The organism is Enterobacter sp. 22466, from assembly GCF_052044775.1.
Lineage (GTDB): Bacteria > Pseudomonadota > Gammaproteobacteria > Enterobacterales > Enterobacteriaceae > Enterobacter > Enterobacter dissolvens.
The window spans coordinates 1-54274 of the sequence record NZ_JBQENX010000009.1; the positions used below are offsets into that span (position 1 = coordinate 1).

The 54274-nt window shown below is 51.8% G+C and carries 72 protein-coding genes (1 of these 72 cut by a window edge); 55 read left to right on the forward strand and 17 right to left on the reverse strand.

The genetic code is table 11. The features are described 5' to 3' along the window. Window positions 1-110: 110 nt before the first annotated feature. Window positions 111-506 carry an SDR family NAD(P)-dependent oxidoreductase gene (locus tag ACTJJI_RS20180; RefSeq protein ID WP_440655338.1) on the forward strand — a complete coding sequence of 132 codons (396 nt, stop codon included), beginning with the start codon at window positions 111-113 and terminating at the stop codon, window positions 504-506. 254 nt (window positions 507-760) lie between these two features. On the opposite strand, the gene ACTJJI_RS20185 is transcribed toward ACTJJI_RS20180, so the two are convergent. Further along, a complete protein-coding gene (locus ACTJJI_RS20185; protein WP_440655340.1) occupies window positions 761-2482 on the reverse strand; it encodes a hypothetical protein in 1722 nt (573 codons plus the stop codon). Then, entirely contained in the window at window positions 2479-3699 is a 1221-nt protein-coding gene (locus ACTJJI_RS20190; RefSeq protein ID WP_440655342.1) for a site-specific integrase, read from the reverse strand. Before ACTJJI_RS20190 ends, ACTJJI_RS20185 begins: the two co-directional genes overlap by 4 nt. A 741-nt stretch (window positions 3700-4440) precedes the next feature. On the opposite strand from ACTJJI_RS20190, the gene ACTJJI_RS20195 reads away from it, so the two are divergent. The 19 genes from ACTJJI_RS20195 to ACTJJI_RS20285 all read left to right on the forward strand — a co-directional run bounded on the left by ACTJJI_RS20195 (window position 4441) and on the right by ACTJJI_RS20285 (window position 15449). Continuing rightward, the gene (locus ACTJJI_RS20195; RefSeq protein ID WP_440655344.1) at window positions 4441-4983 is read left to right on the forward strand and encodes a hypothetical protein; all 543 of its coding nucleotides are present in this window, start codon (window positions 4441-4443) and stop codon (window positions 4981-4983) included. Then, complete coding sequence (locus tag ACTJJI_RS20200; protein WP_440655346.1) at window positions 4968-5204, forward strand: DUF3850 domain-containing protein; 237 nt, start codon at window positions 4968-4970, stop codon at window positions 5202-5204. The genes ACTJJI_RS20195 and ACTJJI_RS20200 overlap by 16 nt, the downstream gene beginning before the upstream one ends. Window positions 5205-5209: 5 nt before the next feature. Next, the gene (locus ACTJJI_RS20205; RefSeq protein WP_440655348.1) at window positions 5210-5533 is read left to right on the forward strand and encodes a hypothetical protein; all 324 of its coding nucleotides are present in this window, start codon (window positions 5210-5212) and stop codon (window positions 5531-5533) included. Continuing rightward, window positions 5530-5859 carry a hypothetical protein gene (locus ACTJJI_RS20210; RefSeq protein ID WP_440655350.1) on the forward strand — a complete coding sequence of 110 codons (330 nt, stop codon included), beginning with the start codon at window positions 5530-5532 and terminating at the stop codon, window positions 5857-5859. The genes ACTJJI_RS20205 and ACTJJI_RS20210 overlap by 4 nt, the downstream gene beginning before the upstream one ends. Next, the gene (locus tag ACTJJI_RS20215; RefSeq protein ID WP_440655352.1) at window positions 5859-6566 is read left to right on the forward strand and encodes a hypothetical protein; all 708 of its coding nucleotides are present in this window, start codon (window positions 5859-5861) and stop codon (window positions 6564-6566) included. The genes ACTJJI_RS20210 and ACTJJI_RS20215 overlap by 1 nt, the downstream gene beginning before the upstream one ends. A 69-nt stretch (window positions 6567-6635) precedes the next feature. After that, window positions 6636-6902, forward strand: coding sequence for a helix-turn-helix domain-containing protein (locus tag ACTJJI_RS20220; protein ID WP_211446039.1), 267 nt, complete (start codon window positions 6636-6638; stop codon window positions 6900-6902). Next, on the forward strand, window positions 6889-7236 hold the full coding sequence (locus tag ACTJJI_RS20225) for a hypothetical protein (RefSeq protein ID WP_233132260.1): 348 nt from the start codon (window positions 6889-6891) through the stop codon (window positions 7234-7236). The genes ACTJJI_RS20220 and ACTJJI_RS20225 overlap by 14 nt, the downstream gene beginning before the upstream one ends. Before the next feature lie 14 nt (window positions 7237-7250). Beyond that, a complete protein-coding gene (locus ACTJJI_RS20230; RefSeq protein WP_440655355.1) occupies window positions 7251-8114 on the forward strand; it encodes an integrase in 864 nt (287 codons plus the stop codon). 1067 nt (window positions 8115-9181) lie between these two features. Further along, window positions 9182-10126: a hypothetical protein gene (locus tag ACTJJI_RS20235; protein WP_440655357.1), complete on the forward strand. Its 945-nt coding sequence runs from the start codon at window positions 9182-9184 to the stop codon at window positions 10124-10126. Next, on the forward strand, window positions 10123-10845 hold the full coding sequence (locus ACTJJI_RS20240; RefSeq protein ID WP_440655359.1) for a phage baseplate protein: 723 nt from the start codon (window positions 10123-10125) through the stop codon (window positions 10843-10845). Before ACTJJI_RS20235 ends, ACTJJI_RS20240 begins: the two co-directional genes overlap by 4 nt. Window positions 10846-10860: 15 nt before the next feature. Further along, complete coding sequence (locus tag ACTJJI_RS20245) at window positions 10861-11247, forward strand: hypothetical protein (protein ID WP_440655361.1); 387 nt, start codon at window positions 10861-10863, stop codon at window positions 11245-11247. Further along, window positions 11231-11446, forward strand: coding sequence for a hypothetical protein (locus tag ACTJJI_RS20250; protein WP_440655363.1), 216 nt, complete (start codon window positions 11231-11233; stop codon window positions 11444-11446). Before ACTJJI_RS20245 ends, ACTJJI_RS20250 begins: the two co-directional genes overlap by 17 nt. Further along, entirely contained in the window at window positions 11446-11793 is a 348-nt protein-coding gene (locus ACTJJI_RS20255) for a hypothetical protein (protein ID WP_440655365.1), read from the forward strand. The genes ACTJJI_RS20250 and ACTJJI_RS20255 overlap by 1 nt, the downstream gene beginning before the upstream one ends. Continuing rightward, entirely contained in the window at window positions 11783-13228 is a 1446-nt protein-coding gene (locus ACTJJI_RS20260) for a baseplate J/gp47 family protein (protein ID WP_440655367.1), read from the forward strand. Before ACTJJI_RS20255 ends, ACTJJI_RS20260 begins: the two co-directional genes overlap by 11 nt. Then, entirely contained in the window at window positions 13225-13980 is a 756-nt protein-coding gene (locus tag ACTJJI_RS20265) for a hypothetical protein (RefSeq protein WP_440655369.1), read from the forward strand. Before ACTJJI_RS20260 ends, ACTJJI_RS20265 begins: the two co-directional genes overlap by 4 nt. Next, a complete protein-coding gene (locus ACTJJI_RS20270; RefSeq protein WP_211445607.1) occupies window positions 13973-14215 on the forward strand; it encodes a phosphoglycolate phosphatase in 243 nt (80 codons plus the stop codon). Before ACTJJI_RS20265 ends, ACTJJI_RS20270 begins: the two co-directional genes overlap by 8 nt. Continuing rightward, window positions 14212-14451, forward strand: coding sequence for a hypothetical protein (locus ACTJJI_RS20275; RefSeq protein WP_440655371.1), 240 nt, complete (start codon window positions 14212-14214; stop codon window positions 14449-14451). The genes ACTJJI_RS20270 and ACTJJI_RS20275 overlap by 4 nt, the downstream gene beginning before the upstream one ends. 1 nt (window position 14452) lies before the next feature. After that, window positions 14453-15088, forward strand: a complete 636-nt coding sequence (locus ACTJJI_RS20280; protein WP_440655373.1) for a hypothetical protein — start codon at window positions 14453-14455, stop codon at window positions 15086-15088. 91 nt (window positions 15089-15179) lie between these two features. Then, entirely contained in the window at window positions 15180-15449 is a 270-nt protein-coding gene (locus ACTJJI_RS20285) for a hypothetical protein (RefSeq protein ID WP_211445610.1), read from the forward strand. 16 nt (window positions 15450-15465) lie between these two features. Here ACTJJI_RS20285 and ACTJJI_RS20290 read toward each other — a convergent pair whose 3' ends face one another. From ACTJJI_RS20290 to ACTJJI_RS20305, 4 genes are all read right to left on the reverse strand, one after another. Beyond that, window positions 15466-15609 (reverse strand): hypothetical protein, encoded by a 144-nt coding sequence (locus ACTJJI_RS20290; protein WP_440655375.1) that lies wholly within the window; start codon window positions 15607-15609, stop codon window positions 15466-15468. Between the two features lie 118 nt (window positions 15610-15727). Further along, complete coding sequence (locus tag ACTJJI_RS20295) at window positions 15728-16150, reverse strand: tail fiber assembly protein (RefSeq protein ID WP_440655377.1); 423 nt, start codon at window positions 16148-16150, stop codon at window positions 15728-15730. Window position 16151: 1 nt separating this feature from the next. Next, the gene (locus ACTJJI_RS20300; protein ID WP_440655379.1) at window positions 16152-17384 is read right to left on the reverse strand and encodes a pyocin knob domain-containing protein; all 1233 of its coding nucleotides are present in this window, start codon (window positions 17382-17384) and stop codon (window positions 16152-16154) included. Window positions 17385-17394: 10 nt separating this feature from the next. Further along, window positions 17395-18933, reverse strand: coding sequence for an ERF family protein (locus ACTJJI_RS20305; protein ID WP_440655381.1), 1539 nt, complete (start codon window positions 18931-18933; stop codon window positions 17395-17397). Between the two features lie 351 nt (window positions 18934-19284). On the opposite strand from ACTJJI_RS20305, the gene ACTJJI_RS20310 reads away from it, so the two are divergent. The 31 genes from ACTJJI_RS20310 (at window position 19285) to ACTJJI_RS20460 (ending at window position 41407) form a co-directional block, all read left to right on the forward strand. Further along, the gene (locus tag ACTJJI_RS20310) at window positions 19285-19572 is read left to right on the forward strand and encodes a hypothetical protein (protein ID WP_440655383.1); all 288 of its coding nucleotides are present in this window, start codon (window positions 19285-19287) and stop codon (window positions 19570-19572) included. A gap of 18 nt (window positions 19573-19590) precedes the next feature. Continuing rightward, window positions 19591-20109, forward strand: a complete 519-nt coding sequence (locus ACTJJI_RS20315) for a hypothetical protein (protein ID WP_440655385.1) — start codon at window positions 19591-19593, stop codon at window positions 20107-20109. 99 nt (window positions 20110-20208) lie between these two features. Next, window positions 20209-20463 (forward strand): hypothetical protein, encoded by a 255-nt coding sequence (locus tag ACTJJI_RS20320; RefSeq protein ID WP_440655387.1) that lies wholly within the window; start codon window positions 20209-20211, stop codon window positions 20461-20463. A 117-nt stretch (window positions 20464-20580) separates the two neighbouring features. Beyond that, entirely contained in the window at window positions 20581-21123 is a 543-nt protein-coding gene (locus tag ACTJJI_RS20325; protein WP_440655389.1) for a hypothetical protein, read from the forward strand. Beyond that, the gene (locus ACTJJI_RS20330; protein WP_440655391.1) at window positions 21120-22487 is read left to right on the forward strand and encodes a PBSX family phage terminase large subunit; all 1368 of its coding nucleotides are present in this window, start codon (window positions 21120-21122) and stop codon (window positions 22485-22487) included. The genes ACTJJI_RS20325 and ACTJJI_RS20330 overlap by 4 nt, the downstream gene beginning before the upstream one ends. Beyond that, window positions 22477-23817, forward strand: coding sequence for an anti-CBASS protein Acb1 family protein (locus ACTJJI_RS20335; RefSeq protein WP_440655393.1), 1341 nt, complete (start codon window positions 22477-22479; stop codon window positions 23815-23817). The genes ACTJJI_RS20330 and ACTJJI_RS20335 overlap by 11 nt, the downstream gene beginning before the upstream one ends. Beyond that, complete coding sequence (locus ACTJJI_RS20340) at window positions 23798-25177, forward strand: phage minor head protein (protein WP_440655395.1); 1380 nt, start codon at window positions 23798-23800, stop codon at window positions 25175-25177. Before ACTJJI_RS20335 ends, ACTJJI_RS20340 begins: the two co-directional genes overlap by 20 nt. Continuing rightward, window positions 25068-26168, forward strand: a complete 1101-nt coding sequence (locus ACTJJI_RS20345) for a DUF2213 domain-containing protein (protein ID WP_440655397.1) — start codon at window positions 25068-25070, stop codon at window positions 26166-26168. The genes ACTJJI_RS20340 and ACTJJI_RS20345 overlap by 110 nt, the downstream gene beginning before the upstream one ends. Further along, on the forward strand, window positions 26168-26956 hold the full coding sequence (locus tag ACTJJI_RS20350; RefSeq protein WP_440655399.1) for an Ig-like domain-containing protein: 789 nt from the start codon (window positions 26168-26170) through the stop codon (window positions 26954-26956). The genes ACTJJI_RS20345 and ACTJJI_RS20350 overlap by 1 nt, the downstream gene beginning before the upstream one ends. 2 nt (window positions 26957-26958) lie before the next feature. Continuing rightward, a complete protein-coding gene (locus ACTJJI_RS20355) occupies window positions 26959-27894 on the forward strand; it encodes a major capsid family protein (RefSeq protein WP_440655401.1) in 936 nt (311 codons plus the stop codon). A gap of 3 nt (window positions 27895-27897) precedes the next feature. After that, window positions 27898-28215 (forward strand): hypothetical protein, encoded by a 318-nt coding sequence (locus ACTJJI_RS20360; RefSeq protein ID WP_440655403.1) that lies wholly within the window; start codon window positions 27898-27900, stop codon window positions 28213-28215. Between the two features lie 3 nt (window positions 28216-28218). After that, window positions 28219-28587: a DUF4054 domain-containing protein gene (locus tag ACTJJI_RS20365; protein WP_440655405.1), complete on the forward strand. Its 369-nt coding sequence runs from the start codon at window positions 28219-28221 to the stop codon at window positions 28585-28587. Further along, complete coding sequence (locus tag ACTJJI_RS20370) at window positions 28584-29060, forward strand: hypothetical protein (protein WP_440655407.1); 477 nt, start codon at window positions 28584-28586, stop codon at window positions 29058-29060. The genes ACTJJI_RS20365 and ACTJJI_RS20370 overlap by 4 nt, the downstream gene beginning before the upstream one ends. Window positions 29061-29080: 20 nt before the next feature. Beyond that, window positions 29081-29410 carry a hypothetical protein gene (locus ACTJJI_RS20375; RefSeq protein ID WP_440655409.1) on the forward strand — a complete coding sequence of 110 codons (330 nt, stop codon included), beginning with the start codon at window positions 29081-29083 and terminating at the stop codon, window positions 29408-29410. Continuing rightward, on the forward strand, window positions 29407-30213 hold the full coding sequence (locus tag ACTJJI_RS20380; protein ID WP_440655411.1) for a hypothetical protein: 807 nt from the start codon (window positions 29407-29409) through the stop codon (window positions 30211-30213). Before ACTJJI_RS20375 ends, ACTJJI_RS20380 begins: the two co-directional genes overlap by 4 nt. 2 nt (window positions 30214-30215) lie before the next feature. Then, the gene (locus tag ACTJJI_RS20385; RefSeq protein ID WP_440655412.1) at window positions 30216-31574 is read left to right on the forward strand and encodes a DUF3383 family protein; all 1359 of its coding nucleotides are present in this window, start codon (window positions 30216-30218) and stop codon (window positions 31572-31574) included. 2 nt (window positions 31575-31576) lie between these two features. Further along, window positions 31577-31990 (forward strand): hypothetical protein, encoded by a 414-nt coding sequence (locus ACTJJI_RS20390; RefSeq protein ID WP_440655414.1) that lies wholly within the window; start codon window positions 31577-31579, stop codon window positions 31988-31990. 9 nt (window positions 31991-31999) lie between these two features. Next, window positions 32000-32485, forward strand: coding sequence for a phage tail assembly chaperone (locus ACTJJI_RS20395; protein WP_211445628.1), 486 nt, complete (start codon window positions 32000-32002; stop codon window positions 32483-32485). A 133-nt stretch (window positions 32486-32618) separates the two neighbouring features. Then, window positions 32619-34631, forward strand: a complete 2013-nt coding sequence (locus ACTJJI_RS20400) for a tape measure protein (protein WP_440655416.1) — start codon at window positions 32619-32621, stop codon at window positions 34629-34631. Window positions 34632-34680: 49 nt separating this feature from the next. Then, window positions 34681-35031 carry a DUF4282 domain-containing protein gene (locus ACTJJI_RS20405; protein WP_440655418.1) on the forward strand — a complete coding sequence of 117 codons (351 nt, stop codon included), beginning with the start codon at window positions 34681-34683 and terminating at the stop codon, window positions 35029-35031. A 61-nt stretch (window positions 35032-35092) separates the two neighbouring features. Next, window positions 35093-35659: a phage baseplate protein gene (locus tag ACTJJI_RS20410; RefSeq protein WP_440655420.1), complete on the forward strand. Its 567-nt coding sequence runs from the start codon at window positions 35093-35095 to the stop codon at window positions 35657-35659. A 12-nt stretch (window positions 35660-35671) separates the two neighbouring features. After that, entirely contained in the window at window positions 35672-36007 is a 336-nt protein-coding gene (locus ACTJJI_RS20415; RefSeq protein ID WP_440655422.1) for a phage baseplate plug family protein, read from the forward strand. Between the two features lie 31 nt (window positions 36008-36038). After that, window positions 36039-36386 (forward strand): phage holin family protein, encoded by a 348-nt coding sequence (locus ACTJJI_RS20420; protein ID WP_211445633.1) that lies wholly within the window; start codon window positions 36039-36041, stop codon window positions 36384-36386. Further along, a complete protein-coding gene (locus ACTJJI_RS20425) occupies window positions 36370-36807 on the forward strand; it encodes a lysozyme (RefSeq protein WP_440655424.1) in 438 nt (145 codons plus the stop codon). Before ACTJJI_RS20420 ends, ACTJJI_RS20425 begins: the two co-directional genes overlap by 17 nt. After that, on the forward strand, window positions 36804-37337 hold the full coding sequence (locus ACTJJI_RS20430; protein ID WP_440655426.1) for a DUF2514 family protein: 534 nt from the start codon (window positions 36804-36806) through the stop codon (window positions 37335-37337). The genes ACTJJI_RS20425 and ACTJJI_RS20430 overlap by 4 nt, the downstream gene beginning before the upstream one ends. A 115-nt stretch (window positions 37338-37452) precedes the next feature. Beyond that, window positions 37453-37773, forward strand: a complete 321-nt coding sequence (locus tag ACTJJI_RS20435; protein ID WP_440655428.1) for a hypothetical protein — start codon at window positions 37453-37455, stop codon at window positions 37771-37773. Then, window positions 37763-38197, forward strand: coding sequence for a DUF29 domain-containing protein (locus ACTJJI_RS20440; protein WP_440655430.1), 435 nt, complete (start codon window positions 37763-37765; stop codon window positions 38195-38197). The genes ACTJJI_RS20435 and ACTJJI_RS20440 overlap by 11 nt, the downstream gene beginning before the upstream one ends. 406 nt (window positions 38198-38603) lie before the next feature. Next, entirely contained in the window at window positions 38604-38915 is a 312-nt protein-coding gene (locus ACTJJI_RS20445; RefSeq protein ID WP_440655432.1) for a hypothetical protein, read from the forward strand. Window positions 38916-39045: 130 nt separating this feature from the next. Then, window positions 39046-40413: a chromate efflux transporter gene (chrA, locus tag ACTJJI_RS20450; RefSeq protein WP_440655434.1), complete on the forward strand. Its 1368-nt coding sequence runs from the start codon at window positions 39046-39048 to the stop codon at window positions 40411-40413. A gap of 109 nt (window positions 40414-40522) precedes the next feature. Next, window positions 40523-40966, forward strand: a complete 444-nt coding sequence (locus tag ACTJJI_RS20455; protein ID WP_014831941.1) for a PACE efflux transporter — start codon at window positions 40523-40525, stop codon at window positions 40964-40966. Between the two features lie 75 nt (window positions 40967-41041). Next, window positions 41042-41407 carry a VOC family protein gene (locus ACTJJI_RS20460; protein WP_014831940.1) on the forward strand — a complete coding sequence of 122 codons (366 nt, stop codon included), beginning with the start codon at window positions 41042-41044 and terminating at the stop codon, window positions 41405-41407. 1 nt (window position 41408) lies between these two features. Here ACTJJI_RS20460 and ACTJJI_RS20465 read toward each other — a convergent pair whose 3' ends face one another. Beyond that, window positions 41409-43025, reverse strand: a complete 1617-nt coding sequence (locus ACTJJI_RS20465) for a mechanosensitive ion channel family protein (RefSeq protein WP_083021918.1) — start codon at window positions 43023-43025, stop codon at window positions 41409-41411. 226 nt (window positions 43026-43251) lie between these two features. Between ACTJJI_RS20465 and ACTJJI_RS20470 the strand changes: the two genes are divergently transcribed. After that, on the forward strand, window positions 43252-43614 hold the full coding sequence (locus tag ACTJJI_RS20470) for a DUF4406 domain-containing protein (RefSeq protein ID WP_014831938.1): 363 nt from the start codon (window positions 43252-43254) through the stop codon (window positions 43612-43614). 45 nt (window positions 43615-43659) lie between these two features. Here ACTJJI_RS20470 and ACTJJI_RS20475 read toward each other — a convergent pair whose 3' ends face one another. Beyond that, the gene (locus ACTJJI_RS20475; protein WP_440655437.1) at window positions 43660-44427 is read right to left on the reverse strand and encodes a DeoR/GlpR family DNA-binding transcription regulator; all 768 of its coding nucleotides are present in this window, start codon (window positions 44425-44427) and stop codon (window positions 43660-43662) included. 86 nt (window positions 44428-44513) lie between these two features. Here ACTJJI_RS20475 and ACTJJI_RS20480 point away from each other — a divergent pair, with 86 nt between their 5' ends. Both ACTJJI_RS20480 and tam read left to right on the forward strand, forming a co-directional pair. Continuing rightward, window positions 44514-45098: an NUDIX domain-containing protein gene (locus tag ACTJJI_RS20480; RefSeq protein WP_014831936.1), complete on the forward strand. Its 585-nt coding sequence runs from the start codon at window positions 44514-44516 to the stop codon at window positions 45096-45098. Between the two features lie 83 nt (window positions 45099-45181). Next, on the forward strand, window positions 45182-45940 hold the full coding sequence (gene tam, locus ACTJJI_RS20485; RefSeq protein WP_440655439.1) for a trans-aconitate 2-methyltransferase: 759 nt from the start codon (window positions 45182-45184) through the stop codon (window positions 45938-45940). A gap of 6 nt (window positions 45941-45946) precedes the next feature. Here tam and ACTJJI_RS20490 read toward each other — a convergent pair whose 3' ends face one another. The 7 genes from ACTJJI_RS20490 to ACTJJI_RS20520 form a co-directional block, all read right to left on the reverse strand. After that, on the reverse strand, window positions 45947-47137 hold the full coding sequence (locus ACTJJI_RS20490) for a cytochrome c biogenesis protein/redoxin (RefSeq protein ID WP_050860689.1): 1191 nt from the start codon (window positions 47135-47137) through the stop codon (window positions 45947-45949). 137 nt (window positions 47138-47274) lie between these two features. Next, window positions 47275-48570 carry a sensor histidine kinase gene (locus tag ACTJJI_RS20495; protein WP_440655441.1) on the reverse strand — a complete coding sequence of 432 codons (1296 nt, stop codon included), beginning with the start codon at window positions 48568-48570 and terminating at the stop codon, window positions 47275-47277. Further along, window positions 48567-49307, reverse strand: coding sequence for a response regulator (locus ACTJJI_RS20500; protein WP_163281139.1), 741 nt, complete (start codon window positions 49305-49307; stop codon window positions 48567-48569). The genes ACTJJI_RS20495 and ACTJJI_RS20500 overlap by 4 nt, the downstream gene beginning before the upstream one ends. Before the next feature lie 44 nt (window positions 49308-49351). Then, complete coding sequence (locus tag ACTJJI_RS20505) at window positions 49352-50347, reverse strand: alpha/beta fold hydrolase (protein ID WP_047361906.1); 996 nt, start codon at window positions 50345-50347, stop codon at window positions 49352-49354. Window positions 50348-50492: 145 nt separating this feature from the next. Continuing rightward, window positions 50493-50933 (reverse strand): GNAT family N-acetyltransferase, encoded by a 441-nt coding sequence (locus ACTJJI_RS20510; RefSeq protein WP_014831930.1) that lies wholly within the window; start codon window positions 50931-50933, stop codon window positions 50493-50495. 12 nt (window positions 50934-50945) lie between these two features. Next, window positions 50946-51416 carry an N-acetyltransferase family protein gene (locus ACTJJI_RS20515; RefSeq protein WP_440655444.1) on the reverse strand — a complete coding sequence of 157 codons (471 nt, stop codon included), beginning with the start codon at window positions 51414-51416 and terminating at the stop codon, window positions 50946-50948. A gap of 9 nt (window positions 51417-51425) precedes the next feature. Then, the gene (locus tag ACTJJI_RS20520) at window positions 51426-52013 is read right to left on the reverse strand and encodes a hypothetical protein (protein WP_440655506.1); all 588 of its coding nucleotides are present in this window, start codon (window positions 52011-52013) and stop codon (window positions 51426-51428) included. Between the two features lie 134 nt (window positions 52014-52147). Here ACTJJI_RS20520 and ACTJJI_RS20525 point away from each other — a divergent pair, with 134 nt between their 5' ends. Further along, complete coding sequence (locus ACTJJI_RS20525) at window positions 52148-52696, forward strand: GNAT family N-acetyltransferase (RefSeq protein ID WP_046887454.1); 549 nt, start codon at window positions 52148-52150, stop codon at window positions 52694-52696. Here ACTJJI_RS20525 and ACTJJI_RS20530 read toward each other — a convergent pair. Further along, on the reverse strand, window positions 52684-53598 hold the full coding sequence (locus ACTJJI_RS20530; RefSeq protein WP_063412558.1) for a bestrophin family protein: 915 nt from the start codon (window positions 53596-53598) through the stop codon (window positions 52684-52686). The two genes, ACTJJI_RS20525 and ACTJJI_RS20530, sit on opposite strands and share 13 nt — an antisense overlap. Before the next feature lie 199 nt (window positions 53599-53797). Then, window positions 53798-54274: the final stretch of a tagaturonate reductase gene (locus tag ACTJJI_RS20535; protein ID WP_440655447.1), read on the reverse strand. 975 nt of this gene lie beyond the right edge of the window; the window shows 477 of its 1452 coding nt (coding positions 976-1452); its start codon lies beyond the right edge, outside the window — the gene reads right to left on this strand; it ends in the stop codon at window positions 53798-53800.

The following is a 54274-nucleotide window of genomic DNA, read 5'->3' on the forward strand; positions in this document are numbered from 1 at the left end:
CTGAAGCAGAAACGAAAGGCCGGGGTTATAGCGGAAGCTAATCCTGAGTAAACAAGGTGGATCAATATTAAACCGTTGGTGGTGACGGTTAGTGGATCACTTTTTACCCGTTGTTGACATTCGCAGCCTATAACGCCTCAAAGGCAGCCGTAAAGGTGCTGACGGAGCAGCTGTCTCATCAGCTTGTGAAGGAAACCGGCATCAGGCTCACCGCTCATCTTCTGGTGCCAGGCTATACCTGGACCGATATGAACGATCCTGGCATGAACGAGCGCAGCGGTAACAAGCCAGATGAAGCGTGGATGGCTGCGCAGGTTATTGACTATTTCCTCCCGCGCTTTGAGCGGGGTGACTTCTATATCATCTGCCCTGATAACGCTGTGACCAGCGAGATGGATGCTAAGCGTATCCTCTGGGCCGCCCAGGATATGCTGGACAACCGCCCGGCCCTGTCGCGCTGGCATCCTGACTGGAAGACGGCTTTTGAACGCTGGATGAAAAACTGATGTGTCATCGGTAGCCCGCTCCGGGGCAGGTTGCCTAAAAGATGAAATGAGGTCGTCAGCAACCATGCTTTTGGCATTGTATTTATGCTGATGAAAGAGGCGCCGGGCTGATGCCCGGCGCCGTGCGGATTTACTTTTTTGTGGCAGAGTCGGGTTCAGAAATGATTCGGTGACGCTGAGCCTTATGTGACTCACTCATCATTCTGTTCATCACCTCGCCCTCATATTCGGCATATTCACTGCCATAGACAAATTCATGTCCTGTCATCAGGGCATACCAGGCACGTTTTGCCACTTCTTTCGGATCGTCCTTTTTCATCGAACTTTCGCCGTTCCTTTAGAGCCAGGTGCTGATAATGCTGATTTTGAGTAATATCAACACGCCCCATCAACATCGCTTGTAAGTGGTCTGAGATCTCTGCAATTGCGAGAAAAGTATTAATGTTGTGTCGAGGGATATGCGTTCGGAGCTGAGTAGGGCGGCCGTCATCTTCAAGCAACCTGTATTTGCTGAAAACAGATACATAGCCAGCAACGTTACCTAGAAATTTGTTTAGGCCGTTATTATTTAGTGGTAGTGGCGTGGCTTTTAGTTGCAACACTCTCTTGAGAGTCAGTGATCCTTTGGGGAAAAGGAACAATAGCTCTTCATATTTAATCTCATATCTTTTGCCATTTTCTGCCCATGCATGAGTACAGGGAGTATTTGCACTGCTATCACCGAATTCACTTTTAAGAAAATGACTAAGATCAGACTTTGTAAAATATTTTTCTTTTTCATTACCTGATTTAAGGATGACTTTTGCCGGTATAAAGCCACGTTTCTCTAATGCTTTCGAAGCTTTATCACGTAAGCCTGCACGCCCCCGAAGCTCTGATGAGGACTGGACCATGTGTTTTACAATATCATCAAGCTCAACGAGTTCACTGGTAATATCACTGATTGGCTTTGGTAAATAATCAGAAAATTTTTTTGATCGTAAATATTCGATATGTTTGCGAAACTCAGTTGTTAGTAACTTCACCGACTTAAATATATTTTCGACCAGAGGTACAGCTAAAGGCTCGACCCAATGCGTTCGTTCGCCAGCCCCCTTAACACCAACATAGCGTATGCCAAGAAAATAATCTGGCAATCCTTTATTCCGCAGACGTTTGCTGAGATCAGAGTTATCTATATGTCGTTTGACCAAGGCATCCAGTCTGAGATTGAATGCCTCAACAGAACGGAATCCAGTGACGATCAGTAACAGAAGACAATTGAGGGCTATCTTTTCAGTACTGCTTTCAATTCGCTGGATTAACGACACGATATTGAGGAAACCTTTAATGGTAATCAGTGTATCTTCACCATCAGTGGAAGTATCATCCAGCTTGTCTTTTTCTTTTAGTGAGATTGTTTCCCGGGCTTTCCGGGTCAAATTAGTCTGATTGGTATAACAATCATCGGAAACATATTGCAATGTTACTAATGTGAAGGCGTGATGGTTTACTAATTTCTGAATCTTAACACAACGCCCCTTGTAGTTGGCTAGGTTGGTATCACCTGGCCGGGAAGCTGCACTCAGAGTATCCATTGCGCTACGTACGACATCTGTAGTCAGATAGATGGGATGTGTTTGCCCAGTTAACTTAATGAGAGCGCAGTACCATCGTTTCAAAATAATCAGCGTTGCGACAGCAACCGCAGAGGAAATACTGCGATTTCTCCCTCGATAGACGAGTACGAGCATCGCTTTCATGAACAACTGATAAGGCTCGGATACTGTATGGCGATCATCGATCCCTTTGAGCCGGTTAACCTCATCAAAACGTAATAAATTAGCCCCATTGCCACGTAACCAGCCGGAGCCTTTGATCCCACATATCCAGACAAAGCTATCCCATGATTCTGCAAAATCTGCTGCCAGATTCTCTTCGAACCAAGCTTTCTGTTCTATGATAAAAGTCTCAAAGTTCGCTATATTTTTTTTCATTTCCCACAACCTCTGACGTTATGCAAATGACAACGGGCAATCACTGACTTGATTTCTATTTGCGTCGTCTCGTGGATAGAAATTAGTGGATTGAGAGCATTACCAACACTATCTGATACTGCTATCAGCTCATCGACTTCTTTAGAGACGCTATTCAATACGCCCTGGTGATGGCCATCAAGGAAAGGGCGGTAATATAAGCAACCATAGCAGCAACGAACTTCACAGAAGGGGCATTCATCATCGGTTCTCGCACAGCCACCGATCTCATAGTGTAATCGATCACCAACCATACCAACCACTCGTCGACCTTCCCATTCTTTTGAAGGAACTAGTTTCCCAGTAAGCATCATAGCCACCATGTTTTGCCACACAGGGTTAGAACCGAGTGCTTTAGCGCGGATCAATGCCAAGGCTGGGGTCGCACGGATGTAGTGCTTTGCTACAACCAGAGATGAATGGCCGAGAATGTGAGCAATTTCCTCTGCACTAGCGCCCTGCATTGCAAGTGAGTGACCAACGTTGTGGCGCAAATCAGTTGATGTTATTGAAGGTAGGGCGGCTTCACCGCACGATACGGCAAACTGGTAATCTTGTGGGCTAAAGGATAGAATCGTTTGGCTAATCGACTGAGAAACAAATTTAGGTGCTGATCCCCCCATATTAAACATTTTATCGGTAGGTAATAATCTGGCTTCATCTATATAATGCTTAACCAGTGCACCGATTTCTGGCGGGAGCGCCAGAATCAACCGATCAGTAGTGACGTGTCTTTGTTTAGCATAAGGTAAAAGAACGCTATAACGAACCAACCCTGTTGTCGTATTGCAAGTATCGATTCGAAAGTCACCAGCAGCCAATTTAGCTAACTGAACCGGACGACTACCTGTGACATAACTTAGCCCCAGAACAGTGGCATTGCGAAGGTCCACCAGATTGTATTTTCTGCCTCGTGAGATAGCGGCAGCCATTTCAAAAAGACCTTTGCTGATCATGTTCTTTTCAAATGGGTCAAGAATATTATCTATGTTTTGATATACATTCCAATCATTTGAATTAGGGCGAGGGATCAATTCAAGGTCTTCGTAGTCATCTAAAGTAAAACCCGGAAATTCATCTACACAAAGAATTTTCAGACCAAAAACAATACAAAAAAAATAAGTCGGCAATAAGTTTTCCTTTTCAAGGAAAGAACTTAACAATTTAAAGTTAAACACTCCTTGCTTCGAAGCATATTCAATTGCGTCTAGCCATGCGCGATGCACACGATAAATAGTCCCAGGAGATTTTGATGATGCATAACGGTATAATATATACTTAATTAGTTTAGTCGTGTAATCATCCGTTTTGAAATTAATGTGTGACTGGCTACCTGAGTAATGGAACACCCAATCATTAGTCTCTGCAAATCATGTTTTTGATACCAGTACTCATAAAAAAACTTTAGAGCTTGTAGCGTAGATGACTGCGTGGATTCGGAACGTGAAGCTAAGCGATCAATGAGAAAGAGAAGTGGAAACAGAAGCGGTAAGTTAGTAGTGGTGTCAACCAATGTCCAAAGTCGCCGGTTAGGAGCAACGCTCAACTGGTCAAGTACATACATCTGAGACATCCTCAGAGAGGTTCGTGGATATGAAGAAAATAGCTCTTAAACATAACGCCAGCAAACTAAAGATTAAGAGGGGGCTTAACCCTATGATTTTATGCGAGCCATCTAAGTTCATGAAGTAAGTTAACAATCAACATGATTTAACATAATATAGCTTATGTACACGCGGGTAGAAATTTACCCGTTATGCGTGGGGCTATATGATTAACAATAAGTTACACTTTCATCAGAATCAGACAGGGGGCAGGGGGCTAACCGGTTTTGACCTTGAAAACCAAAAGGCTTATTGCTCAATAACCAACCTAAAACCATTCCTGTTTTGCCGCCTGATTAATCGCAGGGGGCTGTCATGAGTACCATCCCCTTAAATTCAGACATCACTACGCGTGACATCATTAACGTCATGTTGGGGCGCAAAATGCGCACGCTTGACGTGATAGCAGAACTTGAAGCCCGCTTTGGTGCATGCGACCGCAAATTAATCAGAAACCGCATAGCTAACATGTGCGCGTCAAAGAGCGTGGATATTGAGGTCATAGAAAAAGAAGACTATGACGCCCGCGTCAAATACTGGTATCTGAAGAGCGTTAATGACTGCTATTTCCGCCAGTCATCTCTAACGCGCCACATCCGCCGTGGTATGCCCGCAATTGCGAAAGAGCGCAAAAAGAGGGAATACCCACGCCCCAAATTTACCCCCGATGAAATCAACGTCTGCCGCATGGCTAAAGCGGTGCATCACCTTTGGTCTACAGGTGAGTGGATTCCGCCCGTGCTGGTGGATACCGGGCGTAAAAGTGATGCGGTTAAGCAACCATGCTTTCCGCGCCATACCTATAAAAACCACAGCAATAAATCTTTTGAGAGGGCCACACAATGGAACATGCTTTAAAAATCCCGCCGGTCTTCTTTGCGCCGGTGGCAGATGGTCTGAAGCATGCGGAATTACGGCTAAATGACCGTGATTTCAGTGCCGGTGACAAGATTACCCTGGCTGAATTCGATGAAGGTTACACCGGTGAAAGTGTTGACGTTGTTATCACACACGTTGCGGATGTTGGTTTTATCGCGCCGGGGCATGTTCTTTTAAGTATCGAATTATTGAGGGGTTAACGGAAATGACCAAACAGATTATTTACGTAACGGATAAAACACCGGTATCTGCAAACTGGATTCCAACATTAGGTACATATCATCTTATTCAAGAGCGTGAAGTGATAAAGCGCACGGATAAGGGCTATCGCCTGAAGGTTGGCTATGCAGGGGAAAAGGGAACGATGTTCCTTGACACCCACTATAACTTTTTTGACACCCGAGCGGAAGCGCTGGAGTTTATCGCCAGCGAAGCAAATAGAATCGCAGGAGTGCTTGATGAACAAAAACAAAGAGCCGTAACCCTGCTTTGTGAAGCGCACGACGCGCTTCGGGAGTTTAAAGAATGACTTTCACCAAAGAGCAATTAATAGAACGTGTAAAAAATATGTTACGTGCATATAAGGGGAAGGTAAAAACTCACCCGGAATATGACGGCATGGCGGCAGATGTGGAGTTGCTTGAAATCGCACTAGCAGCGCTGACTGCGCCAGTCTATATCCCGCTTCACGTAGAGGATGCTATGGCCGATATGTGTGATGGCGGCTTTAACGCTCAAGGTATTTGGGATTTATGCCGTGAATCAATAATGCCACCTAAGCCTTGCCCTTGCTGTGGAACTACATCAGACAGGCCTGACGGGGGACATTATTGCCATGTTGGGAGCAATTCGTAATGACTGAAGCTGTCATTAATTTTCGTTGCGATAAAGCCACCTATGACCGCGCTAAGGAGCGGTTATCCGTGGGCGTGGTTAAATTCCCTGACTTATTGCGGTTGGCTGTTAAATCCATTGCTGACGATGATGCCACTGTGTTTAACGAGGTATTGAAAGAGGGTGGCAAAGATTACACCGGCATAAATTCAGCGTGGCTGTATTACAAGGCGCATGAGCTATTTACATATGATGACGGCATGCTTTACCGCAAAAGCAATAAGGGTGCTGGCCAGCGCGGCGCACCGGTTGACCTCGTCACGCGTGGTGGCGTGCCGTGCGTCACCATTAACGGCAGTCATTACCCGGTAAAGGACATTATCTGGTTAATGTTTTACGGTCATGTGTCCGGTGATGTGGTTTGCGTTGAAGGTGAAAGCCTCAAAATAAATAATTTGATGCTTTCGAATGAGGGACAACCTATTCAAAAAATATGCCACCAGATAACGCCTTATGAAGGCGATTTAATTAAGTGTGGAAAATTGCGTGCATTGGTGGTCAATACGGAAGATATCACCAATGCAGAAATCAATAATATTGAGTTACTCTGCAATACAGGCCATGTGTTTTATCTGGCTTTACATGACGGCACCGGCTGGCGCGCAACGCGTAGCGCTATTCACGCTCAAAGAATAGGGCTAACAAAATTTGTGATTAGTATTTCATAGGGTAGAAAACTACCCGCGACAGTCGATAATTGATATTATGTGGAGGGCTAAAAGATGGGGCTGTTGAATATGTTTAATGACGCTGTCAAAAAACTGCAAAAAGAAAAGCGCGTGTTGACGCTTGGCCAGTTGGTTGATGCCATTTGCAGCGGTGACTTACGCAAAGAGTGTGAGCTTGACCGCAATGCATTTGCCGAACTGGTTGGAACAACCCGCAAAACTATCCGCGAATACGAAGCATGGGAAAAATCACCGCAGATGCGCATGATTTTCAATATTGCGGCCACGCTGGGTATTAAGCTGCAAATGCCGGGGGCGCATCATGGCAATGATTGATATTGAAGAAAATATCACTAGTAACGCGGCAGACATTCTGGCCATTGCGGAAGCACGCGCCGCCGCTGAAAACCTGTTAGGCAATACGCTTTCACGCCACCGCAGCGCCATCAATGCGCTGGCTGATGCGTTAAATGGATCGCCTGACCGCATTGTCCGTCCGGGCTATTGGGTATCGCTTTACGCTCGTGAGCCGTCCACCAGTACGGTTATTTCTAACATGAAGTTTGTCGCATCCATACTGGAATGGACGGAAGGCCGGGAGTATGAAAACGGCGCACAGTACCTGCGCATAGCGCAAGCAATCCGCCTGGCACTGGCGGTGAAGGCATGATTGCAGATGTACTGTTGCAGATGGCCGAAAGGCGCGGGAAAGACCGCGCCTTAAGTCCTGACTCAATATCCCGCGAATGCCACGCCATCAACGCGGCGCGCCCGGTGCTTACGCTGGGTGTTCGCGCCGCGTCACACCCTGACTACTGGAAGCGCCACGCAGAAGCCCGCATCAGTGAAGGGCGGGCGGCATCTACCGTGCGCGCCGAACTGAATTACACCGCCGCTGTGCTTGAATGGACGGTTACGGGTGACGTTGACCTGAAGGTAATGTCACCGGCGTCCGCAACGGCTATTTCCAGCGCGATACGCCAGACGGCGCGGCAGGTCAGCAAGCGGGTTAAGCGTTATTCAGCGCTGGATAAACCGGCGCGCGTCAGCGTGGATGAATTTGAAGAAACCGCCATTCAAATAAAGAGCATGAAGAGCCCGCATAAAGAAGTTGCAGCCATGACGCTTTGTTTTGGCTTGCGCGCAACGGAAGCCAATAAATTAAAGCAATCATCATTGCTTGATACGGGAATGCTATTTATTCCAGACCGCATGACAAAAACCCGCGCTGATTTACTTCTGCCGGTTCCGGTTAAATATCATAAGCAGGTAAGGGAATGGCTACGCATAATTGAAGAGGGCAAGCCGTCTTATTCAAGCACATATATGTACATTAACCGCCGTCAGTTTAAATGGCGCTTGCATGATATGCGTAAAATGTTTCGCACCAAAGCAGCCGTAAGAGGTGAGGATTATTTAGCGTGCGAGCTTATCATTAACCACGATATTAAAGACGTGCCTAACGTATACCTTCAAAAGCCGCCATATAAGCGCATGCGTGATGCGCTGTTGCACTCGCTTAATGACTTTCATAGCGCTGGCCAGTAACCCCGCACAAAGCCCTCCATCGTTTAACCGCCATCAGCCAGGCGGTTTTTTTTCGCCTGAAATCTACCAAATCAGTGTTAAGAAAGTGTTGCGCGAAAACGAGCATAAGCACGTTAAATGTAGTGACAATTACGCAACACTTCCGCAATGTGGATAAGTTTATCTCACTCATAAGTAAGACAAAATTACCAGTATTCATGCAGGTCAGACGTCGCAAAACATGAAAAATAAATAAACGCAATAATATCAACGGGATATCAAAATTAGCTGTTTTCAGGTCATAAATTCACCGCAATACAGGCGTTATATAATTTCCCACGCCGCCGCGCAGCGTTAAAAGTCAGAGTGTAGGAATTACCGCCGCAGAATCAACAACCTGTAAGCATGTTATATGTGGACAGGGAACACTTAACATCAGGCGCGCAGGGGTGACGGCGGGCAGAAAACTACCCAAAAAAGCACGAATATTGAAAGATATTTCACACCGTTACATTTACGGGCTGGTGAACGTCATTTTTCCTGCTATTAAAAACATTAAATATCAGAAAGATAACAAAAAGCCCCATCAAACAGACCGCATAAGCGCCCCGCAAATGTTTCGGGGTGGTGGTCAAACCAGATAAACCAGCCTCAAATCATCCCAAAAAGCGCAACCGGCCAAAGTGCGAAGTTGTTGCGGGTGGTGGTGCCTCCAGAATTAATTTTTCATCCGGGAATGTTTCAGGCCTGATGGCACGGGCTTTGATGGCGACATGCATTTTTATTCAAAACAACGGGCGGAGAGATATTTACCCGCGCTGTGCTGTTACATATTCACGAATACATGGAAGAGCGTAAAGAGCGGGAAAGAATGGTGTGTGTAAAGTTGGCATGAAAATTAATATCCACAGCACATTACAGGTGTGGCGCGGGCTGGCGCTGGGATTGACAGAATAAGTTTTTTAAGCGGGTCGCCATTTTTGGGGTGGTTATCCACAGCCCGGCTATTTATTGTCTTGTCGTGCGCCATATGACGCCTTAAGCGCGTGATGCTGTCATTGCCTCACTTAATAAAGGAGGCAATAAAAATGGCGTGGGGTCGGGTTTTCCAGATAACCATAAATTGCACAACCGGCGAATCAATCACCATCACTGACGCTGAATGTGACTTTTCCTGTGTGCGGGATAAAGACCCGCAGCCAAACGAGGCAGAACTAACCCTATGGGGCATCACGGCAGATACGCAAAACAGAATTGCGGTATCCGGTAGCACGCTCAGTATTGCTGCCGGGTATCAGGATGAAGGATTGTTGACGCTCTTCCAGGGTGAATTGATATCAGCCGTGACCGTTAAGCCCGCAGAGGTCTACGGGCTACGCATAAAGATGTATGAATCTCTTATCCCGTTCCGGGCATCCGTAACCAGACGTGCATTCAAAAAAGGACAGGCGCTGGACGATGCCGTCAAACAGGTTGCGTCTGACATGGGGCTTGCCTGTCAGGTGTCCAAAGGTGCCGCAGCGCTGACGCTGGCGAAAGCCGTGTCTGGTGTGGCGCTGTCGCGGGATGTCCTAAACAGCCTGTGCAAGCCGATTAACGCCGGTTGGTCAATCCAGTATCAAACGCTTCAGGTGTCTGCTGGTGACTCACTGGTCACCGGGTCTGCCGTCTTCTCACCGGAAAGCGGACTCATTGGCACGCCAGCCTTAAAGCTACACACCCCCAAAAGGCACAAAAGCGGCACCGGCCAACATCACCGCAAAAGCAAGGCAAAGAAAGTGGCTACGTATCCGTGGCCACCCAAAAACTCACACACTGATTACACCAGCGGCGCACGCCGTCAGATTGGCACCATTGAAGGGATTAACTGGCGGTCAGTCCTGCGCGGCGGCGTGGAAATTGGTGACAAGGTACAGCTCGAATCACCGTCTTTGGGGCAGGGGTGGTGGGTCACCATCACCAAAATCACGCACCGTTTCGGCACGCGCGATATGAGCGCTTGGGAGTCGCAGTTTGAAGGGGTCATTGAATGAGGGCGGTTAGTCAGGTCAGCACCATTGTTAATCAGGAAATGGCATCAGCAATATTCACGCTTGAGGCAAAGATTGTGTCTGTGTCAGGCGGTAAGGCGGTTGTTAAGCCCACGGCGCGGCGCGTGTTCGGGGATAACGATGAACCCTATGAATACGAAGCCATAAGCGATGTGCGCTTGCTGTCGCTGGTCTGGAATGGCGGTAAGTCAGGCATTAGCGGAGAGGTTAAGGCCGGTGATGACTGTTTGCTGATTGCTATTTCCCACACTGACGCGCAGGAGCCAGACCACAAGACGCTTTCGGCGTGTGCGGCCATCACGGGATTTAGCGACATATCCGCGCACAGCATGCCGGACAGTGTTGGGTTACGCCTCTTTCATGCCGCAGCCTTTATCACGCTGGATGACGATGACATCACGATTGATAACGGCGGCGGGGCAAAGCTGGTGTTGAACGGTAACGGCATCACGCTTGATGCGCCAGGCGGATTCACTGTCAACGCCGACACGCAGATAAACGGCAATGTAGGCATTGCAGGAAACATGAGCCAGACGGGCGGCAGTGGTGGCGGGGGCGGCAAGGCTACCTTCAGCGGTGATGTTGATATCACAGGCACCAGCACGGCGGCAGACCACAATTCGGGTGGCATCAGCGGCAAAGGCCACCAACACAAAGAGAACGGCGACGGCGGCGGCATCACCGATGCGCCAATGGCTTAATAAAGGAATACGAAAATGAAAATGAACGATTACGCAGCAGCGCTGGCGCTTGAGAACGGCGGTTTTTTAATGGCAGGTGATGCCGCTGCCACGCTCAAAAAGGGCGATGTGATTGAGATTACCAGCCGCGCCGGGCTGGAGGTCACCGGCGTTGAGGTTAAGACACTGGCAGACGCGCCGGTTGCAATGGTGATGGCCGCAGCACGCCGCACGGATGCTGGCTGGGTGCCTTATTACAGCGATGTTGTATATGAAACCGCGTATCAGGCCGCTTATGCGCAGTTGATGTCTGACGCTGGCCGGGGCTTTGACGTTGATGACGTGCTTGACTGGCAGGTACTGGACGAGCCTGTCACGGTAGTTGGTGTGCAGCAGGTAACCAATTATGCAGATAAACAGTGAGCAGTATCGAGCGGCCAGAAATGGCCGTTTTCATTCGCGCTTTATCCCTGAAAACGGTGAACTCGTGACGCTAAACATACCCACACCACGCGGGCGGCGCTTCATCCCGGTTGGTAACGTCAGCGCCATTGAGGTAATAGGCCAGTCACGGTGCCTGATTGCCATAGACAACCTTGAGCCGGTGGAGGGTATCTATTAATGCTGGATGTTATGCAGGATGACAACGGGGTTATCTTCAGTGGTGGTGACCTTGTTCTGGATGGCGGCATTGATGGCATTGCACAGCAATGTGAAATCCGCGTTGGCATGAATAAAGGGGAGTGGTGGTTGGATGAAAGCATGGGGATTCCGTGGTTTTTCGGCGTGCTGGGTCAAAAACTACCCGTTTCACTGGTCGGGAAAATGATTGCTGACGAGGGTGTCAAAACGGAAGGCGTGACGGATTTACGTATTACGCGCGGTGCAAATGTCGCAGGTAAGACCGTCATCGCGTTTGATGTGTATGTGGGGCAGGATTCTAAGGGGCTGGCGATAAATGGCAATTGAATTAGTCAGTGACAGTGGCTGGCGCGGTGCACGTCTGCCAGAGATACGCGGGGAGCTTTACGCATCCCTGCGCGCCCTTCTGAAAGCGCCAGACGGAAGCCCGGCAGTCATATCTTCAGACGGTGATTCGGTCATTGGTCAGGTCATCGCAACATGTTCAGAAGAAGACCTTCAGATAATCGAGGCTATGGGCTGGATTTTCGGCGGTTTCTTCATATCGCAGGGTGAGTCCGCACAGCTTGACGGTGCTGGGGAGTGGTTGAACGTTACCCGCTATGGCATGACGCAATCATCCGCACGCGTGGTGTACCTGCTTAAGCCTGACGGCGTGGTGAATGCTGGCGATAGCTTTGAGGTGTCTGGAATTGATGGTGAATGGATCGTAGCGGCCACAACTACAGCAGACCCTAATTCGTGTACGGGGCTTGTGCTGGCCGTAAATGCTGATGCGCTGGTTGACGGTAACACCTTTGTTATTTCGGTAAATGGCGCGGAGTACACCACGCAGTTTGAACCCGGCGACACGTCCGCCACCGTGATATCCCGTCTTTACGGTCTGGTCATTGCCGGTGATACGTCCATGACAACCATGACCACGGATTACGGTGAAATGCTGTTTGCAGCAGACGGGGTGAGCGTGGCGCGCTTCTCTTTTGCGCCGGATGTGTATGACGTAATCCGGGCGGGTATGCCGGTTGTAGCGTGGTATGACTCTGAAACCGTCTTTCCGGTTGTCGATTACGGCGATGTGGTCAGTGATGATGTGCTTGTGCTGGCCAACGGTAGCCAGGGCTTTTTGATTGAAGATGACGAAAGCTACCGCGCCCGCCTCAAAGCGGCAGCCGCCGCAAAGCGCACCACAAAGGGCGCATCACGTCCGGGCATTAAGGCGGCAGTACTGGCCGTTGAGGGGGTGTCGTTTTGTTCGGTCAACGTTAATCGGAAAATTGAAACCGATGAAAACGGACTGCCGGGTAAAAGCGTTCAGGTGTTTGTTGCTGGTGGGTCTGATAACGATGTTGCACAGGCGATTTATGACGCGGCGGCAGGTGAGGCTAACACCTTTGGTGGCACGTTTGGCACCGCCACTGACGGTGAGACAACAGAGACAATGTATTTTACCCGTCAGGCGTACCAGTCTGTTTATGTAGCCGTTTCCGGTGACGTTTGGGATGCCGAAACAACCGGCAAGCCCGTTGATTACGTATCCGTTGCGCGCGCCGTCATTGAAGACTACTTCACCAGCCTGATTGTTGGCCGTGACGTGTACGCCAGGCAGATTGAATCTAGCCTTATGGTGGCGTTACCTACGCTGATTGACATCACCGTCAGCGTAGGTGTGACTTCCAGCCCGTCAGGGCGTTCCGTGTCTGTTGCGGACGGCGTTATTGCGGTAACCAATGATTCCTTCATCACAATTGAGGGGGAAGCATGAAACCAGTGATTAAGACGCCTGAAGCGCTGGCCAAAGAGCGGTTAACAAGTAAGGTGCGTTTGCCGAACAATATCAGCCTGGTTAAGGGGCTTAAGGCCAATCATGACGCCATGGTCAGCGCATTAAACTACCTTCAGACGGGTATAAAACTATCCACGGCAACGGGCGTGATGCTGGATGCAAAAGGGGAGTTTTACGACCTGCCGCGTGCCGGTATGGGTGATGATGAATACCGTAGCGCCATGCAGTCACTGTCATCCGGTATGACATCATCCCAGCAAAGCAGGCCATCAATCGGCAAATATATTGCGAGCGTTTACGGCGTGCGCTGGCTGAAGTTGGGCGGCATTAATAATCCCGCTGGCGCGCTGGGAGCGGTGCTAAACCGCGCACCGCTAGACCGCATGATTTACGTGCAATGCGGGCGGGATGCGCCAAATATCAAACTGCCTGACTCATTAGTCAGCGCAACATTTTCGGGTGACATCTACAGCACCGCCACCCGCCCAAACGTTAAGCTGACCGATAACGCCCCGATGATGCCAGGCAATATCTTTGCGTCTGTGTGGGGCGGGCTGGAATACGTCAGAACACAACGCGCTATTCGGGTTAGCGCGGGCATTACTATCCGCGTGAAGTCTGGCTTGTCTGTGCTTACCCGTCAGCTTACCAATGAGATTATCAGTCAGGATGCAGTCAGCCCAAAAAACACGCTGGCTACACACAAAGCAATTGAGGTGACAAATGGATAGCTGGGCGGAAAGCGATATCACATACCCGTCATTAAACGCGGACACGCCGAACAAAGCAGAGCCACCGGCAGAAATGCAAGCGGCAGGGTTTGTGCCAACGTATATGGATAAAGGGGGCAATCTCGTTATTGGCGATCCACTGACGGCACAGCATGTGAATTTCATCCTGTGCGACCTTTACCGGAAATACAAAGATGCGCTTGCCCGCATCAGTGAGCTGGAGGGTGGCCAGTGAATAAGTTTGCATACGTCCTGCGCGCCTATCCGATGCGTGGCGGGGATTATCCGTCAATGGAGGCACCGCCAGCGGCAATGCAGCAAAACGGCTTTAAGCCCACGTTTAAAGCGCCTGACGGCACTTTGTCGCCGGGTGACAAGGTTGAGTATAAGCACCTGAATTACATTTTTAATGACCTGTACGCGAAAGCCGCAGACATGGACAGCCGATTAACCGCGCTTGAGGGGAAGTAAGATGGCTTTAACCGATGATGAATTGATTGCGATAAGCGCCTTACCGGTAGGGAAAAACGACAATGCTACGTTGCAACCTGACCTTATTGCGCCGTTTGAAGTACGTGACAGCACGGATAGTGTGTTTGCGCTGCCGTACCAGAATACTAACATTGATGTCTTTGGCGGCGGTGCGGCGGGGTCATGGTCGCTTAACTTCCAGAACCCGCTACAGCGCGTTGTGTTAGACCTTGAGGTCTTCTTTGGTGACCGTTCGGCAGAGAGTGCGCCGCCCAACTTGTCCGCGCTGACAATGACGCTGGCGGGCTTTTCCAGTGGGGTGATATTCGCACCGGCCACAACGTATGACGCCGCCGCCCCGGCTAATTACTTTGGCCTGACGGTCAGCGGGCTTGCGCCGGTGATTAAGCTGGGCGGCAAGCGCCGCCGCCTTGAGCAGTCAGGGCAGGTGATAATCCCGTTGGTGGCCGTCCTGCTATCGGAAAACCCGCTCACAACGCAAGAGACTTACCGCACGCTGTCAGTGACGCTGAAGCGAACCGATGAGACGCAGACAAGCGTTGTGCCAATCGTGGGCGGCATGGTCTATAGCAACCCGCTACCGTCAGCCCGTGACCGACTTGTGACGACCAAATGACGCACACTGCGTAAAAGCAAAAAATACAGACCTGATGATTGTGACCAACAAAGCATAGCTTTATCACTAACAAATCTGAGGTTTGTAAAATATGAGAACGATAACCCGCAAAAAGCCCGCGTTTGCTGACCTGTATGCCACCGGCGTTATTACACGCGTGGTGGCTGTGCGCACTGAGAATGGCCAAAGCTGGCGCTTGTTCGGTCTGTGGCGTGATAAAGACATAGCGGTCTTTGTGGAGGCAGCGCGGGGCGGGATTCGTGAATGGTCAGGGTTAAATTTTCTGGCTGACTTTTGCTTCAGTTGCGGGATTTCGCTGTGGGAAGTGCACCAGAAAACGGATATAAAAATGCCCGCATAATGCGGGCTATTGTTTGTTATTCAGATTCTAATCCCAACTTTTCAGCCAGCCGGTGTAGCGCACAAACGCTGATGGCATCTTCCACGCTGGCGGCAAACTCTTGCCAGTGCTGGCCAATAAAACCGGCAATCAGTTCAGCCTCTTCCTTTGATAATTCCATAAATAACCCCTTATTAAGATAAGGGGATTGTTGATGTAATAACCCTACACTTCAAATAGATATTGCAGATCAATTCTATTGAATCGATCGGTACAGACGATCAACTGTTAACCTTGTCTTAACAGGGTGAAACAGGCCATTCGATATCCGGCGCGTTAGTGGTATCAGTACGGTTGAGCAAGACCCGGTATTTTTTCCATGCCTGTAATGAAGCGGTTTCCGCATCGTTAGCCATCGACAAATCAACGGCATCCTGTAGCGGGGCGATTGCTTCGCCAGCCCGTTTCAACAATTTTGCTTTTAGGTTTTCAGCCGCTGCAATAAGCGCCTCTTTTGATGGCGCTGGCTGGTCTGTGAGCACGGGCTGGCCATAGCTGTTAATCACAATCATCCTGCCTTTTGTCTGGCCATCAAGTAAGTGTTGATACCATCTTTCCGATATTTCAACGCCGTCAGTTGGCCATGTTCCAGCGGCCATGTAGTCAGCCTTGAAGGCGTCATCATAGAAGCCATTTTCAGCGGCGCTAAAGTAGACCGTCATCTTAATACCCCTTTGCAATAAGCATGAATTTGCCGTTAGCGTTGTATGCATGAAGCACGCAGCCGGTGCGACTATAAGAACTAACGGCAATTGTTGAGTCACTATCGTTACCATGGCCGGTGCCGTCATAAGCGATGACAACCCCCACGCAAACAGATGGAAACGCGGTGCTGAAAGTGACGCTTACGTTGGTGTTGGCCGCAACGGTGATATTGCTCATAACCACTTCCATCACGCCTGTTGACGCATCTTTTGAGGTCATCGCATTGGTGGCTTTGGTGGCGGTGTTTTTGAGGTTGTAACGGGCATCAGATTCAGCTTTGGTGTATGCCGTGCCAGTGGGGGTGTAACTGCCTTTCGCCTGGTAGCGGGCGTCAAAGTTTGCATAATTCCCCGGTATCCACTGTCCGCTGGTCAGTGCTGTGCCAGCATCGGTGAAGGTTAGACGATACTTATAATCCTGCCCGGTAAGGGTGCCGTCAGTATGTATATCAATATAAAAACTACCCGCAGCCCCTTTTAGATGTCCAAGTTCCAACGGTGCTCCATCAGTTCTTGTAAATATTTGATTGCAATACTTTAAGGCCGTGACTTTATCAACACTGCCATCAGAATTTAATGGAACGGCACCAACATCACCAGCGGTGGGTTTATGTGTCGAGTCATACACCCCTGACCACGCCGTCCACGTTCCGCTATAGAGTGTGCGAATGTAATGCCGTGAGTTGCTGTAAACGCGATAAATCTGCGTAATGCCAGCATGCTTATAGACTTCTAACGAACCAGCTACCGCCTCAGGGTAGTTTTTCCCGGTAGCAGCCTGAGCATTTGCTGGCTGGTAGTAAAGGCCGGGGGCGGTGTACGCGTTAAGGTCGGCAGCATCGCCAATGCCTGTTGCAAGCTTAAAGATGTCGCCGGGCAGGACATCAACATCAGATGATAAAGCATGGCCATTCACCTTTCTGGTGGCGGGAACGGCGTCAACGTCAGTTGCTGTGGGCTTTTTCCAGTCAGAGCCAATGAGCGTATAAACATTGGTGTCGGACTCTTTGATGAATTTCAGTTTTGGCTTGCTGGTGGGCGGTAAAACAATCAATGCTCCAGCCGCAGAGCCGGGCGCATTGGCATTACCGGCATCAACGGGATATATGCCGGGCGCGGTGATGGTTTTGATATTTGTCGTGGTGGGTAATGCGCGGCGCATCATTAGCGCCGCATAGAAATCTTCAGGCATAAGTCACCGTCTAAAAGGGTATGTCATCCTCCTGTAAATCAATACCGGAGGCGGGCGCGCCGGGATTGGTTAGCCTGGCCAATATTTCATTGATTTCCACGCTGGCTTGAAAGTCGCAGCGTGACAAGACCCGGTTTATCAACATGACCTTTTCATCCGTGGTGCCGTCACCGTCAGCAATTTCACGGCAAAGTGTGACCTTTGCGCGCATCAGCGCGGCGTGCTCGCTGGTGAGGTCAGCAGCAGGGATTTTGACCTCTTCAGGGAAGGGCGGTTGTGGTACGTCACCGCTTTTATGGGCGTAATAAATCGCATCAAGCTCTTCAGCATCTTCACAATCAACCATCATCTTTCCGCTGGCCACGTCTTCACGCAGCTTATCGCGGCGCGCCTTCAGTCGTTCTAAATCTTCAGCGGCCATATCATCCAGGCTATTTAGATCCTCTTTGGCGTACACCGGCATTTCTGGCGTTGTTTCGGCATAGTGGCCGAAGTGCTTATCAATCAGCGCGTCCGCAACTTCATCGCTGCCGGTGATGATTTGCGCCGTTATCATGCCGTCATAATCGCGGCACGCTTCCAGCCATACGCGGTAAAGTGCGCGTTTCTCGTCTTCCTGGTCATAGAAGGTCACTTCCCCCCTGCGCACCTTGTCAAAAAGCTCTTCCTGAAGCTGTTGTTGAATGGTGTTAAGTTCGCGCAAGTCGCCTTTCAGCGGTTCAACAATGCGGTTGATGAAGTGGATCTCTTCAGGCGTCAGGGCGGCAAAGCGGCGCTCTTGTTCAGCAGCGCGGGCATGCTCTTCAGCAGTAAACGGCACGGCACCCATCGCAACTGCAGCACGTTCGGCGGCATCACCTTCAGCGCCCGGCATAGGCAACCATTCGCGCTTTGTACTGGTGGCCGGTGATGACTGTGCGCCCGTGCGGCGCGGCGCGCGGCGGGTCATGCCGTCAAGGTCGCCCACACCTTCAGGCTGAAGCCCCAACGCTGCATAGAGGGCATAGCGTCGGCAATAGGTCATTGTCCACCCCCAGCGCTGGTGCTCGTCGAGGTTTTGCGCGGATTTCTTCAGTTGCTTTTCAATATCTGTGCTGGCGATGTCCAGGTGCTCAACATGAATGGTGCCGGTCGGGATGTGCCGGAAGGTGGTAATGATTTGTGGCGCGCCGCCTGTTGTTTTCATAGTCTGAGAATGGAAAAGCCCAGCCTGATACATCAGCGGTTTAATCTCGCGGTAAAGTTCAGGCAGGTCAGACCATGCAAAATGCTCTTCAGGACTCCACCTGTTTTTAATCGGGTTTTTGGCTTCATGGGATACCCACTGAAGCGCGGCCAGCGCGTCCGCAAACTGTGAGCCTAACGTGTTAACTTCATGCATTGCCGGTGCGGCAGGGGTAGCCGTTTCCGTTTTTGCGCTCTCGTTTGAGGCAGTATTGATGACCGGGTTTTTGCTTTCACTTTCCGTAGTCATAGAGGCTAATCCATTAAGCAGGGTACTAACGCCATTGAGGATGGCTGAGACATTATTGAGGGTATGAGTTTGCATCTTATGTGCTCCTTTCTGTGAGACTTATCCCCACTTTTGAGATGGGGCGGGCTGGAGCTCAAAACCGCAGAAAGTCGGCGGACTTATTACGCAGAGTATGCACTGCGCTATTCGTCGCACTCCAGCCCATAAATCAGCACCGTGACGGCAAAGCACCGCCAAAGCATAAAATTTGGGCACAAAAAAATCACGCTGACGGGGTGAGAGGCCGCTTTCTGTAAATGGTGTTTTGAGCACCGGAGACAAAATTAACGCCGTAAGTGATGTATGTCAATGGAATACCTAAGCTAAATGGGTAATTATTTACCCGCATAGATCAAAAGGTGATCGATTTCATAAGGGTAGTGAAGCATGGATAAAACTTACGGGATGGATGTGACGGATTTTCGAATCCAATTGATGCAATTTACATCCAAATATCTGGATGAAATTACCGGTCTAACCGATGGGGCAAAAGGTATGATTGGGCTAATGTTAGGGAATATCATCAGGGGCAATCGCTACGATGAAACCACTAGAATAAAAATCCAGATGTATGCATCAGAGCACGGCTATTCATTTCAGCAGTTAGATCGCATAATCAGTGACGGTTTTTTTGCGTGGCGTGTTCACGTCGAAATGTTTAAAAACAATAGATAAAGGAAGGGCTGGTCAGTAATGGAAATGCAAGAGTGGCTAAGATGGATTGTTCCCATTGGTACTGTGTTTGCGGCACTGATTTCAGCCCGTGCTTCGAGGGTATCCGCCAGCGCGGCCAGGCGTTCAAGTAAAGCGGCGTATGATGCGCTCGAAGCCAATCGAAAGATTGCAGAAAACGACTGGCGAATCCGCCTCCTTGAGGAGCGAATGAAGGTGTGGCGGGCTTTTGATGACTTGATGATTGACTACACAAAACGGGGTGTATCCACGGCAGAAAGCATTGCCAAAGCAAGTGCTGAATTTCAACGCGTACCATTCCTGTTTCCTGCTGAGGTTGATAATTATCTGAAAAAATTACAAAAGCGGTTATTTAAGCAGATGATTTGGGAAGCCAGACGTGGACAGATTCGGGAAGGTATTCACTGGCAACAAAGGTTTAAAGAGCAAGAAAGAGAACTAAATCTGTGTACATGGCTTGGAAATCAGCAACGTGACGGTAAAAAAATCTTTCAAAAACACATGAGTCTCATTGATTGAGCTATTGGTCGGGTAAAAAACTACCCCATACGGATTGACCATATTAGCGCTCAATGCATAAACTGTATAAACATACAGCGTTAGTTTTGAGGTGTGGCCATGGGTAAAGATGCTAACTATGACGTGATTTTACGGGGTGAGGTGCGCGAATACCTGCCGCCGGGGCGCTGGGTCTTCATCCAGCGCGCAAAAGAGTACGGCGGCGGATTCTGGCTGGGAAAAGCCTATGATGATTGTTTCTGGCTTGAGTTTGAAAAGCCAACGTCTTTATCAGATGGCATTGACTACATTCTGATAGCAGAAAAGGTGGCCGCTGTATCCAACACGTTTGATGATGACTTCCAACTTGTTTAAACCGCACCGCACATAACATCCGGCACCGGCACTGCCAGCCGCAGCCCTCCCACAAGTACACCAATTCAATAAATCAGCCCCCATGCGGCACCATTGCGCGCATGGGGGCTTTTGTGCATGAAAAAAATAAACAAGCGTGATGAACGCTTTGCCCGCCTTGTTGCGGAAGCCACAACAGCGCCGGGGTTTTGTTATGCGACATCCAGAGAACGTGAATACAAGGGCTTTAACGACGATTACCAGGCAGAAAAGCTATTAAAAGATAACGACATCGCCAAAGCCGTTAATACGTACCGCAATCACATTCTTTCGCGTGATGTTCTTTCGCGTCAGGAAGCGCTTGTCAGGCTGACTGAGATTTTCCGCGCGCCAACGGCGGCGGAGGTATTCAGGGAACTGGAAAAAATGGAGCGCATGAGCAAAAAGCGCGTGGATAAGGAGATTGTGCAAGCGGCGTTTGATGCCATGAACATGACGGGAATCAAGAAGATAAAACGCACCAAGAATGGGGTTGAGGTGATTGGCTATGACCTTGACACGCTGGCCGCGCGAATCATGCAGCTTGCCGGTGTTGATGTCAGCAAACCGATATCAGAAGAAGGCAAGCGTACCGCGCGCCGCCTGTTGTCGGAAATCTTCGGAGATATGGGAAGCGCATGAGCGGAAATCCGCCATTCAGGCTAAAGCCAATGCGCGCCATGATGCGCCCGCTATTCCAGCCGCACCGCGTCAAGTGTCTTTATGGCGGGCGCGGTTCGGGTAAATCGTGGGATGTGGCGGAAGCATTGATTGAAATTGCGGTGCGCTCGGAAGTGCGCATTTTGTGCTTGCGCCGCGTCCAGAAATCAATTGCGGCATCTTCACACCAGTTGCTATCTGACACCATCCGCCGCCTTGGGTATGAGTCTGAATTTACCATCACCAACAATGCCATCCGGTCTAAGGAAGGCGCTGAATTCCTGTTTATGGGTCTTCAGTCCAACCTTGACAGCGTTAAGTCAATTGAAGGCGTTGATATTTGCTGGGTGGAAGAAGCGCACTCAATTTCCCGTGACGCATGGGAAATCCTCCTGCCAACCATCCGCCGCATGGCGTCTGAAGTGTGGGTCACCTTCAACCCGGATTATGCATGGGATGACACATACGTCCGTTTCGTGCTTAACGCGGAAGATGACTGGTTTGTCCAGCAGGTTAACTGGAGTGATAACGAGCACTTTACGCCCGAACTGGAGAAGGAGCGGCAAACCTGCCTCAAATACTACCCTGACCGCTATGACAATATCTGGGAAGGGGTGCCGATATCCGAAACGCCGGGCGCGGTGGTCAGCCGTGGCAACCTTGAACGCCTGTTTGTGTCGCCAGAGTCCGCGCTGGCCAAAGCGTGCCGCACCGGCCTTAAGGTGGCCGTGCTGGATGTGGCTGATGAAGGTGATGATGATTCCGTCCTGACCGTGTGGGATGGCCATTTCTGCGCCCGCGTGGATCGTCTTCAGGCACGTGACCCGGCACAGCTTGCCGTTCAGGCGCTGGCCATCGCCAAAGAGGAGGGCTGTGAAGTCCTTATCTATGACTCGGTGGGCGTGGGTGCCGGGGTAAGGGGTGAGCTTAATAAACACGAAGACGAAGACATCAGCTTTAAAAAGTTTGTGGCCAACGGTGCCGTATTGCGCAAGCGCAAGCGCTACAGGGGCGGGCGCTTCAATGAAGAGGTGTTTGCAAACCTGAAGGCGCAAGCGTGGTGGGCGTACCGTGACCGCGTCAACGACACATGCCGCTATCTGGACACCGGCGTCAAGCCACTGGACGGCATGATTGCCTTTTCTGACAAAATCCCGCGCCGCTACCGTGAACGCATTTTGTCCGACTCCACCGGCGTTGAGTGGTTAAGCAACCGTGATGACAAAATCCAGATAGAAGACAAGAAATCCGTAAAAAAACGCTTAGGCGTATCCACAGACTATGCGGATGCGGTCATCCCGCACGCGCTAAAAATGAAATCAGGATTAGACGCATATGAAGAGTAAAAATCTACCCACGCAAGGCACGCTTATTGGGGGTGAAGTGCGTGAAGAGATGAACACCGACAGCTATGTCAGCATGATGCAGGGCATAGCCGGGCTTAATGGTGGTAACGGCATTGGCGCACGGGGTGCCGCTGGCATGACATCGCCAACCGCCCGCCGCATGATGGCGCGCGTGGCAGCGGGCATGATTCCCATTAATGCCATGTTGCTTAATGAGCAATCAGGCATTGGCCACCGTATCTGTGCAGAGCCCGTGGCCGCAGCCATGCTGGCGGGCTATGCCGTTGTGGCTGACACCCCGGCACAACAGAAAGCGGTTGAAGACCTCTTTGAAGACCTTAATGTCTGGCGCGCCGTTGGTACTGCCGCAGTGCACCGGCGCTCTTCTGGCTGGTCTGTCATCGTCTTTGGTGATGAATTTGTCCGCCCGCACCCGTCATACCGCATCACGCCATCAACTGACTGGTTTAACGATTACCGGTCACCGATGTTTGGGTTGCCTGAAGGCTGGCAGATTGAGCTTAAGGCTCCTATCGGCGGTGATGTGTTTATCCCTCAGCAGGATAGTTTCCTGATGGGTGATAAAGACCATGACCCCATCTACCAGATAAGCGGCACGGAATTTGGTACGCCCGTATTGGGGCGCGTGTTCGCGGCACTGGAGCGCTTAGGGCTGTCGCATGAGCTTATTTTGTCAATCCTGTCCATGAGCATTCAGGACATCTATAAACGGCAGGATTTGGATGAAGAGCTAAAGACCAAAGCTGGTGAGCGAAAAGCCGCCAGTCGTATTGCCGGTATTGCCGCAACCCGCATGCTAAATGACATGGTGGTCATCGACGCAGAAGAAACGATTGAACGCCTTCAATCGAGCATGACTAATCTGGCAGACATCATTGATATCAGCATTCGGGTTGTGTCGATGGAGTCCGGCGTGCCGGTTTCAGTGCTGGCCAACAGCAAAGCGGGCTTAAGCAACAGCGACAGCAGCGGGGATGATGTCTGGTTAAGGCTGGTGGAGACGGAAAACACGTTCCACATCATTCCGGCACTTAAGGCCGTTGCCCGTCATTACCTCGGCATTCGCGCTGACTTTGTGCCGAACAAAAGCCAGGGCGATATTAAGCGGGATGCGGAAGCCGATAAGCTACGCGCAGAAATCGTCCAGATGTACTACAACATGCGCGCCATTACGTCTGAAGAGGCACGCGCCACCGGGCAGGAATACGCGTCATTTACCACATTGAGTAAGAATCTACCCGCGCAGGGTATCAAACCAGACGGGCAGGACGTAACCGGGGCGGACGACGATGAAGACGCAACGCTATAACGGCGCGTACCCGCTTGCCGCTGAAATGGTGCTGGCCGCACGCCTGGATAAACAGGCGCGCGCATTTACTGCCGCCGTAAAACAGGCCTGTATTGCCACTTACAAGGCTGTTGCCCGGTCGGGGGCGGTGGCGTCGTTCAACTTCAACACGGATGCCGCAGACGGCAAAGACGTTGGCATTGAGCAAGCAGCAGGGCAAACCCTGTCACCGGCGCTGGTGAAAAAGGTCAGGAAGTATCTCAAGCAAAAATACGGGTCGAACTGGTCACACCTTACGCGCGATAAGCAAACCACCCTGATTAAGGCGTTTATCGCACAAGCCGTGGATGTCAGCCCCGTCAACGCGGGTAAAAAAAGCACCATCGCAAAGCTGATGTCATACGGGGAGTATGGCGCGATTCCGGCGCACATCATTGCGGGCGTGCAGCAGCAGCTTACCGGCAACCTTGCCCGCAGCTATGCCGCCACCGAAACGGGTAACACTGGCAAAGCCGCTGATGCCGTTTCGTCGATATCCAGTAACGCCGATGCCATCCGCAGCCAGATAGAAGCCGCTGATTTTGGACTGACGCCGGATTACTGGAAAAACCATTACCAGAAATTCACGCTTGATGAAGCCCCGCTGGTGGATCTCCTTACCGGTGCGCCCGTCACCGCCACCACAGCGGGTGCGGTGGCACCAGAGGTGCCGCAATTACTGTCAAACGTGGTGGAGCTATCCACCATCAACAGCGCACCCGCGCTGGACGCCGTCAAAAAAGACGCCATCAACAACGTTGAGCAAAACTTCCAGTTAATTGTCAGGGCGGCGGAAGGTCAGCGCCTGGGCGATGGCGTGAAGCTGTCACCGGAAGAGCTTGAAGACCTTATCAGCGTTGACGCGTTTGAAAATAATCCGGGGCTGTCAGCCGCTACGGATAAGTGGGTTGATGACAGCTTTAACCGCATCAAAAACATGAACGCTGACGCCGTTAAGCGCGGCATCAACGTCACCCAACAGGCCATCAAAGAAGGGCGGTCTTTGCCGTGGCTGGAAGAGCAACTCACAAAGCAAATGGACATATCAGCGGGTAAGGCAAAAACCATTGCCCGCACGGCGACCAGTAACGCCGCATGGAATGCCGAATTAGCCACAGCTAAAGCCGCTGGCATGAATTACTACCGCTGGCGCGGAATGCTGGACGAGCGTGAACGCAAGCAGCATTTAGACCGTGAAGGTCATTCCTACGACCCCGCACACCCGCCAACGGATGGAAATCCGGGTCAGCCCATCAATTGCCGTTGCTGGCCAGAATGGTTATTTACAAGCAGTGAAATTGAGGAAGCGGAAAATGAAATTGCAGCACGACACCGAAATTAACGTTGATGCCGTTCGTGACTGGACGGTCACAGATGAAGGCTGGTTACAGATTGATATTCCGGTGCGCCGCGCCGGGATACTGACCTACGACAAGAGCAAGGGTGACGCCTTCACGGCAAAAGAATACTTGTCAGAAGACGAATTGTTTAACACCGATTCAATGAAGACACTTATCGGCAAGCCGGTTGCCATGACCCCGCACCCAAAGGGGGGCAAGGTGACCGCCAAAAATTACCGTGCGTTGAACGTTGGCACGGTGATTGACGCCTTCAGGCGGGGTGATGACCTGATTGCCCGGTCACTTGTTCAGGATGAAAACGCTATTAAGTTGATTCTGAATGATAAATCCCTGCGCGGGGCGTCTGCCGGTTACCAGTGTGACGAAAAGCTGAAGGTGACCGGGTCTTCAAAATGGGGCGATTACGACACGGTGCAGCGTGGGGCGAAATATAACCACATCATCATTTGCCGTAATCCACGTAACAGCAATGCGCGCTTTAATCTGGATGAAATTATGGACCCTGAAAACATCAACGTTGATGAATTGCAAACGCAGGTCGCCACGTTAACCAAAAAAAGTGATGACCTTGAAAAAAAGGTCGGCACCCTGAATGGTGAATTGCTGGCTGCAAATAAGAAAATTTTGAACCTTGATTCACTGAATAATGATGCCTATGAACGCGGTTTAAAAGACGGGAAAAACCAGCACCTTCTTAACGAGCACGCAAAGGCGCTGGGTATCAACGTTGACAGCCTTGATCCAAAGCTTGTCAAAATCGCCGTCATCAAAAAAGCCAATCCGCAGATGAATACCGATTCGCTGGACGATGCGCAGATTGATACGGCGCTTGAAATGGCCATGACCATCAAGCCCGCCAAAGAGTTTAAGCAGAATACGCGCCGCCAGCAGGTTAACAACGATGGCGACCGCAACGGCGCTGAAGCTGACAGCCACGCGGACTACCAAAAACGCCTGTTCGGGGGTCAATAATGCAGACTGATATCAAAACGGAATATGACGCGGGGCTACCCGGTCAACTGGCTGTGCTGCCGTCATTCAATAGCGCCGCAAAAGTCCGCTCTTGCCGTGTTAATGGCCTGATTTATGCCGGTGATGCGCTCAAGCTGGGTGACACCGATAACACCGTTGTCGCGCTGGAAACAGGTGACACCGCCGATATGGTTTGCGGCGTGGCCGTGCGCTCTCATTCTAACTTTGGCATGACGCCAACCCGCACCTATGGCGCAACCAGCGCTTATGCCGTTGATACCAACAGCGTGCAGGGGTCTTGTGAAGACGGTCCGATTTACGTGGCGCTGAAGTCTGGCCAGACCCCGAAAAACGGCGACCTTGCAACCCCAATGGGGCGTAACGCCACGTCAAACGTGATGGAGTGGGGCGTGCTGGCGGCAGACGGTGGCCAGACCCGCGCCAAATTCATTTCCGGTGCGCTGCCGGGCGGCGTGGCCATTATCCAGCTTACGGATGGCGCATTGCTGGGAAAGCCTGAAGCGTCAGTTATTAACGTGACTGGCGCAACCGTGGCACCAACCACGGCAAATATCGCCGCAGGAGCAACACAGCAGCTAACGGCGACTATCGCGCCAGCTAACGCAACGGATAAATCCGGGGCGTGGTCAAGCAGTGACGAAACAAAAGCCACTGTGAACGCATCAGGGCTGGTGACGGGCGTTGCGGCAGGTACGGCAACAATCACATTTACGACAACGGACGGCGGTAAGACTGCCACTTGTGCCGTTACTGTTACGGGAAGTTGAGCATGAACAAGACAGAAATTGTGCAGACGATGCAGAGCTATTGCGCTGGCGCCCTGCGCGCCAATGGTCAGGAAGTTAACGTTGACGAGCAGGGGCTTATCTTTGCTGATGACGTGATTGCGGTATCCAAAAAGATTTATGAAAAGAAAATGCCAGCGCCGCAAGCGCTGTCTCTTTTCCCGCAAGAGCCAGACGTTACGGATGCGGATGAATGGTTTGAATACCGCATGTATGACGCGCAGGGCATGGCAAAAATCATGGCCGCTTATGGTACGGATATGCCGATGATGACCGTGAAGGGTGAAGCCTTCATTGCCAAAATGTATACCGTGGGGCTGGGCTATGGCTGGACGTATAAAGAAATGCTTCAGTCAGCCAAAAAAGGCATCCCGCTTAAGCAGATTGAAGGCACGTCATGCCGCAAAATCCACGAGCGCACCATCAGTAATATTCTGTGGAAGGGCAATGCGGAATATAAAATCGTGGGCTTTTCCAATCACCCCAACATCCCTGAAGTGGCCGTTGCCGGTGGCTGGGCGTCTGCTGATGGTGATGCCATTGTTGATGATGTTGCGGCCATCATTTCTGCCGTTAACGGCACGTCTATTTTTGACGTCAATAAATTCCAGCTACCGTCAAAAGCCTGGACGATTGTGCAGAGCAAGCGCTTGTCAGGCACAAGCGACACCGTGCTTTCGTTCCTGAAAAAATCATTCCCTGAAGTGACCTTCAGCAAAAACCCCGATTTGGACGCGGACGGAATTTGCATGGCCATTGATATGAATGAAGAGAACTTCAGCCAGGCAACACCGGTGCTGTTCCGCCAGCTTGCGCCGCAGCCTAACGGCATTGATATTTCCGTGCCGTGCATTTCCATGACTTGCGGCACCATCGTCCGCCAGCCGCTGGCCGCATCCAAATCAACGAAAGTGGTGTAATAAATGACCGATAAAAAGACCGAAGTGAAAACCGTCTGGCTGGCCAACAAGACGCAGCGCCCAATCCACATCATGCAGCGCGGCAAAGACGCTGACGGCAATGCGCTCGATAACATCCGTCTTTCAACCATGGGCGCGGTGGAAGTCTCTGAAGAGACATTAAACCTGTCAGGCGTGGCGCAGCTTATCAAGAAAAAAGCGCTTGTTAAGGTGACCGAAGCACAGGCCAAAAAGCTTAACAAAGCCCATGACACCGTAGTCAGCCAGCCTGACGAGCAGGAAGACGACGAAAACGACCACGAAGAGAACGAAGGGGATTAAGCCGTGACGACCGTTAAAGAATGGCTTGCCATCCTTTTACCGGGTTACACAGTGGACGAGGGCGCATTTAGCGCCCTTTCTTCATTGTGCGCCAGCGTCTATGACCTACAGGCGGCGGTAGATGATGGCTACGAAGAAACCTATTTGCTGGCGCTGTACATCGCCGCAAATCAGGTATACGCGATTGAGGGCTACAGCGGCAGCATACGCCCGGTGGTCAGCAAGCGTGAGGGCAAGGTGTCGCAGTCTTACGGCACCGGCAAAGGCGGCAGCGTTAAAGCCGGATGGGAAGGCACCACGTTTGGTGAGCAGTTTCTGGACATCATCAGCGCCAGCCGGGGCGGGGCAATCTTGCTGGGTAGCGCATCATGAAAGGCGGTGCGCAGTTCAACACAATGGGCTTTGACCGGGTCATCCGCAAAAACATTACGGCGCTTGCCGGTATCAAGCTGAAGATAGGCATTCAGAAGGGGGCGACGGCCACCGGTGGCGGTCTGGTTGCTGAATATGCCGCCGCCAATAACTTTGGCACCAAAAATGGCCGCATCCCGTCGCGTCCGTTTATGACGTATTCATCGGACAGAATCGCAGACTGGATGGAAACGGCAGCGTTTTACGAGGTGGTTAATGGCGTTATTGCTGGCAGGTTTACAGCTGATATGGCCGCAAAAATTATCGGTGACCGTGCTGTAAACATCACTAAGAAAACAATAAAGGATTCAGCGCTATACAAGCCAAACACGGAATATACCCTGAATATTAAGCGCAAGAAAAAACAGGGTGATAAGCCTTTGCTCGCTTCTGAGAGTTTATTCCGCAACGTTAAATTTGTGAGGGTAATGTAATGCGGCGTCAGGTGCAGATAATGCAGCCCGCAAAGGGTGAGTTTGTGGCCGGTGTGTACCGGCAGGGGTACGAAAAGCCGGTAACGGCCATGTTAAGCATGCAACCGGCAAACGGCGGCGGCACGTTTAAAGAGTATCTGACGGGTAGAAAAGTATCCGATTACATGGAAGCAATCGGGGAAGTGGATCTCAAATCCACCGAAGAAGGCGAACACAATGGCGCGTATGTGCTGTGCGGTGGCAAAAAATATGAAGTGGTAGACCGCGCGGAATGGCAAAACGGGGTCATCAATCATTATGAATACCTGCTTTACCGCACCACCACTGAAAAAAGCGAGGTGACCGGATGAATGCATCACCCGTTAACCTGCTAACCGCATCAGGGGTAATTATTTACCCGTCCTACCGTGAAGAAGTGGCGGAGTTTGACGAGCGCGGCAACGTCAATGAGATTGAATTCACGGCGTATGACGGCACCGTCAAAAACAGTGACGATGATTACGCCCCACAAACGGTTATTGCCGTTTCGTTCGAATATGACGGCGCACCCGTTAGCGTGCCGGTGAATGTGTTAATGGTGGTGGGAACGGTCATCAAATTCCATCCCGGCACCCTGACGCCAGAAAGCGCCACGCCGGAGGTTTTGCGAGGTGCGCCATACTATGCCGCCGTCCGCGCCCGTCAAATGCTGGTGGAGCTTATGGGAACGCAGGACGCAGTCTACGCACTGCAAAGTATGCCAGAGCCCAAGACAAGCTTTGCCGTGGCGTGGGTTACTTCCCATTCAACAAGCCCATCAGAAATAGACAACGGCTTTGACGAGCATGGGCGCTGGTATGACTTTAATGCCTGGGCGGAAGTCACCATCATCCGCAGCAGCGCAACAGCGGCGCAGTATCTTCACGACCTGCTTACCATTCTGGAAACCCGGCGCGGGTATTACTGGCAGTATGACCGGGGCTTTGATTTATGCAGGTCGCAAGAAGTGTCTAACAGTTCCCCCCTTATAAATAATCTCGGTTACCAGCAACAAGCAGAGGTCGCTTTGTCATTTTCGTTTGTATATCGCCATTACGAGCAGGAAGGCTGGATCGCACGGGCGGTGGTAGATGATGACTTTGCGCACGTTGATTTAATTCGAGAAGGGGAATAAACATGGCTGACTTGCGCCGCCTGTTTAACATGAAAATTACCCGGCAGACCAAAGCCGCCGCGTATGGCGTCTTTGGGGTTGGGCTGGAGCTTACGCCCGCGCCGGGTTTTTATGGTGTGACCAAAGAAAACTTTGAAAGCATCACCGCCGCTGACGTGTCCAAAATCGTGAAGGTTTACAGCCTTTACGATGACGTTATTGATGATGGCGTGACCGGTGCCGCGCTCAAAGCCGCAAATGCCTACTTTAACCAGAAACCAACGCCTGACACGCTGGTAATCGCTGATATTTCCGGGGCGTTTTCCAGCGTGGCCATTTTGCTGAATGGTGATGATACCGGCATTCAGGATGTTAAAGCCGCCGTTGCGTTTGTCAGTGGCGATGATGTCCTGAATGCCACGTTTGACGGCTCGGCATGGGTTGGCACCGGCGCAGATAAAATCACCGCTGATGAAAACAATGCGGAGTTATACCAGGTTGACGGGCGCATTGTGTTTCTGACCGGCGCGGATGTGTCTGTTGGCTATTCAGACGTAAAAGCAGACGCTTTCCCGACTGTCATCACCGCCATCAAAAAGCAAAATAATAACTGGTTTATGTCGTTCACGACCTCCCGCAACCCAACGCTGTTAATCCAAATTGCAGACTGGACGGAAGCACAGACGGACAAAATGGCCGCGTTGGTTGATGACGGTGGCGCGGTTTACAGCACCAATCCACCATGGCCAGTTGGTGGCATTACGCAATATCTTTTCGATAAACAATACGCGGGTAGTTTTGCGACCACGACGCGCATTGATTCCAACTACCTTGACGCCGCACAGGCTGGGCGATGCCTCACCATGCAGCCGGGTAGCGAAACATGGGCGCTGAAAACGCTGTCAGGCGTTGTGACTGATGATTTTGACGAAACGGATTATCAGACCATTACCGCTATTAACGGCAACACGTATGAAGATTACGGGTCTGGCGTCATGGTGACCTATCCCGGCACGGTCGGTGACGGTGAATCCATTGAGGCGGTGCGCTTCTGTTACTGGCTGGCCGATTACATGCAAAAAAATCTGGCCACCTTTGCCATTAACCAGAAAAAAGTTGCGTATGCGCCGTCCGGCATTGAGCTTGTCTGTAGCAACATGGAAAAAAGCCTCAAAACCGGCCAGGACAACGGCGGCATCCTCGAAAACTTCACCAATGGGGATGAATACGTGCGCGGCTTTACGGTCACCCGTCCAACCATGAATCAAATCACCGCAGCACAGCAAATCAAAGGGGATTTGCAGGTGCCTTTCGAGTTTTATTTGCAACACGCCATTAAGCACGTTACCGGCGTTGGTGCTGCCTTAACGTGGGGGATGTAACCATGGGCGCTTATCAGGGTAACCAAAACCCCAAAGACTGGATTTTAGCCGTTAGCCTCGCACCGGTGCTGGGCTTTGCTAAAGACAGCAATATTGAGCTTGAGTTGCGGGAAGACGCTGTTGATGCGGATGTTGGTATCCAAGGGGATTGGGTGTTTGTGGAAAAAAATGACGGGTCATCTACCGTCAAATTTACGCTTTATCGCAATTCCGCCTCAAATGCCATGCTTCACACGCTTCTTAAAACCCGGTCTGTGTTCAATACCACGCTGACCAACGTGCGTAATGCAACGGTGCACAGTCTGCCGTATTGCATGATTCAGAAGCAGCCAAAAGACGGTAATAACGGCGGTTCTAACGCAAACACGCTGGAATGGACGATTATCGCCGGTGAAACGGATTCCACAATTTTATAAGGCGGCAGAATGTCTGAGTTAATCAAAGAAGTACCCATCAAGGGGCGTAAATTCACCATCGTTAAAATGAGTGCGTTTGACGCCATTCATTTTAAGTTGCGCATCATGGAGCTTATCGCAAAGCACGGAATTAACGTTTCCGGGTCGCTGATGGAAGCGGCGGGGCGCGCGTTTACGCTGTTGAACCGTGAAGACCATGACGAGATCCTTTTCCAGTTACTGCAAAAGTCACGCGTGCAGTGCATGGATAATGAAATGCTTCTGGAGGACTGGGGCGCACTTGACGCCACGTTTGGCGCGGACAACATCGCAGATGTGTACCTGATTGCGCTGGAGTGCGTCAAATTCAGCATTGCGCCAGTGGCTGAAGGGTTAAAAAAAAATATTGGTCTGGACATGAGCCTGAATCTTCAGGGAAGCATGCGGGGATTATTAAACGCCTGGCTGAAAACCTTGACCCCGCCGTCAGAGCAGAAATCACCGTCTGGAGAGTAATACAATCTGGCCTGATACCGTATGACGCTATACGGTCAGGCCTTGCCCCGTTCGATGACATCATGCGCGCCGCCGCCGTCCTGCAGTACGATTCCGCCGTATCCGCCGCCATATCCAAAGCAGAGCAGAAAAAATGACGCAAGAAACCAAAGAACTTGTCACTAAGGTTGACGTGCAGCCAGACCTTGCAGGATTGCTGGCGTTTGAGGCTGAGATTGACCGCGCCATTGGAAAGGTTAACAAGCTTGACGCGGCCATCAAGCGTGTTAACGAATTGCGCCCGGCAACCCGCTATTCACCGCCCGTGAACAATCCCGGCGCAACTGCCGCCGCCGCAGGGCTGTCAGCCGGGCTGGGCGCAAATCTCGTCAACCGTGGCGCACTGGCACCCATCGTGCGTAAGGCGTCAGAGGACGTGGCCAAAAACGCAGCCAACACAGCCGCAACCGGTGTCAACATGGCCATAGAGGATATGCGCGGGCGACTCCTTGCCGGTGGCGGACGGATTATTCCGCGCATTGGTATTGAAGGCGGCGGGGCTGGTGGGTTCGGTGATCGTTCAGGGACTCATAATGCCGGTGGTTTTGCTGGTGGCGTGTCCAGACCTGAGGATTTCAGGCCTAACGCGTTTAACCGGTTCAATTTTAATAATATGGACTGGAGCGCGCCGGGCGACCTGAAGCCGGGAAGCCCGCAGGTGGCCAGAACGCCGAAAACACCCGGCGCGGGCATGCGCATGCCGGATATGATGGTTGGCGCGGCGTCCGCTTACGCGTTAAGTGCGGGGCTAGGCGCGGTGGCTGAAAATCTTGACCGTATCCAGTCACAAGAGGCGCAACTTGCAAGACTGCCGCAGACGGTAGGTAGCAGCAAGGATGCCTTTATAGCGCTGAATGAAGCCGCTAGCGACGTGCGCAGCAACGGTGATGCCTTTATTTCGACATATACCAACATGGCCACTGCAACTGAAAAGCTGGGATTAAGCCAGGCAGAAACGATGAAATCGGCACAGGGCATGGTGAGTGCACTGCAGTTAGGCGGCGGTAGCAAGGTTGCCATTAATAATGCGCTGTATCAGATGGGTCAGGCCTTCTCAAGCAACCGGTTTGGGGGTGATGAATTTAGATCCTTCATGGAGGCCATCGGCACTATGGCACCCACTGTGGCCAAAGCGTTTGGCACGGACGTTGCCGGGTTGCGTAAGATGTCGGAAGCGGGTGAATTAACCGCAGAGAAGATGACCAAAGCCTTTGCGGTTATGGCTGATAACAACATCGACCTGTTAAAAAAACAGGGCTGGACATGGGCGCAAGTCACGGCAGTCATGGGTAATGACTGGGATAACTTTGTGGCCACGGCCACTGAAAACGGTGAATGGGCGCACCTTATGTCATGGGTTGCAACCAACGTCACACCCGTTTTCAGGGATGCGGAAAAAGCCGTTGCTACCTTCTGGAATAGCACCACGGATGAAAGTAAAGCCAGCATATTGATTGGCATCCTTGCGGCCATTGGCGCAGCTTTTGTGGCGCTTGCCGTGCCGGTACTGGCGGCAACATGGCCATTTCTTGCCGTGGGCGCGGCGGTCTTCCTGTTGTGGGAAGTATTCCAGGAGTTTAAGCACTGGATGGATGGCAGCGCCAAAACCATTTTTGACAGTCTGTTTGGCAGCTTTGACGAGTTTGAACGCCGCTATCCATACATCATTGCATCCATCAAGAATCTGATGGAGTTAATGAAAATGACCGATGATTTCAGCGGGTGGTTGCATCAAAAAACGATTGGTAAGTTGCTGGGTGAGCAGCAGGAAACACCAGAAGAAGGCGGTCTTTTGAATGGCGCAAATAATACTCTTAAAGCAGGTAAGGCGTTGGGTGGTGCCGCTGGAGGGTGGGGAAATCCGTTGTCGTGGCTTGAAGATATCCTAAGCATTCCGCATCAGTTGAGTGAGTTACCAATGCTTCCACCGGCGCTGACGCAGGGCGGTAAGCAAACCAACATCACTAACACCAACAGTGGCAACACAACAATCACCGTGGCCACCCCGGAAGAGGCCGCAGCGGTGGCCAACGCGCGTGACGATTCTTTTGTTAATCAGGCCAGTGGCGGACTGGATAATATGGCAGAAGGTGGAGGTTATGCGTGATTTTGAATGTGTATTGTATAATGACCAAAATTAACTATAGGGATGTAAAATGAATGTGTTTAATTTGAATAACATGATTACCCCAAAGATTCTGACGGGTATTTATGTACTCACCACTGTGATTGCGGCGGTGGCTTGTGTTTTAACTTTCCTCGGTGGTAGCTTCACCGGTGCTATTGCTTGGGGGCTGGTTGCATTTTTCAACCGCATCTTCTTTGAGTGCATTATTGTAGTGTTTAAAAATAACGAGTATTTACGCCACATTGCTAACGCGCTTGATGGCGGCGGCGAGCCTGATGTTATGGCGGATATCCTCCGCAGAAATGGCCGAAAAACTTACGAAAGCGGCAGTGATTGGGAAAATCACAAAAAAAGGGACGACCCACAAGACAAGCAATAATCAGCACCGGCAGCGCCCCATAAAATCCACCTTAACCGGTGGATTTTTTTATGGGTGAAATATGTCAGATTTAGGCGGATTGAACGCACCAACGAGCAAGCGCGCCGTTATTGTGTCAGCGTCCGGGGTAGTAGTTAATTTGCGGTTGCGTAAGCGTGAAACCTATTCCGTAAAGCGCAGCGTGACAAAGGGCGCGCTGGAGACGGGCTATAAAATTTCTGACGGTACTGTCACAGAACAACCGGCAGTTGATATTGAAGGGTTGGTCACCGGGAGTGATGGATATGCCCTCGCATTTGATCCAACGCGTATTGATGCAGAGGTGGCCAGCATTAATAACGCATTCAATCTGAATGAGCTTGTGTCGGTTTACACGTCATTTATTGCCATCAGTGATGCGGTATTAACTGAGTTCCGCGCGGAAGCGACAGCAAAAGACAAGACCATCATCATTAAGCTTGCCGCAGAAAAAATCAAATTTGTAACCTTCCAGCGCACCCAAAACGAAGCGCCAGCACCGAAAAAAACAAAAACAAAAAATCCAGCCGGGCAGGGGAGGGCAGGCACCGGCAAGAAATCCGCCACGCCTGAAGAGAAGCCCAAAACAGATATTTTATATTTTACATAGGGTTAAACGTTGATGGATGAACAATTTTACAGCTTGCCTCTTGTGGCATCCGTACCAGACCAGGACATGACGATTGGCTTTGATGGCAACTTCTTTTCCGTGCGGGTCTTCTTTTCGACAACTACGCACTTGTGGTGGCTTGAGTTGAGTAGCGTAGATATGGCGGTGACACTGTCACAAATCGTGTTGCGGCCAAACGTCATGCATGGCCTGTCCGGGAAAGTGCCGGGCTACGCCGGAAGCGCCTCAATTGGCATGGTGACGCGCAGAAGCAGCGCGATTTACGGTTCAATTGATGCCTTTGCGGGTGATTTTGGGCTTTTCATAGCTGATACCGTGACAGTGTAACGTTATGGCGTCAAAAACTGGCATTTTGATTATGAATAACACATTACAGGAGCTTACGGAGCAAGTGACCAAATGGATTGAGGTTTATTTCCCGGCAATTTGCGCGGGTCTTATGGCTGCAGCAATTTCAATTTTAATGGATATCCGGGCGGGCGAACCGCCTAAGCGAACCGCTACAGGTGGCGTTATTTGTGGGCTGGTTGTGACGGGTTGTTATTCATTCGCAATATTTTTAGGCATGCCACCTGAAGCGGGCATCTTCTTTGGTGCTTATGTCGGATTCAGGGGCGCAGATAACATCAAAGAAACGTTTGTGTCTATCGGCAATTCAATCAGAAATCGCAAGTTAGGAGGTGCTGGAAATGCAAATAAGCAATAACGGAATTGACTTCATCAAGCGTGAAGAGGGAGAGAAATTAACCGCATACGAGGATACGCGCGGCATTCCCACAATTGGCGTGGGTCATACTGGCGATGTTAATGGCCAGCCTGTAACGGTGGGTATGAAAATAACCGCAGAGCAATCCTCAGCATTGTTAAAAGGTGATTTGGCATGGGTTGAAGGCACAATCAAGAGTTATGTTAAATCGCCATTAACACAAAATCAGTATGACGCACTTTGCAGCTTTATCTTTAATATCGGCGGCACCGCCTTTAAGGGGTCAACCATGCTGAAGTTGTTGAATCTGGCGAATTACAAGGGCGCAGCGGATGAATTTCCGAAATGGAAAAAATCAGGCAATGACCCTGATATTTTATTACCACGTCGCCAGCGTGAGCGGGCATTGTTTTTATCATGATTTCGTTACTTAAGGTCTTCTGGAAGCCGCTGACGGTTGGCGGCTTAATATTGCTGGCTCTTTGGGGCTTTTCGCATATCCGTTATCAGGCCGGATATCAGGCGGCGGAATTAGCCTGGCAATTGAAAGACAGGAAGCGTCAGAAAGAGGATGCTGAAGCGCTGGCTGCGCGGCAGGCATATGAGCGAGCAGAAGAGAAAAGGCGGCAGGATGAAGCAACAAACGCAGCGAAAGAGGCAGATGTACAACTTGCGGCGGCGCGCGCTGATGCCGCTGTTGCTAAGTCTGCTGGTGACGGGTTGCGCGCCACAATCGCAGACCTTAAGCGCCAGCTTGCAACAAGTAAAACCGGCGAGCTTTCCGCCATTGTCGCAGCAAGCGCGGCAAGAGCCAATACCGCCATTTTGCTTGCCAACGTGCTTGAGCGCGCTGACAAGCGAGCGGGTGAGCTGGCGGAATACGCTGACCGGGCAAGAATAAAAGGTTTGCAGTGTGAGAACACATATAAAGGCGTTACCAATACGCAATAAATCTGGTGAAGCCCTTGTCACATTTCGCCCGGCAAAGTCCGGGCATTTTTTTGCCCGCTTGACGACGGGTAACATAATTGTTACCTTGAATGCGTTAATCAATCAGGGGGCTTGTATGGCCAGCATTGAAACCGATGAATCAACAATCCGGTATCTGAAGGAAAACCCCGAAGCCAGAATGGCTGCAATAGACGAGGTTTACAGGCTGATACGTGAAGGTGATGTTGATGTGGCAAAGATAACGTTGCGCATGATTATCAACCTGACGTGTGGATTTCCGGCCATTTCTAATGAGGTAGGCAGACATCCTAAGTCCATCATGCGCATGCTTACGCCTGATGTAGATCCAGGCATAAAGGCGTTTATGTCAGTAGTAAATGCCACAAGGCGGCAGATAGCTAACGCGTCAACAGGAGGTATGAACGATGCGCAGTAATCTCTATGAAACAGACTTCTACGGGTGGACGCAGCAACAGGCGGCACTTCTCAAAGATGGACGTTTATCTGATTTAGACGTGATGCATTTAATGGAGGAAATCGAATTTATGGGCGGCAGCGAACGCAGGGAACTTGAATCACGTCTTGAAATTCTGTTTATGCATTTGCTGAAGTGGAAATTCCAGCCCAGCCACCGTGGTACAAGCTGGACGCTCACCATTAAAGAGCAGCGCCGTAAAATCGCCAGGCATCTTGAAAAGAACCCGTCACTGAAAAGCAAACTGCCTGAAATGGCAACGGAGGCATACGGCGATGCCGTTTTATCTGCCGCGCGTGAAACGGGCTTTGATGAATCCACGTTCCCGGAGTCGATGCCATGGACGCTGTTACAGGCATTTGAGGCAAACTATCTGCCTGAGTAAAAGAAAGCAATGCACCAGACCCGGCCACCGCGCCGGGTTTTTTTATGCCCGGAATCACAGAAACGGCCACACAGCACGGGCAGGGCGGGGTCAATCGCCTTAATATGCTGTTTGTAGTTGAAATAATCAGGCCTGAGAAGTAGACTGGAGGTTAGAGTCTTGCAACAAGGGCGTAAAGCGCCTTGTCCTGCCTGTGTTTGTACATTATTATGTGATTTAACATAATATACATTATGCGTACTAAAGTCGAATCAGGGAGAATCCAGAGTTTCGCGGCCGTCATTGTGTTCCTTGGCTACTGATAGCTGTTGTAAAATCATTTACGAGTTTGTACATAACGCTATCCACTGAGCTACCGGGTTGATAGTCTTGATTACACCGGGTAATCAGCGCTGATGGAGAAAACATGGCGATAACCGAAGCAAAGCTGCTGGCATCTGGATTTACATCCTTGGACCTGCAGAAGTTGCGTAAGTACATAACAAAAGATGCCCTTTCTCTGGATATGGTGATATCTGACTTGTCCAGACGTTTTAACGCAGCGTTGTTATTGACCATGTTGCTTGCTGCTGTTTACCTCATAGTTATTATCATCGCGTCCAGAGCAAATGTAATATCCACAGGCGTTGCTATGTTGATCGCTTTGTTCATCATTTGGTTTTTTCAGCCTCCGTTTCTTTCCTATAAGGCATGGAAATTTAACAAGAAATACCGCTAACATGGCCGCTGTCTTTAAAATCTCTTATCTCAGTTTGCTGACGTAGCCATCTTTACTCATCTTTCATAAATATGGCATATGCTTAGCGAATCCTTCTCTCAGCAGAATTCAATAACAGGTTCAGATACTCATGAACAACAATCTGCCTACGGTCGACGACGAACCGGGCGTTCCACCTCCGCATGTCAGTTTCCGTGAAGCCTTTTTATTCTGGCTGAAGCTAGGATTCATAAGCTTTGGCGGGCCGGCTGGGCAGATTTCGATAATGCATCAGGAGCTGGTTGAAAACCGACGCTGGATATCCGAACAGCGCTTTTTGCATGCACTAAATTACTGTATGGTGCTTCCGGGCCCGGAGGCGCAACAACTGGCGACCTATATTGGCTGGCTGATGCACCGCACCTGGGGCGGCGTGGTTGCCGGGGCACTGTTTGTGCTCCCTTCCCTTTTTATCCTTATTGCTCTGTCGTGGATTTACGTTGCGTATGGCCATTTGTCTGTCGTGGCCGGTCTCTTCTATGGCATCAAACCGGCGATTACGGCGATTGTTGTGCAGGCTGCGCACCGTATCGGTTCGCGGGCGCTGCGTAACCGCGCTCAATGGGCAATTGCTGCCGCCGCGTTTGTCGCCATTTTCGCCCTCAATGTCCCTTTTCCCGTTATTGTCCTGTCAGCCGCAATGATGGGTTATGTGGGGGGCCGCCTTTTCCCCGACCATTTTGGTCAGGGTAACGCCCATGACGCCAGCCGCAAATCCTACGGTGATGCCATTATTGATGACCATACGCCAGCGGCTCCGCATACGGTTTTCAAATGGTCACGTTTGACCCTGATTATCATTGCCGGTGTTTTTTTATGGGCAACGCCAATGGCAATGCTCTTTCTGAGCCTGGGCTGGACGCACCCGTTTACCCAGATGGGCTGGTTCTTCACCAAAGCGGCGTTGCTGACCTTTGGCGGTGCTTATGCGGTACTGCCTTATATCTACCAGGGTGCGGTTGGCCATTATCAGTGGCTAACGCCAACGCAGATGATTGATGGTCTGGCACTGGGCGAAACCACGCCGGGGCCGCTTATCATGGTTGTGGCATTTGTGGGATTTGTCGGTGGCTATGTGAATATGGCGTATGGCCCGGATCAGCTTTTCCTGGCAGGCGCTGTAGCGGCCGTGCTGGCGACCTGGTTTACGTTTCTGCCATCGTTTTTGTTTATCCTCGCCGGTGGTCCTTTTATTGAAACGACGCACAACAATATTAATTTCACCGCGCCGCTCACGGCGATTACCGCAGCTGTGGTTGGGGTAATCCTTAATCTGGCGCTCTTTTTTGGCTACCACGTGCTATGGCCACAGGGCTTTGACGGCAAAACGGACTGGATCGCGGCGGTCATTGCCCTTGCTGCCGCTATCGCACTTTTCCGGTTCAAATATAAAGTGACTCACGTTATTGCCGCGTGTGCGGTCATCGGGTTGGTTTTACATCTGTTCCTCAGAACATAGTGCCAGGCCCCGAATAACCGGGGCCTGTCAGCAATTCTAACCTGCACGTTTAAAGAAAGTTGAAGCCTGTCTGGTATACTCCAGTTTTTTGTAAAACGCCCCTAAGCAAATGGAAATTGAATTAAATAAAAGTTTTAAAGAACGCGTTTTCCATGCTGTCATTTTCGAAGTGACGGCCAACGTCATTATTGCGCTGTCACTGGCGTGGCTGATGAACGTGTCGGTGCTCCAGTCAGGTTCGTTATCCGTGATATCTGCACTTGCCGCTACAGCATGGAATTTTGTGTTTAATAAATTCTTTGATGCCCTTCAGAAAAAATATGCATTTCAACGAACATTTCTCGTTCGTGGGATCCATGCGGTCTGCTTTGAAACAGGACTTATCATCACATTAATCCCTGTCGCGATGGTAATGCTGAATTTAACAGTGACTGAGGCATTTTTTGTCGAGATCGGTCTGGTACTGTTTTTTCTGCCATACACGATGCTCTTCAACTGGCTCTACGACTACCTGCGTTGGACATTTGTTGGGCGAAAACAGTCTGCTACATAGGCACGTTCGTGAGCACATTTGGCGCCGCACGCCTTCTATACTCTGTGTTTCTCTCTCTTTTTTAAGGAAGGAACAATGTTCGATCATGTGAAATTCGGCGTCAGTGATTACGAGAAAAGTAAAACCTTCTTCCTCAACGCGCTTGAGCCGCTTGGTGTAAGGCTCATCGATGAAGGCACACCTGAGTACGGTGTTGAAATGAGTTCCGGCAACGTGTCACTCTGCCTGTTCCAGACGCGCGACAAACCGGCCCCACTGCATCTGGCGTTTGTGGCAGAAACACGCCAGCAGGTTGATGATTTTTACCATGCCGCAATGCGAGCGGGTGCCAGGGATAACGGTGCCCCAGGCTTGCGGCCCTACAGCAAAAACTACTATGCCGCCTTTGTCATTGCGCCTGACGGCCATAATATTGAGGCGGTCTGTCATGCACCGGACTGATTCATGATGGCTTTTGTGTGGGTTTCTCTGCCGGTGCTGCGAACCAGTTTTCTTCCGCGACGACGACCGCACCTTCCGGCTGCATCACGAAGTTTGGTGACATAATCTGCACGTTGAACTCGTTGAAAACGTCCTGAATGTTACTGTGGAGCTCATTGCGGGCCTCGGCAAGTGACTGTCCGGGCTGCAATTTTACCTGCAACTCATAGGCAATGTACCAGTCCATCAGCCCCAGCTGACGCACCAGGGGCTGCTGCGAAGGGTCAACACATTTCGACCGTCTGGCCGCCATCTCCAGCATGGCATGAACCTGTCGCCACGGCGTGTCATAGCCAATCGTCACGCCAATCGTCAGGTTCACGCCGCCGTCAGGATTCTGCACGCTCAGATTGGTGATTTTTCCGCTCACCACCACCGCATTGGGTACGGTCACAACATAGTTCTCGCGGGTGATGATCTTGGTCGCCAGCATGCCTATCTCCGTGACCAGCCCTTCGTTATCCGCGACCCGTATAACGTCTCCTTTCCTCAACGCTCGCGAGTAGATCAGCACCAGTCCGCTCATCGCATGGTTCATGACGCCCGCTGAGCCAAGGGTCAGCATCAGGCCGAAGAAGACGCTGATACCTTTGAATGCCAGTGAATTGGCGCCGGGTAAAAACGGGTATGCCGCAGACAGGGCAAACAGCCACACCACAACGGAAATGAGCTTACGCGTCGCGCCGACGGTCTCAGGATGAATGCCCGGCAGCTGCAAGCGCCCTGCTTCCACCTGATTTAACAACACCTTCAGGAGCTTCAGAATAAAGGCGGTAATCACAAAGATGATCAGGACAATCATAATGCCCGGCATGGCCGAGACAATCGACAGCACAATATCCCGCAGAACGCGCATGGTCCAGTCGCCTAACGATGCACCCCAGACGCGTGTCCAGGGGAACAAGCTGAACGCCCAGCTCAGCCAGAGATACAATCCGAGAATGCCCAGTAAAATCATCAGCAAAGCATACAAACGAGCCTCAATTGCGCCGACAAACTTACGCCAGCGTTGAGGAATGACGCTGCGGTTTTCAAGAATACGACGACGGCAGACATTGCGAACCCAGCGCCATGACCGCCACGCGCCATACCAGAAAAGAGACAGTGCAAGCAGTCCGACGACCGTTTTCCCGGCGGAGAGCGCCAGCCAGCCGGTGTCATACTGATCGCGAAGCGCCGTACGCTGCGCCTCCATCCGCGCCAGCACGCGCTGAGCGGCCTGGTCAAGGGTCAGATCATCGCCCTCATCGAGATCCGCCTGTGTAAGCAATAGAACAGGCTTATTGTTCATGACAATCAGCCTTCCCTGCTGGTTGTAACGGGTAACGGGGACAATTTTCAGCGGCTCACGCACATCCTGCTGGGTGAAATTACGCAGGGTATGACGGATACGCAATACGCGCTCTTCAGGAGTGGTGAGACCAAATTTGGCCTGTAGCATCACAATCGGCTGGTGAAAAATGTAAACCGTTCGGGCACGTTCCTGCTCAGTAGGCTCCTGCCGTGGCTCGGCGGCGATGCCGGTAAATGAGATGATCGAGAGCACGCAGGATAATAATGCGAGCAGGACCTTGTTCATTTCCACCCCCTGAAACGCAACTTATTGTTATTTTTCAATTGCCCCAGAGAATGGCGAGTCTCTGCATGTTGAGCATAGACCAGCCATGCCCTTATGCAACATCACCAGTATGCACGATATCGCTTGAATTTGCACGAGTATGCACACTATGATGTTTTGCAAACGTAAAACTGACATCGAATTTCTGAACGTGCAAATTCATGCACCATCACGCAAAGAGGTATGTATGACACAACAGTTGATTTTAATTGCCGGGCCCTGGCGCAGCGGGACTGATGGCGACCAGGCAAAAATGGATGAAAACCTTGCCCGTCTGGAAAACGCTGCGTTAGCCGTTTACCAGCGTGGCCACGTTCCGGTGATTGGCGAATGGCTCGCGCTACCGCTGGCCAAAGCCGCAGGTTCAACGTCAATTGGGGATGAAATCAGTGAGACGATGCTCTATCCGGTTGCACACCGACTCATTGCCAGATGCGATGCGATTTATCGTATTGCCGGTGCGTCTAAGGGCGCCGATATGGATATTGAGGTTGCCCGGAAGCTGGGGTTGAACGTCTACACCTCATTAGAAAGCATCCCTCAGGTCTGAGGAAACGCGTGAACCTGCCTGCTCTTTACAGGCAGGTTCACGGGGTTATTCTGGATCTGAAGTCTTCACCACGGAAACCCCTTTCTCCCTGACCGCGTTAATCCAGGCGCGATCGGTATCGTCTCCCACGACAATCGTATTGACCAGCGATAGCTCGCCAATCACAAACGATGATGCGGTGTTAATTTTTTCTGGCGACGCCAGGACCACCGTCTCGGCTGCCCTGCCGGAAAATGCACGTTTGATGCACGCCTCTTCGAAATCCCCGGTGGTAAGCCCCGCTTCAGGGTGGATGCCAGTAACCCCCATAAAGAACAGATCCGCATGGATATTGTCGATGCCCTCAATGGCTGCTGCACCTACCGTCACGATGGAGTGTTTGTACAGACGCCCCCCGATCAAAATGACATCAATCGAAGGATGCTCGACGAGTCCCAGGGCAATGCTCGGGCTGTGTGTGACCACGGTAATGCGTAAATCCGCCGGCAAAAACGCGATCAGTTCCGATGTGGTGGTGCCGCCGTCGACGATCACCACCTGACCCGGGGAAATGAGCTTCGCGCCTTTGCGGGCCACATTTTTTTTCGCATCCATCTTCACTGATTTACGCTCGGAAAATGGCACGGTGGCCGACGAGGCCGGCAGCGCACCGCCATGGACACGCTGTAAACGCCCTTCTGCCGCCAGCTCACGCAAATCACGACGAATGGTGTCTTCTGACACCGCGAAATGTGCACTCAGCGCTTTAGACTGGACCTGGCCTTCAGCGGCAAGCTTCTCAAGGATTAATTGTTTTCGCTGACTGGTGAGCATAGTGGATTCCTGATGTTGCACGTTTTGTCTTGAATGTGCATGATAATGCTGTTTATGACGATCACTCTACGTAAGGAGCAGCAAACGTGCAATCGAAACGTGCAGATGTACGCATCATTGAAAATGAAACGCTGTCGGATAACTGGTACATCCTTAAAAAATATACCTTCGAGCTGCAGCGACGCGACGGTGAATGGCAGCGACAAAGCCGCGAAGTGTATGACCGGGGGAACGGGGCAACGATACTGCTCTATAACCGCGATAAAAGAACGGTGATCCTGACGCGGCAGTTCCGCTTTCCGGTCTTTATCAATGGTCATGAGGACGACCTTATCGAAGCCGCCGCCGGGCTGCTGGATAACATGGATCCCGAAAGCCGCATCAAAGCGGAAGCGGAAGAAGAGACCGGATATCGTGTCTCCCGTGTTGAGAAGGTGTTTGAAGCCTACATGAGTCCAGGCTCCGTCACGGAAAAGCTCTATTTTTATATCGCTGAGTATCACCCACAGGATCGAACCAGCGAAGGCGGCGGAATTAAGGCAGAGGGAGAAGATATCGACGTGCTGGAAATGCCGCTGGACGAGGCATTGCGCAGCATTGAAACCGGCCAAATCGTGGACGGCAAAACCATTATGCTGATTTACCATATTGCGCTGAAAGGCATTCTGTAACCAAAACGCAGGCAGAGACCAGCCGCTGTGCAGGTCTCTGCCTGTGCTATTCTTGCTGATGACTGCAACACGGAGATGCAAAGATGGCCGACTGGAACCCTTCGCTTTACCTGCAATACGGTGCCGAACGCACGCGCCCTGCTGCTGAACTGCTCGCCAGAATTCCGCTGGATGAGGTGTCCACCATCGTTGACTTAGGCTGTGGACCGGGAAACAGCACCGCGCTGCTGAAGCATCGCTGGCCTTCCGCCCACATCACCGGTATCGATAACTCACCGGCGATGCTTGAAGAGGCGCGCCAGGCGTTGCCTGATTGCCACTTTGTTGAAGCCGATATTCGTCAGTACAAGCCGGGCCAGACCCTGGGCCTGATTTATGCGAATGCCTCGCTACAGTGGGTCCCTGACCATTACGATCTTCTTCCGCATCTGGTTTCGCTGCTGAAGTTAAACGGCGTGCTGGCGATCCAGATGCCCGATAACTGGCTGGAACCGACACACGTCTCGATGCGTGAAGTGGCTGTTGAACAAGGTTATCCGGATCGTGGCCGTGAACCTCTGCCCGGTGTCCATGCGTATTACGATATTCTGACGGAGGCAGGCTGCGACGTGGATATCTGGCGCACAACCTATTTCCATAAAATGAGTTCGCATCAGGCGATTATTGACTGGGTGAGTGCCACGGGGCTGCGTCCGTGGTTACAGGAGCTGAATGAAAGCGAGCAGAAGCAGTTCCTGAAACGCTACCATGAACTGCTGGAAGAGCAATATCCGCTTCAGGAAAACGGGCAGATACTGCTGGCATTTCCACGCTTGTTTATCGTTGCTCAACGTCAACCCTGAGTCGGGTCAGGAGCGGGCCTCCTTCAGCAGCTGCTGAATAACTTTTTCCTGCTGGTCATAATTGCCTTCGCCAAAGGAGGTGTAGCGCAGTTGCCCTTTGGCATCGAAATAGTAGTGTGCGGGCCAGTACTGATTCCCGAAGGCGTTCCAGATCTGATAGTTGTTGTCTGTTACCACCCGATACGGGAGCTGCCATTTCGTCACCGCTTTTTGCACCGAGGCGAGCGGTTTTTCCCACGGGTATTCCGGCGTATGCACACCTATCACCACCAGACCCTGCGACTGGTACTTTTTGGCCCAGTCGCGGACATACGGGAGCGTATGCTGGCAGTTGATGCAGTCCCACGTCCAGAAATCAATCAATACCACCTTCCCCCGCAGAGAGTCAGACGTGACAGGGTCACCGTTTATCCATCCCGTTCCGCCGCTTAAGGAGGGCAACTGGCTGCTGGGCTCGGTCATCACCACCGGCTGGAGCTTCACCGGGGTCGTCGTCGGTTTCGCCAGACTCAGGAGGGAATTTTCCAGGCGGTCTGCGACGCCATTTGCACCTTTCAGAACGGATGTCATCCCGGTGGCGTTAAACGCAACGGTCGCTAACATCACCACGCCCGCCCCCTTGCGTAACCTTTCCATCAATGCCGATCGGGCGCGCAGCGGGGCCATCAGCGTGCGGCCACCTGCAACCAGCAGACCCAGCATCAGCGCGCATCCACTGCCGTAAGCGGCCAGCAGTGCCCCCGTGGCAATGGCGGAGTGACCGGCAATATTCAGGCTGAATATAGCGCCCAGAATCGGCCCGGCGCACGGCGACCAGAGCAACCCGACGGCCAGCCCGGCCAGAAAGGCAGAGATCATGCCGCGCGTCTGCCCGCTGCGTGTGTTGAGGAGATTACCGGCGCTGACGGCCGGTCCGGCAATACGCTGGGCGAATGTCGGGAAAATGAGTGCCAGCGCGGCTATTGCCAGTACAACCAGTGCGACCCAGCGCCCTGCTATCGTCGCCTGGGCGATCCAGCTGCTGGCGGCGGTAGCCACCAGTGCCACGAGGGTGAACATTACAATCATCCCCGCGAGCAACGCCAGAATATGCCGTCGTTGCCCCTGGAACCCGGCAAACAGCAGTGGAATAACCGGGAGTGTGCATGGGCTGAGCAGACTTATCATCCCGCCCAGAAAAGCGATTATCAGAAACATAGTGACCTCACATTACAGATGCCCTGCGAAGCTGCAGTGAGGTTATTTCACCGTGTTGATATGTTCAGGATGTGTGCAAATCAGCGCGAATTGTCTGCGCGCGTATCATGAGGGCTGTCCGATACAAAACCGTACAATTACCCGCGCGGCAGCGTAATCGAAACGTCCAACCCACCCTCGACGTGGTTCGCCAGATGCAATTTCCCGCCTAACTGCGCAGTCAGCTGGGCGGCGATCGCCAGCCCTAATCCGGTGCCACCGGTGTCGCGGTTTCGTGAGGTTTCCACCCGATAAAACGGCTGCAATACCGCCTCCAGTTCGGCGTCCGGTATCCCTGGTCCGCCATCGCGAATCGAGATCGTGACATGATGGGCATCTGAATGAATCGTAATGACGGCGTGGTCGCCAAATTTCAGCGCATTATCCAGCAGATTAGTCATCACCCGGCGTAGCGCCTGCGGACGCGTGACAATCGGAAGACGGGCATCGGTTGCCTGAAGCTGCACGTTTTTCCCGATGTCCTGATAATCACTGGCAATGCTGTTGACCCAGGCGTTCAACTCCAGCTTGAGCGAGGTCTCTTCCAGAGATTCTGATGACCGGGCATACGCTATTCCTTCCCGCACCAGGCGCGTCATATTATCCAGGTCGTTAAGCAACTTGTCGCGCAGTTCCGGCTGGTCCGCCATTTCGACGCGTAGCTTCATGCGCGTTATCGGGGTCTGGAGGTCGTGCGATACAGAGGCCAGGATCTGCGCGCGCTCACGCAGGTACGACTGGATACGCGCCTGCATGGCATTAAAGGCGTGTGCGGCCCGTTGCACCTCGACTGGCCCTGTCTCGGTCATCGGCGAGCTTGCTGCCGGGTCGAGGGAATCCACCGCCCGGGTAAACTGCGAAAAGGGTCGAATAACCTGACGCACGGCAATCCATGAGCAGAACGCCAGAAGCAGCAGCTGCAACACAAGCACCACAGGCAGCCAGCTGGCGACCGGTGGCATTCGGGGGATCAGGTCAATGGTCAGCGGCGAACCATCGCTCAGCGTAAGGTGGGCCTGAATATGAGAAACCGGCCCCGGCACGGCAGTAAACGTCAGTGGCCAGGTTGCTGACAGCGCCTCTGTCAGGGTGCGGATGGCATCCTGCGAGCGTTTGTCATGCGGTGCGGGCCCCGGTTCACCGGTTCCCAGAATGTAGCGATAGTTCCCCCGCGCCAGTCGCTCCAGCCAGGCTGGACGCTCCTTCGCGGGAAGCCGGTCCAGGATGGCCACACTGGTGGAAACGTCATATTCCAGGTTGCCGAGCATCACCGTGCGGGCGCTGCGCATCCGCTCCAGCATGACCAGAGTCAGGCTGAGCGCGTTGGCCAGCAGGAGCCCCAGCATCACGATGATCAGCAGTCGCGTCAGTAACGAGCGTGGCCAGAGCCTCATTCATTGGCCTCTTTGATGATCACCGGCATGGTGAAAACGTACCCTTCACTGCGAACGGTCTTGATGTAGGCCGGCGTGCGGGCATCTTCATTCAGCCGCTGGCGAACCCGGCTGACCAGGAGATCAATTGAGCGCTCAAAGAGTTCGGCATCTCGCCCCTGGGTCAGGTTAAGCAGCTGATCGCGGGTCAGCACGCGCTGAGGATGGTCAAGGAACACGCGCAGAAGGCGATATTCCGCCCCGCTGAGCGCGACAATCATCCCTTCGCTGTCGATCAGGTGGCGGCCAACGGTGTCCAGTTGCCAGTCGCCAAACATCACCAGGCGCCCGGCTTCGGTGACCTGCAGATTGGGGGGCATCGTGCGAAAACGGCGCAAAATGGCTTTGATACGCGCCAGCAGTTCGCGCGCAACAAAGGGCTTCACGACATAGTCATCGGCCCCCATTTCCAGCCCCAGGATCCGATCGGTCTCTTCGTTGCGCGCGGTTAGCATCAGGATCGGCAGATCTTTATGTTTACCGCTGCGCAGTCCCCGGCAGAGCGTTAATCCGTCATCGCCTGGCATCATCACGTCCAGCACCACCAGATCGACATGCTGTTTATCAAGCACAGCCCGCATCTCTTTGCCGTTCGCCGCGCCAGACGCGCGATACCCCGACTTGACGAGATAGTCGACAATCAATTCACGAATATCCCTGTCGTCATCGACGACAAGGATATGATCAATATGCTCCACCGGGATCTCCTGACTGAGGGGTAACGTATTGAAAATAGCACATATCACAGCTTATCCGCGTCGATAACCGCCTTGACGAAATCCTGCGGGTCTTCCTGCGGCGGGTTGTGCCCCACGGTGGCCCCAAAGGTGCGGTGTTCATATTTACCCGTGAATTTACCGGCATAGGCCTGCGGTGCAGGATGTGGCGCCCCGTTGTTGCCGCCTTCGATGGTGATTGTCGGGACGGTGATATTTGGCAATGTCGCCAGCTTCTGCTCGTAGCTGTCGTATTTACGCTCGCCTTTTTCAAGCCCTAAACGCCAGCGATAGTTGCTGAGCGTAACCGCGACGTGATCGGGGTTATCCAGAGATTTTGCGCTGGCGTTAAAGGTCGCATCGGAAAACGTCCAGTCTGGTGAGGCCTGCGACCAGATCAGACGGGCGAAGTCATGGGTATTTTTGGCATAGCCTTCGGCACCGCGTTCTGTTGCGAAATAGAACTGATACCACCACTGCTGCTCTGCTTCAGGCGGCAACGGCTGTTTACCAATCTGCTGGCTGCTGATCAGGTAACCGCTGACCGAAACAAGGGATTTGACGCGTTCAGGCCACAGCGCCGCGACAATATCTGCCGTACGGGCGCCCCAGTCGTATCCGGCAAAAACAGCCTGTTTAATGTTGAGTGCGTCCATCAGGTTAACGATGTCTTTCGCCATGGCCGAAGGCTGGCCGTTACGCGGCGTGCTTGCAGACAGAAAACGCGTGGTGCCGTAGCCGCGCAATGACGGCACGATTACCCGGTAGCCTTTTGCGGCCAGCGCAGGTGCGACCTCGGCGTAGCTGTGAATATCGTACGGCCAGCCGTGTAACAGAATTACCGGCTGACCATTTTTCGGACCGATATCGACATAGCCGATATTCAGATCGCCGGCGTTAATTTGCTGAGGGTGATCGAAGGCCGCGGTGACATCTTTGCCGGTGACTTCGGCCTGACAGGCCATGACGGTGCCAAGAGAAACGGTTAACGCCAGGGTTGAATACGCGAGTTTGCTGAACATGTTGGTATCTCCGGTTAAGTACAGTTGACGGGGATATAACAACACGCGTTTGTATAGCGGATATGTGCGAAAGGGAGTTTATTGCAATCCTGTGTATGTATCCGGTACGCAGATACAGTGTGATACAAACACAGGCGATTGAGGCTTACAGCGAAAGGCGGTAGCGTACGTAATCGTCAGCTTCACCGTATTTGTCATAGAGTTTACGCGCCGGGTTGTTCTCCCGGGTGACCCAATACAGTTTTGACCACCCTTCGCGCTTGCCTTCCGCTATCAGGGCATCAATGAGCGCCTTCCCGGCCCCCGCATTACGTTCGGTGGCATCAACAAACAGATCTTCCAGGTAGCAAACGGGGGCCGTTGACCAGGTGCCTTCGTGGAGAATGCACATCGCGAAACCGATGACCTTTTCGTCTTTCTCTACCACGCGGCAGAACATCGGTGAATGTGGGGAAAGCGCCCTTTCCCACGTCGATGCGGTAACCGATTCATCGAGAAAACAGTCATAAAAATGGGTATAGCCATCCCACAGCGGTCGCCAGTGGGAGTAATCGTCAGCGCGTAAAGGTCTTACCGTAACAGTCATGCGTTCCTCATATTACACATTGATCGCCATTTCAAAACAGCGTAAATCAGCGCCCGCCATACGCGAGTGATGATATTTTTCGCTCAGCGTGACAAACCCGAGCTTCTGGTAAAACGACCGGGCGTTAGGCGTTGCATCAAGCGTCAGGCGGGTTATCCCCCGGCTATGGGCCTCCTGTTTGAGCGCCTCGACAATCCGGGTCGCCATGCCTTTACCGGATGCTGCAGGCAAGGTGAATATCGCCTCCAGACAGTGGGTCTCCAGATCAAGATAGCCGGTTGCCGCAATGTCGCCCTTTTCATCTTCCACCACATAAAAAGGGTATTCAATGACCATTTTCCGGTAGTGTTCGGGCATCAGATCGGGCGTCCAGCGCGCAATGACGTCCGCGTCGTAACTGGTTTTACAGCCGTGACGAATCGCCTGATTGCGAATATTCCAGAGTATTTCGGCTTCCTGCGGATGCGCTTTTCGTAATGTCATATTACCTCTTTAACGGCTTTTTAACCGGATTTCACGAGCCACGCTGGCAAGACGCTGAGTGCGACAATAGAGGGTAAACAGCACAAAGCCGCTGCTGTTCATCACGCCCCGACAAAGTATCAGCGCGAAGGATGCGATGACCAGTGGCCATAGGCTTCCGTCATGAGAAAACAGCAGATGCAGCCCCTGAGCGAGAGTCACGACCAGCAGAATGATGAACACCGCCATAACCCCCAACAATCCTGACGTCATCCCTCGGGCCAGAAGCACGCTGATAACAATGAGCGCGCCTGTCATTATTAATGATGGTACGAAAAAGCTCAGTGCATGCTGTAAAGGTGACAAACCTTGCAACGCGCTGAGAAAAGGCAGAAGGTTTAACGCAAACGCCACTACAAACAGAGGTAACAGCGCCGCTACCGGGTAAGGGTTTTGACGCGGCAGCTCGCTGAGGGGGCGAGAAAAATACCGTCCCAGCTCGGGGGTGGAATGATTCAAAAGACGGTTATCACGACGAGCAATCGCCTCCTCTGTCTCTTTGCCATGTTGCAGAAGATCCTGGAAAACACGTCCGGTGAAAAGAGACAAAAAGCCCATTAAAAATTTGCCATTGAAGAAATGATGCCCATTTCTGGTAGTGAATAAATCCAGCACGCCTCAACTGAATGTGATAGAGATGAAAATACCAGAACGCAAACAAAAGCATAACGCTTAAACAGGGAGATCTGCGGATGACGATACCGACGCTCACGACAGAACGCTTGCTGCTAAAACCGCTGGTTGCCGAAGATGCCGTTCAGATACAAACGCGCTATCCGCACTGGGAGATCGTCCGCTACATGGTCTCTTCCGTGCCCTGGCCCTACCCGGATAACGGCGCGGAAAACTATGTCAACAACGTGGCGCTGCCGGATATGGCAAAAGGGATTGCCTGGTTCTGGAGCATCCGCCGTCGCGAGGTGCCGGACGTGCTGATGGGTATTATCTGTCTGTACGATGTGGAAGATAACAACCGCGGGTTTTGGCTGTCGCCGGAATTTCAGGGAAAGGGATATATGCGCGAAGCCAGCATTGCCGCAACGGATTACTGGTTTAATACGCTGAACAAACCCGTATTACGCGCGCCGAAGGCCGCCGCCAATAGCCGCTCCCGTCGTATTTCAGACAGTAGCGGCATGCGGCTTATCAAAACGGAACAGAAAGCGTACGTCAGCGGTATGCTCGATTCCGAGCTGTGGGAAATCACCCGCGACGAATGGAATGCCCGTCAGGTCAGTTGATAATGCTTATCCGGCATCAGCCTTTCCGGAATGTTCTCTTCATCGTTCATCTGCAACAGATCGCGTTCCATCATGTTGCAGATAGCGTCCAGCGGCAGGTCGTTATCTTCGGTACCAAACGGATCTTCCAGCTCTTCCGCCAGGGTGTCCAGCGAGATAAAGGTGTAAGAGATCAGGGCCGAGACAAAGGGCGTCATGTAGTGCAGGTCAACAACCAGCGCGAACGGCAACATGATGCAGAAAAGATAGACCGTACGGTGCAGGATAAGGGTATAAGCAAACGGTACAGGCGTGGTGGCGATCCGCTCGCAGCCGGACAGGACACTCGACATGTCGTTCAGACGATTGTTCAGGCTGTGGAACAGAATGTCTGAGAGTTGTCCGTTACGGCGCCGCACGGCCAGCCATTCTCCCATGATCAGCAGAATACGGTTCGCCGGCGAGTTGGCGGCCATAACGTTGCGTAACTCCTCCGCCGCCAGATAGCGCGCCAGTTGCCCTTCCCCCTTTTCACGGCGCAGGGTCATGCGAAGACAATGGGCAAAGGCAATTTGCAGACGGACGAACTCACCCAGATGTTTATCATCCGGTAAGGTGTTTTTAACCTCGCGAAACAGCGAGCGTGCCGCTATCATCAGTTGCCCCCACAAAAGGCGAGCCTCAACGTAGCGTGAATAGCAGGCGTTGTTTCTGAACCCGAGGAAAATAGCGATTGCCACCCCCAGGATACTGAATGGCGCAACGGTAAATTTGATGCCCAGCGAGGTATACCACGGCAGCATCAGGATTACGGCGATGGAAAGCAGGAAGTTAAGCAGCAACCGGGTATAGATTTTGGGCAATACCGAACCGTGCCAGACAAAAATCAGTTGTAGCCAGTGCTGTTTGGGACGAACAATCATAGTGAGCTTCAGGAATGGAAAGAGCCGCGTTATTAAACGTGATCCCCCTCACAGTTGCAAGCTTGTTAATGAAAGATTGCATTTTTCACCTGATACGCAATAAACCGCACGGTGTCGCAGGTTACTTTAAATAAAAAGGCTTATAGTATGTTGTAACTAATTAAATTAAAAAACCCGGCCAACGCCGGGCATTGAATCTCTAGCAAAGCGGTTTCACTGCGGCACGCATCCCTTGCTGCAGGATAGCGTCGAGATCGCACGTAACCTGTTCTACCAATCCTGCCACCTGGATTAAATCCTGCTCCCAGTGCTCAGTCACGCTTAAAACGGAGGCGACCAGCTCGCGGGTAGTGATCTGTTTGTCGTGATGCTGCGCCCACAGCTGTTGGTAACGAGCAAGCCAGTGCGCATCATCCTGCACCGGATAGCTATCCCCGTTACGCTCTGCACGGTAGAACGCGATCAGTGCGGCCAGGGCGAACGTCAGGCGAGCGGGCAACGTGCCAGATGCCCTCACCCCCGCCAACAGCTGCGGCAGAATGCGCGTGCGATACTTGGTCATGCCGTTAAGGGCAATCGACAGCAGCTGATGCTTGATATACGGATTGCGGAAACGACCCGTAACGGCGCTGGCGAAAGACGCCAGTTCATCACGCGGCAAATCCAGGACCGGAAT

Coding starts and splice junctions, on each gene's coding strand:
- ACTJJI_RS20210 (WP_440655350.1), top strand. CDS start 5,530: ATGACTTTCACCAAAGAGCAATTAATAGAACGTGTAAAAAATATGTTA.
- ACTJJI_RS20355 (WP_440655401.1), top strand. CDS start 26,959: ATGAACAAGACAGAAATTGTGCAGACGATGCAGAGCTATTGCGCTGGC.
- ACTJJI_RS20235 (WP_440655357.1), top strand. CDS start 9,182: ATGGCGTGGGGTCGGGTTTTCCAGATAACCATAAATTGCACAACCGGC.
- ACTJJI_RS20360 (WP_440655403.1), top strand. CDS start 27,898: ATGACCGATAAAAAGACCGAAGTGAAAACCGTCTGGCTGGCCAACAAG.
- ACTJJI_RS20435 (WP_440655428.1), top strand. CDS start 37,453: ATGGCCAGCATTGAAACCGATGAATCAACAATCCGGTATCTGAAGGAA.
- ACTJJI_RS20245 (WP_440655361.1), top strand. CDS start 10,861: ATGAAAATGAACGATTACGCAGCAGCGCTGGCGCTTGAGAACGGCGGT.
- ACTJJI_RS20470 (WP_014831938.1), top strand. CDS start 43,252: ATGACACAACAGTTGATTTTAATTGCCGGGCCCTGGCGCAGCGGGACT.
- ACTJJI_RS20255 (WP_440655365.1), top strand. CDS start 11,446: ATGCTGGATGTTATGCAGGATGACAACGGGGTTATCTTCAGTGGTGGT.
- ACTJJI_RS20380 (WP_440655411.1), top strand. CDS start 29,407: ATGAATGCATCACCCGTTAACCTGCTAACCGCATCAGGGGTAATTATT.
- ACTJJI_RS20280 (WP_440655373.1), top strand. CDS start 14,453: ATGGCTTTAACCGATGATGAATTGATTGCGATAAGCGCCTTACCGGTA.
- ACTJJI_RS20405 (WP_440655418.1), top strand. CDS start 34,681: ATGAATGTGTTTAATTTGAATAACATGATTACCCCAAAGATTCTGACG.
- ACTJJI_RS20340 (WP_440655395.1), top strand. CDS start 23,798: ATGAAGACGCAACGCTATAACGGCGCGTACCCGCTTGCCGCTGAAATG.
- ACTJJI_RS20410 (WP_440655420.1), top strand. CDS start 35,093: ATGTCAGATTTAGGCGGATTGAACGCACCAACGAGCAAGCGCGCCGTT.
- ACTJJI_RS20530 (WP_063412558.1), bottom strand. CDS start 53,598: ATGATTGTTCGTCCCAAACAGCACTGGCTACAACTGATTTTTGTCTGG.
- ACTJJI_RS20260 (WP_440655367.1), top strand. CDS start 11,783: ATGGCAATTGAATTAGTCAGTGACAGTGGCTGGCGCGGTGCACGTCTG.
- ACTJJI_RS20240 (WP_440655359.1), top strand. CDS start 10,123: ATGAGGGCGGTTAGTCAGGTCAGCACCATTGTTAATCAGGAAATGGCA.
- chrA (WP_440655434.1), top strand. CDS start 39,046: ATGAACAACAATCTGCCTACGGTCGACGACGAACCGGGCGTTCCACCT.
- ACTJJI_RS20375 (WP_440655409.1), top strand. CDS start 29,081: ATGCAGCCCGCAAAGGGTGAGTTTGTGGCCGGTGTGTACCGGCAGGGG.
- ACTJJI_RS20510 (WP_014831930.1), bottom strand. CDS start 50,933: ATGACTGTTACGGTAAGACCTTTACGCGCTGACGATTACTCCCACTGG.
- ACTJJI_RS20290 (WP_440655375.1), bottom strand. CDS start 15,609: ATGGAATTATCAAAGGAAGAGGCTGAACTGATTGCCGGTTTTATTGGC.
- ACTJJI_RS20370 (WP_440655407.1), top strand. CDS start 28,584: ATGAAAGGCGGTGCGCAGTTCAACACAATGGGCTTTGACCGGGTCATC.
- ACTJJI_RS20495 (WP_440655441.1), bottom strand. CDS start 48,570: ATGAGGCTCTGGCCACGCTCGTTACTGACGCGACTGCTGATCATCGTG.
- ACTJJI_RS20445 (WP_440655432.1), top strand. CDS start 38,604: ATGGCGATAACCGAAGCAAAGCTGCTGGCATCTGGATTTACATCCTTG.
- ACTJJI_RS20215 (WP_440655352.1), top strand. CDS start 5,859: ATGACTGAAGCTGTCATTAATTTTCGTTGCGATAAAGCCACCTATGAC.
- ACTJJI_RS20270 (WP_211445607.1), top strand. CDS start 13,973: ATGGATAGCTGGGCGGAAAGCGATATCACATACCCGTCATTAAACGCG.
- ACTJJI_RS20460 (WP_014831940.1), top strand. CDS start 41,042: ATGTTCGATCATGTGAAATTCGGCGTCAGTGATTACGAGAAAAGTAAA.
- ACTJJI_RS20430 (WP_440655426.1), top strand. CDS start 36,804: ATGATTTCGTTACTTAAGGTCTTCTGGAAGCCGCTGACGGTTGGCGGC.
- ACTJJI_RS20525 (WP_046887454.1), top strand. CDS start 52,148: ATGACGATACCGACGCTCACGACAGAACGCTTGCTGCTAAAACCGCTG.
- ACTJJI_RS20330 (WP_440655391.1), top strand. CDS start 21,120: ATGAGCGGAAATCCGCCATTCAGGCTAAAGCCAATGCGCGCCATGATG.
- ACTJJI_RS20300 (WP_440655379.1), bottom strand. CDS start 17,384: ATGCCTGAAGATTTCTATGCGGCGCTAATGATGCGCCGCGCATTACCC.
- ACTJJI_RS20400 (WP_440655416.1), top strand. CDS start 32,619: ATGACGCAAGAAACCAAAGAACTTGTCACTAAGGTTGACGTGCAGCCA.
- ACTJJI_RS20395 (WP_211445628.1), top strand. CDS start 32,000: ATGTCTGAGTTAATCAAAGAAGTACCCATCAAGGGGCGTAAATTCACC.
- ACTJJI_RS20520 (WP_440655506.1), bottom strand. CDS start 52,013: ATGGGCTTTTTGTCTCTTTTCACCGGACGTGTTTTCCAGGATCTTCTG.
- ACTJJI_RS20205 (WP_440655348.1), top strand. CDS start 5,210: ATGACCAAACAGATTATTTACGTAACGGATAAAACACCGGTATCTGCA.
- ACTJJI_RS20455 (WP_014831941.1), top strand. CDS start 40,523: ATGGAAATTGAATTAAATAAAAGTTTTAAAGAACGCGTTTTCCATGCT.
- ACTJJI_RS20325 (WP_440655389.1), top strand. CDS start 20,581: ATGAAAAAAATAAACAAGCGTGATGAACGCTTTGCCCGCCTTGTTGCG.
- ACTJJI_RS20225 (WP_233132260.1), top strand. CDS start 6,889: ATGGCAATGATTGATATTGAAGAAAATATCACTAGTAACGCGGCAGAC.
- ACTJJI_RS20320 (WP_440655387.1), top strand. CDS start 20,209: ATGGGTAAAGATGCTAACTATGACGTGATTTTACGGGGTGAGGTGCGC.
- ACTJJI_RS20250 (WP_440655363.1), top strand. CDS start 11,231: ATGCAGATAAACAGTGAGCAGTATCGAGCGGCCAGAAATGGCCGTTTT.
- ACTJJI_RS20315 (WP_440655385.1), top strand. CDS start 19,591: ATGGAAATGCAAGAGTGGCTAAGATGGATTGTTCCCATTGGTACTGTG.
- ACTJJI_RS20265 (WP_440655369.1), top strand. CDS start 13,225: ATGAAACCAGTGATTAAGACGCCTGAAGCGCTGGCCAAAGAGCGGTTA.
- ACTJJI_RS20440 (WP_440655430.1), top strand. CDS start 37,763: ATGCGCAGTAATCTCTATGAAACAGACTTCTACGGGTGGACGCAGCAA.
- ACTJJI_RS20415 (WP_440655422.1), top strand. CDS start 35,672: ATGGATGAACAATTTTACAGCTTGCCTCTTGTGGCATCCGTACCAGAC.
- ACTJJI_RS20295 (WP_440655377.1), bottom strand. CDS start 16,150: ATGACGGTCTACTTTAGCGCCGCTGAAAATGGCTTCTATGATGACGCC.
- tam (WP_440655439.1), top strand. CDS start 45,182: ATGGCCGACTGGAACCCTTCGCTTTACCTGCAATACGGTGCCGAACGC.
- ACTJJI_RS20505 (WP_047361906.1), bottom strand. CDS start 50,347: ATGTTCAGCAAACTCGCGTATTCAACCCTGGCGTTAACCGTTTCTCTT.
- ACTJJI_RS20390 (WP_440655414.1), top strand. CDS start 31,577: ATGGGCGCTTATCAGGGTAACCAAAACCCCAAAGACTGGATTTTAGCC.
- ACTJJI_RS20220 (WP_211446039.1), top strand. CDS start 6,636: ATGTTTAATGACGCTGTCAAAAAACTGCAAAAAGAAAAGCGCGTGTTG.
- ACTJJI_RS20195 (WP_440655344.1), top strand. CDS start 4,441: ATGAGTACCATCCCCTTAAATTCAGACATCACTACGCGTGACATCATT.
- ACTJJI_RS20185 (WP_440655340.1), bottom strand. CDS start 2,482: ATGAAAAAAAATATAGCGAACTTTGAGACTTTTATCATAGAACAGAAA.
- ACTJJI_RS20335 (WP_440655393.1), top strand. CDS start 22,477: ATGAAGAGTAAAAATCTACCCACGCAAGGCACGCTTATTGGGGGTGAA.
- ACTJJI_RS20200 (WP_440655346.1), top strand. CDS start 4,968: ATGGAACATGCTTTAAAAATCCCGCCGGTCTTCTTTGCGCCGGTGGCA.
- ACTJJI_RS20515 (WP_440655444.1), bottom strand. CDS start 51,416: ATGACATTACGAAAAGCGCATCCGCAGGAAGCCGAAATACTCTGGAAT.
- ACTJJI_RS20350 (WP_440655399.1), top strand. CDS start 26,168: ATGCAGACTGATATCAAAACGGAATATGACGCGGGGCTACCCGGTCAA.
- ACTJJI_RS20420 (WP_211445633.1), top strand. CDS start 36,039: ATGAATAACACATTACAGGAGCTTACGGAGCAAGTGACCAAATGGATT.
- ACTJJI_RS20465 (WP_083021918.1), bottom strand. CDS start 43,025: ATGAACAAGGTCCTGCTCGCATTATTATCCTGCGTGCTCTCGATCATC.
- ACTJJI_RS20310 (WP_440655383.1), top strand. CDS start 19,285: ATGGATAAAACTTACGGGATGGATGTGACGGATTTTCGAATCCAATTG.
- ACTJJI_RS20475 (WP_440655437.1), bottom strand. CDS start 44,427: ATGCTCACCAGTCAGCGAAAACAATTAATCCTTGAGAAGCTTGCCGCT.
- ACTJJI_RS20490 (WP_050860689.1), bottom strand. CDS start 47,137: ATGTTTCTGATAATCGCTTTTCTGGGCGGGATGATAAGTCTGCTCAGC.
- ACTJJI_RS20425 (WP_440655424.1), top strand. CDS start 36,370: ATGCAAATAAGCAATAACGGAATTGACTTCATCAAGCGTGAAGAGGGA.
- ACTJJI_RS20285 (WP_211445610.1), top strand. CDS start 15,180: ATGAGAACGATAACCCGCAAAAAGCCCGCGTTTGCTGACCTGTATGCC.
- ACTJJI_RS20345 (WP_440655397.1), top strand. CDS start 25,068: ATGGAAATCCGGGTCAGCCCATCAATTGCCGTTGCTGGCCAGAATGGT.
- ACTJJI_RS20385 (WP_440655412.1), top strand. CDS start 30,216: ATGGCTGACTTGCGCCGCCTGTTTAACATGAAAATTACCCGGCAGACC.
- ACTJJI_RS20305 (WP_440655381.1), bottom strand. CDS start 18,933: ATGCAAACTCATACCCTCAATAATGTCTCAGCCATCCTCAATGGCGTT.